We start from the raw sequence: 57,671 nt of genomic DNA, 5'->3' as shown, positions 1-57,671 counted from the left end.
GCGACGTAGGCGTCAAGGCCCGGTAGATGGGCAGCTCGCCGGCGTCCAGCCGGGCCAGATACGGCTCGAAATCGTGCAGGTTTTGAAAATGGGTCCCGCCAATGTGCGAGAAGGAGGCCACCCCCAGCGCCAGCATGTCCGCCCCCTGCCAGAGGGCATCGCGGTAAATGAAGCGCGTGCGCGCGGGCTCGCGGACGGCCGTGTACGCGCTGGCCACGGTGTACCCCGCGGCCTCCAGCTCGGCAAAAGCGTACTTGACCCACGCCCGTTTGGTTTCCCAATCAGCCACCGGCGCCACCAGTTTGCCCTCGGCCTTCATGCGCTGGTAAATGGTGGTGTTGTAGGGTATTTCCATCTGATAGATGGTCACACTGTCGGGCGCCAGCTCGAGGGTGCGCCGCACGCACTGCCGCCAGTTTTCCTCCGTCTCCTCCACCATGCCGGCAATCAGATCAATGTTGATCTGCGGAAAACCGATCTGCCGCGCGTACCGGTAGGCGCGTTCAATTTCCCGGGACCGATGCGCCCGGCCGTTGATCTCCAAAATGTGATCATCGAAATTCTCAATGCCCAGGCTCAGCCGCGTGACGCCCAGCTCACGGATGGCTGCCAGCTTGTGATCCGTCAGCGTCCCCGGCTCACATTCGAAGGTCACCTCCTGCACTTCGTCCCACGGCAGCAGCCGCTGCAAATGGCCCACCAGATGCCGCAACTGCTCCACCGACAGGTAGGAAGGGGTGCCGCCGCCGAAATAAACAAACAACGGTTTGCGGCCGCCAACGAAAGGCTGGCGGGCGTACAGCTCCAGCTCCCGCCCCACCGCGTCCAGATAGTGCCGGATTTCGGCAGAATCCTTGTCTGTGTACACCTTGAAATAACAGAAGTGGCACCGCTTGCGGCAAAACGGGATGTGCACATACAACCCCAGCGGCGTGCCGGGCTGCGGGGGACGGCCAATGGCCGCCAGCGCCTCGGCCACCCGCTCCGGCTTCCAGCACGAGAAGGGTGGATAATTCGAAACAAAATAGTTGCCGGCCGTCGTCGCCTTTTCCAACGGCGGCGCAGCCGGGCGCGCGGGGGCGGCAATCGTCGTATTCATAGGACCATGCCGTGCCGTCCGGCCCCGCTCCGGCTGGGCGGTACCGCGAGGCATTTATCTGTTCTGCTAATAGCCATCATTACCCCAATTATTACCTATGCGTACGGATTCCGCAAAAAAAGTTTGCGCAGAAAAGCCCCGAGAATCCCGGCCCCCCTTTGGAAGGCAGTGCGTCACCCCCCCCGGCACGCAAAAAGCCCCTGGTTGAAGTCGCGCGCCCAGGCCGGAAGCCAAGGCATGCAAAGGTTCAAAGCCGGAAGTGGGACTAACTCAATACACGTACACCGGCGCGTACACCGGCCCCAGGCCGTGCTTTTCCAGCAGCTCGCCAAACCGCGCCAGGCCGGCCTTTTCGTCGCTGCCCAGGTGATAGTGCAGATGCCAGGTCAGGTAATCCTTGCGGAAGTTGTAATTGAACTCGGTGCGGCTGGTGATGATGTAATCCAGCGTTTCCATGCCGAACGCCCTGGCTTCGCGCAGGAGGCGGCGCAGGCGCTCATTTTCCACCCCCCGCCGCAGCGCCCAGACGGCGTACACAAACGGCTTGCCCGTCAGCTCCATCCATGCGGCGCCCAAATCCCAGATTTGATGCTCATGCGGCCCCAGCAAAAACTCCAGCGCGGCATCGCCAATCAGCAATACCGCCTCCTTATGGGCGGCGGCCGCATAGTCCGCCAACGGCACAAAGGCGGGCCGCAATCCCCGCTCCGCCAGCAGCACCTTGAGCAGGTTGACGCTGGTCAGCGAGGCCGGATCGCAATGCACCTCCCGCACCTCCTCCAGGGGCACCCGATGCGCCAGCAGCACACTCAACACCTCGCCCAGCGAGGCAATCGCAATCCCGTCCAGCACATCATAACGCCCGGTCAACAGCACTTCGGTGACGCTGACCAAAGCCGCGTCCAGCTCCTCGCGCCGCAGCATTTCCGCCAGTTTGGCGGGCGTGGCGTAAATCACCTGCTCCTCCAGCCCCCGCGTCAACGGCACGCCGTTGAGATAGGGCACCGTGCCCACGCGAAAAGGGGCCAGGGAGTTTTCCAGTCCGGCCTCCCGTTGAAGCTGCTCGGCGCGGTGAATGCGCTCCTCGCGGTGAATCAACTCTTCCAGCGTCTCACGCGGCGCCAGGCGCAGCCGGGGAATGGGAGCATCGCCGCTCATGGTTCAGGCCGTGGCCAGATTGTTTTGCAGAATCGAGGCTGCCGCCGCCGTGGGCGTGACCACCCGCGGCGTGGGGCCGTCCCACACTTTGAGGGGCTGATAAAACGTGTCGCGCTGCACCGGCACCAGCCCGGCCTCGCGGATTGCCTTGACCATGGCCAGCTCGGTTTGCAACTGCGGCGTCTTGGCGCCCGCCATGCGAAAAATGTGCTCCTCTACGATGGTGCCGTGCAGATCATCCGCGCCGTAGCTCAACGCCAGTTGCGCCAGTTTCAACCCCAGCCCCACCCAGTAGGCGGTCAGGTGGGGGATGTTGTCCAGATACAGCCGGCTCACCGCCATGGTCCGCAGAGTATCAAATCCCGACGGCGGATGCGCCACCGGGATGGCGTTGTTTTCCGGCTGATAGGGCAGCGGGATGAAGCCGCAGAATCCGCCGGTTTCGTCCTGCAACGCCCGCAACTGCCGCAGGTGATCCACCCGGTCCTCCAACGTTTCCACGTGCCCATACAACATGGTGCAGGTGCTCCGCCCCCCCATCCGGTGCCAGGTGCGATGCACATGCAGGTAATCCGCCGCCGGCTCCTTGCCCCGGGCGATGGCCTCGCGCACGGCGGGCCGGAAAATCTCCGCGCCTCCGCCGGTCAGGGAGTCCAAGCCGGCGGCTTTCAAATCTTCGAGCACTTTTTCCATCGGTTTTTTGGCGAGCATGGCCAGATGCAACACCTCGATGGCGGTAAAACATTTGAGGTGCAGCCGCGGGTCCAGCGCCTTGAGCGCGCGCAACATTTCCAGGTAATAACTGTAGGGCAGGCTCGGATGCAGCCCCCCCACGATATGCAGCTCGGTGATGCCCAGGCCCAGCGCCTCCCGCGCCTTGGCCACGATTTCCTCCACCGTCAGCTCGAAACCGTCGCCGTTGCGTTTCTTGCGGGCAAAGGCGCAAAACTGGCAGGAGAGAATGCAGTAATTCGAGTAATTGATGTAGCGGTTGACGATATAGCTGGCGCGCAGGCCGTTCAACCGCTCCCGCACCTGCGTGGCCAGAGCGGACAAGGCATGCAAGTCACGCGACTGAAAAAGCCGCAGGGCCTCCGCCTCCGTCAGGCGCCGGCCGGCGTCCACCCGCTCTGCAATGTCGCGCAAAGGATGTTGCTTCCACAACCCAATCATCCTTTCTACTCTAGCCCCAAATTGCCCCTTTGCCTATGCCATTGTTGCGGCCGCGCGCGGGGCCGCAGGTCTTAGATTTCACTCCACTGGCCAGGCACGGGCACGGGATAGTAGCCCTGGGCGTTGGCGCGCACCGGTGCCGGGCTGTCGGCAGTGAGTTTATCCACATCCGGATAGAACGAAAAAGTGGAGTTGAGGGCTTCCTCCCACGTGATGATGCGCCCCATGTGCACTGCGGCGCGGCCCATGATGGCCGCGAGGTTGGAGTAGGCCGCCCGCTGCACCTCGTTGTGCGGGCGGTCCTCCCGGATGGCCGTGAGCAGGACGTCCCATTCCGCCTGGTAGGGGCTTTTGGTCTCTTTATCCGGCCGCCACGCGACGTTGTCACCGGTGATGCGCTGGTCCTTATAGACGCGCACGGTGGGGGCGTGAATGTCGCCGCTGAATTGCGCGGCGGCCTTTGTGCCATGCAGGTAAGTCGAAAAATCACTGTGGCATTTGGGCAGATAACGGCCGGTGACAAAGGCCCGGGCGCCATCGGCAAAAGTGTATTCAATGCCGTAGGAGTGCAGGTTCTGGCTGGCGTCGGCCACCCCGGGGGCGCGCCCTCCCACGCCATGGGCACTGATGGGCCAGGCGTCCTTGATCCAGCAACATTCATCCACCTGATGAATCATCAGCTCGATGAAAATGCCGGACGACGCCCAAAAAAACTGGTACGGCCGGCGAATTTGCCACAGCAGCTCGTTTTCCTTGCCGTTGTACGGTCCCATGAGGTAGCCGCTGTCCATGCGATAGGCCCGGATGAGATGAATCTCCCCCAGGTCGCCCCGCCGGATTTTCTCGATGAGCGCCTGGCGGGCGGAGGAATGGCGGCACATGAGGCCGCAGGCAATTTTCAAGTTTTTGGCCGCGGCCGCTTCGCCCGCCTTGAGGATGCGCCGGATGCCCACGGGATCGGCGGCAAACGTTTTCTCCATGAACACATGCATGCCCTTCTGGATGGCATATTCCAGATGTTGCGCCCGAAACGCCGCATGGGTGCATTGCAGCACCACACTGCCGGGACGCAGGCTGTCAATGGCATGGCGGTAGGCGTCGAAACCCACAAACCGGTGATCCGGCGGGACATCCGCCCGCTCGCCAAAGGCCTGGCTCAAGTTGCGGTGGGCGCTGGTGAGCCGGTCTTCAAACAAATCGGCCATCGCCACCAGTTTGGTCGGCCCCGTTGTCGAGCGCAGGGCATCGGCCGCCGCGCCGCTCCCCCGCCCTCCGCAGCCGATGAGGGCCATCTGGATGGTGCTGTCCTCCGCCGCATGCACATGGGGCAGCGCCACGCCGGCCAGCGCGGACACCGCCGCCGCCGTGGTGGTGGTATTCAGAAATTCACGCCGGCTTACGCCGCGTTTCCGGGGAGGGTTGGAGGACGGAGTTTTCATGGCCGCACAGTGCGCTTCACTTTTGCTCATGGCTGTTGGAATTTCGCCCCAAACATGCGCCGCCCCCCGGCGTGTGGCAAGTGGCAAATGCTGATGGGCCGCCGCCCCAGCCTGCATCGCTGGCGGGGAAAGCGCCCGGGGACGGCCCCAGCCCGGCCTTAACTCTCGTTGAATAGTTCTGGCCTTTGGGGCGTCCTCTGGATAGAGTACCGCGACGTTTAATTATGAAAAAATCCATTCTTTTGACCGCGTTGTTGGCGGCGGGCATAGCTTTGCCTGCTGCCGCCCAGGGCAAAAAAGTCCTCGTCGTCACCACCACCACCGGCTTCCGCCACAGCTCCATTCCCGTGGCGGAAAAGGTCATCGGCCAACTGGCCAAGGAAAGCGGCGCCTTTACGGTGGAGTATGTGAGCCAGCCCCCCAACGAACCGCGGGCGCCCAAGCGGCCCGGCAATGACGCCTCCGACGCCGAAAAAGAGAAGTATAAACAGGAGCAGGCCGCCTACGAGGCCGCGCGGAAGGCCTGGAACGAAGAAATGCGGAAAGTGTTGACCAAGCTCAGCCCGCAGAATTTGAAAAACTACGACGCGGTGATCTTTGCCAATACCACGGGCGATCTGCCCATCCCGGACCGGCAGGGCTTCCTGGATTGGATCGCCGCCGGCGGCGGCTTTGTGGGCATGCACAGCGCCACCGACACCTTCCACGGTTTCCGGCCGTTCATCGAGATGATTGGCGGCGAGTTTGAATCCCACGGCGCCCAGGTGAGCGTGGACGCCAACGTCGAAGACCGCGAGTGCTCAGCCTGCCGGCATTTCAAAACGAGCCAGTTCACGGTGTATGACGAAATCTATTTGTTCAAGAGCTATGATCGCACCAAGGTGCACAACCTGCTCTCGCTGAATAATCATCCTAATAACAAAACCCCGGGGTACTATCCGATTTCCTGGAACAAGACCTATGGCAAGGGGCGGGTGTTCTACACCTCCCTGGGGCACCGCGAGGATGTCTGGGACCCGGAATGGAAAGACCGCCGGAATCCGCCGGAAGTGGCGCGGGACTACCAGAAGCACATTCTGGGCGGCATCAAGTGGGCCTTGGGACTGGAAAGCTGTGAACCCAAAACCCAACAGAAGTAAAACGCTTCCCTGCATTCCATGAAAACCTTGTGCACTTTGATCCTGGGGCTGGCTCTGGCCGGCCAGGTTTGGGCCGCCGACGCCGAGGAAGGTTTTGTGCCGCTCTTCAATGGCAAAGACCTCACCGGCTGGAAGCTCCGCAATCCCAACGCCAAGAGTTATTGGACCGTGGAGGACAGCATCCTCAAAAACACCATCAAACAGGGCGATCACGGCGTGGATTTGCTCACGGAAAAGAAGTTCTGGAACTTCACCGTGCGCTTCGAGTACCTGGTGCCCGATGGCTCCAACAGCGGCTTCTACCTCCGGGGACGGCACGAAATCCAAATCCTCGGCGATTACAAAAGCGGCAAGCCCGCCCCCGGCGGCAATGGCGCGCTCTACGCCTTCAAAGCGCCGGATGTCTTTGCCAGCAAACCCGGCAACGAATGGCAGACCTGTGAGGCCACCATCATCGGCAACAAAATCACGGTGATCCTCAACGGCAAGAAAATCCATGACAACGTGGTGTGCGATCGCCCGACGGGCGGCGAAATTGACAACAAGGTCAAGGAACCCGGCCCCATCCTCCTGCAGGGGGATCATGGCACCGTCTGGTTCCGCAACCTGCGCATCAAGGAATTGCCGGCGGAATAAACGTCCCCAGCCTTGCACTTCAGCCTGCCACGCCCGGCCGCCCTCCGGCCGGGCGTTTGGCTTTTGACATTTCACGCTGTGAATACAGCCCTGGGGAGCCTTGGGGTCGGCTTAGGCCGCAGCATGGAGCAGGGGCCAGGGCTGCCGTCCTCCTTGCCGCCCGCCCGGATTGGGCACACTTTTAGCTTCTGAACCGGCGCGGCTCCGGTTTTACTCATACGGCTTATGTTGACACAAGACGACGTGCTCAAGGCGCTGAAAGCGGTGAAATACCCCGGCTACTCGCGCGACATTGTCTCCTTTGGCCTGGTCAAGCACCTGCAGGTCACCCCGGAGGCCGTGGCCGTGCATCTGGAAATGACCTCCGCCCGCCCGGACGTGGCCGCCCAGCTCAAGGCCGACTGCGAGCGCGTGCTGCAACAGCTTCCCGGCATCCGGACCGTTGCCGTGGATGTGCGCATGGCCGGCGGCGGCGGCACCGGTGCGCCGGCCAATCCTTGGGCGGGTCAGGCCCGCGTCCCCGGCATCGAACGCATTGTGGCCGTGGCCAGTGGCAAGGGCGGCGTGGGCAAATCCACCTGCTCCGCCAATCTCGCCTGCGCCCTCCAACGCGAGGGATTGCGGGTGGGCCTGCTGGATTGTGACATCTACGGCCCCACCATCCCCCTGATGATGGGCACCCGCCAGCGCCCCACCATCACTCCGGATGAGAAGCTCCTGCCGCCCGCCGCGCATGGCGTCAAACTCATGTCCATCGGTTTTCTCCTCGATGACGACCAGCCCGTCATTTGGCGCGGCCCGATGATCGTCAAAACCATCCAGCAATTCCTGGTTCAAGTGGAGTGGGGCACGCTGGATTATCTCATCGTGGACCTGCCTCCTGGCACGGGCGACGCCCAGCTCACGCTCTGCCAGACCGTGCCCCTCGATGGCGGCGTGGTGGTCACCACCCCGCAAGAGGCTTCGTTGGGAGTCGTCCGCAAGGGCATCGCCATGTTTGATAAAGTCCATGTCCCCGTGCTCGGCCTCATTGAAAACATGAGCTACTTTCTCGCCCCCGATGGCCGGCGTCTGGAAATCTTTGGGCACGGGGGCGGCCGCCAGGAGGCCCAGCGCAAAGGCCTGCCCTTTTTAGGCGAAATCCCCATTTTCATTGAGATTCGTGAAGGTGGCGATCAAGGCATCCCGGTGGTGGTGGGCCGTCCCGGCACCGCCGCCGCCCAGGCCTTCATCGCCGTGGCCCGGGCCATACACGCCCAGGTGGAACAACGCCGGCAGGCGGCCGCCGGGTAAAACCCACGGCATCCGGCCCGGCCGGGCCTTGCCGCTTCTGCTTGTCCAACAGGATGGCCGGGGGCATGATGCCCCCATGCAACGCTGGATTCTGGCGGTTCTCCTGGCCGCCCTGGCCGGGGCCGGAGTTTCAACCCTCCGGGCCGGGGCCGGCCCGCGGTGGGAGGGCGGCGCCGAGCCGCCGGCGCATGATCCCTCCACCATCATTCAATGTGGCCCGTACTACTGGTTTTTTGCCACCGGCGTGGGGCTGCGCTCGTGGTTTTCCAGCAACCTTGTCTCCTGGCAGGAAGGCCCGCGCGTCTGGCCGCAGATGCCCGCCTGGGTGACCAACATCGTGCCCGGACACCGCGGCCATTTCTGGGCGCCCGATATCATCGCCGTCTCCAACCGCTTTCTGCTTTATTACTCGATTTCAAGCTGGGGGAAAAACCGCTCCGCCATTGCGCTGGCGAGCAACGCCACCCTGGACCCGCAGGACGGGCGTTTTCAGTGGAAAGATGAAGGGGTGGTCCTCGAATCGTTCCCCACCAATGATTTCAACGCCATTGACCCCGCCGTGACCCGCGATGCTGAGGGCCGCTTGTGGATGAGTTTTGGCTCCTTCTGGAGCGGCATCAAGCTGGTGGAATTGGATCCCGCCACCGGCAAACGCCGCGCCCCCCATGCGCCGCTTTATGCGCTCGCCCGCGCCCCGGAAATTGAGGCCCCCTACATCCACCGGCGCGGAGAGTATTATTATTTGTTCGTGAACTGGAACCTGTGCTGCCGCGGCACCAACAGCACTTACAACCTGCGCGTCGGCCGCAGCCCGCGCATCACCGGCCCCTACCGTGACCAGGCGGGGGTGGACATGAATCAGGGCGGCGGCACTTTGCTGCTGGAGAGCCGGGGACACGTTATTGGCCCCGGCCATGCCGGCATCATTACCGTGGGCGGGCGGGACTGGCTGAACTTCCATTTTTATGACGCCCGCCGCCGGGGCACGGCCACGTTGGGCCTGCGCCGCCTGGAATGGGGGGCTGATGGCTGGCCCAGGGTGACCGAGGAAACCCCCAGCGGCGCGGCGCCCCCTCAATAACGCGGGGCGGAGGGATCCACTTCGCGAGACCAGCGGTCAATGCCGCCGGCCAGGTTGCGCAATTTCGCAAAGCCCAAATGCCGCAGTTGGCTGATGGCGCTCAGGCTGCGCAGGCCATGATGGCAGTACACCACGATTTCCTCGTCCTTCCAGTCCGCCAGCTCCGCATGACGCAGCAGCAATTCGCCCAGCGGAATCAGCCGCGCCCCCTCCAGCCGGACAATGGCGTATTCCTCCGGCTCGCGCACATCCAGGAGTTTGGGCGGGTGCGGGGATTGGAGCTGCTCGGCCAGCTCGCGGGGCGTGATTTGCAGTTTCACAGCCGGTGCCGTCAGGCTTGCGCCGAAAGAAAGCGCTCGCATTCGATGGCCGCGGCACAGCCCTGGCCGGCGGCGGTGATGGCCTGGCGATACACGCGATCCACGCAGTCCCCGGCCGCAAAAATCCCCTCCACATTGGTGGCCGTGCCGCGCACCGGCACGATGTATCCCTCGGCGTCCATCTGGATTTTGCCCTTGAAAGCCGCCGTGTTGGGCACATGCCCAATGGCCACAAACACCCCGGCGCATTCCAGCGTTTGCTCGGCGCCAGTCTTGACGTTCTTCAATCGCACGCCGGTCACCTTGTCCTGCGCCACATCCAGAATCTCGGTGATGACCGAGTCCCACACGGGCTGGATTTTGGGGTGGGCCAGGGCGCGCTGGGCCATGATTTTGGAGGCGCGCAATTGATCCCGCCGATGCACCAGATACACCACCGAACCGAAGCGGGTCAGGTACAGCGCCTCCTCACAGGCGGAATCGCCGCCGCCCACCACCACCAGCGGCCGGTGGCGAAACACCGGCAGCGCGCCGTCGCACGTGGCGCAGTAAGTCACCCCTTTCTTTTCCAGCTTGTCCTCACTGGGCAGGCCCAGCCGCCGATGCCCCGCCCCGCTGGCGATGATCACCGAGCGCGCTTCCAGCGTGCCGTCGTCCAGGGTCAGCACAAAGGGCCGGCGGCTCACGTCCAAATCCACCACGCTGGCATAACGCAGACGCGCGCCAAAGCGCTCGGCCTGCTTCTGCATCCGCTCCATCAGCTCAAAACCGTCCACGCCCTCCGGAAACCCCGGATAGTTCTCCACCACGCTGGTGGTGGTCAACAACCCCCCGGGCAGGCTGCCGGTCAAAACCACCGGATTCAAGTTGGCCCGTGCCGTGTAGATGGCTGCCGTCAAACCCGCGCAGCCGGTTCCAATAATCACCACATTTTCCATAAAGCACCTAATATAGCATCAACCGAAGGCAACAGCGCCTCCCAGGGAAATCCGCCCGATAAGCCGCTCCCCAGCGCCGCCGGAGGCGAATTATGATCTCTGCGCCAGGCGCACAAAGTTGCTCAGCAGTTGAAGGCCCACCACCTGGCTTTTTTCCGGATGAAATTGCGTGGCATACACGTTTTGCCAGGCAATGGCCGAGGCGAAGGTTTCGCCATAGCTCGTCCGGCCGGCAATCAGGGAGGCATCCTCCGGTTGCGGGTAATAGCTGTGGACAAAATAGAAATAACTGCCGTCAGGGATGCCCGCAAACAGCGGACAACCGCTTTGCGCCTGCCAGACTTGATTCCACCCGATTTGCGGCACTTTCAACCCCCCGGCGCCGCTCAGGCGCACCACCCTGCCTTTGAACAGCGACAACCCCGCCGCGCAACTGTTGAACTCCTCGCTGCGCTCAAACAACGCCTGATAGCCCACACAAATCCCCAAAAAGGGCCGGCCGCTGGCAATAAACTCCGGCACCGCCGCCAGCAGTTCCTGGCGGCTCAAGGCGTGGATGCAGTCATCAAACGCCCCCACCCCGGGCAGCACCACCGCCCGCGCCTCGCGCATCCCTTCCGGCCGGGTCACCAGCCGGACCTCCGCCCCCACCTTCTGCAGGGCTTTTTCCACGCTCCGGAGATTGCCCGAGCCGTAATCCAATAATGCAATCATCCACCTCATTTAGGCCCAGCAGGGGGAGGGGGGCCAAGGATTTTTTTCAAGCCAACCTGCCCACAGGCGCCACCGCCTGCGCTGCCTTGCCGCCATGAGGTACCGCACCAGCCTCACTTGACGGCCAAGGCCGCTTGCTCGATTCTTAAGGGTGGTGGTTTATGGGCAACGTGCACAGTGGCCATAAAATCTGCATAACTAACTGTAAAACAAATACTTACAAATATATTAGATAACCATATTATATGATTTAATGTTGCAAAATAATAAAAAATACTTATCGGCTTGATAAACCCTAACAAATCTTGTCCTATTAAGACCAAAAAAGTTAAAAAAAAGACAATTTTTGTCTCGACAAATGGCCGGGCATGGACTTTATTACGTTTAGTTTCTTTTATTCTTCTTAGTTGGATTAAGAAGAATTCCTAACCGACCTTCGGCCGGTGGGGTGTCCCCAGGATGACCCGGCGGACGAAGCAACTTGAGCCTTGAAATCGGAATGAACGTGAAAACCGTGCAGTTCAACAACACTGTGCTGCGGGACGGCCATCAATCGCTGGCCGCCACGCGGATGACCACCGCTCAAATGCTGCCCGTGGCCCCGGAGCTGGACGAGCTGGGTTTTGCCGGTCTGGAAACCTGGGGGGGTGCCACCATTGACTCCTGCCTGCGGTATCTCAATGAAAATCCCTTTGACCGGCTGCGGGCGCTGAAAAAGGCCGCGCCCAAAACCCCGCACATCATGTTGCTGCGCGGACAGAACATCGTGCAATATGCCAGTTTTCCGGATGACGTGGTGGAGGCGTTTGTGAACTGCTCCGCCCGGGCGGGGATGGATATCTTTCGGATTTTTGACGCCTTGAACGATGTGCGCAACCTCCGCCATGCCGTGCAATGCGTCATCAAGGCCGGCAAACATGCCCGGGGCGAGATTTGCTACACCACCAGCCCCGTGCACACGCTGGAGGCGTTTGTGCAAATGGGCGTGGAGCTGGAGGCCATGGGCTGCCACTCCATTGGCATCAAGGACATGGCCGGCCTCATCAAGCCGGGGGTGGCGGCCACCCTCATCCGTGAACTGAAGAAACGGGTCAAAATCCCCATCGTGCTCCACAGCCACGATACCGCCGGCCTGGCCGCGGCCTCCTACCTGGCGGCCATTGACGCCGGCGTGGACGCGGTGGAAACCTCCATTGCGCCCTTTGCCAACGGCACCGCGCAGCCCGACACCCTGCGGATGCTGGCGCTGCTCGACGGTCATCCGCGCCGGCCCAGCTTTGATGAAGAGCGCCTCTACAAGTTGCAGGAATACTTCACGGGCGTGTATCAGGAGCTGTCCAAGTTCACCAGCCCCGCCAACGAAAAGGTGGATGCGGACATCCTCACCTACCAGGTGCCGGGCGGTATGCTGAGCAACTTCCGCACCCAGCTCAAGGAACAGGGCATGGCCGACAAGTTCCAGGAAGTGCTCAAAGAAATCCCTTACGTCCGCGCCTGTTTGGGCTATGTTCCTCTGGTGACGCCGACCTCCCAGATCGTGGGCACGCAGGCCATGCTCAACGTCAAGTTCGGGCGCTGGAAGAACATCTCACAGCCGGCCGCGGACATCGCCCTCGGAAAATACGGCAAGACGCCCGGCCCGATTGCGCCGGAGGTGCTGGCCCAGGTGGAGAAGCAAACCGGCAAGAAACCCATCACCGAGCGGCCCGCCGATCTGCTGGATCCGGGCATGCCCAAGTTGCGCGAGCAACTGCGGGCCAAAGGACTGCCGGATACCGATGAGATTGCGGTGCTGTACGCCATGTTCCCGCAACAAGTCGAGGCCCTCTTGAAACCCAAGGCGCCCGCGCCCGTCGCGGCCCCCGCAGCGACGGCCGCTCCGCCGCCCGCGCCCAAGCCTGCGGCCCCGCCGGCACCCGCACCGGCGCCCGCGCCTGTGGCAGCCGCGGCCCCGCGGACCAATGGCCATACCCGGCATTTTGCCATTACCGTGAATGGCGTGCGCCGCATGGTGACCGTGCGCGAAGCGTAACCTGGGTCTCTCCTTAATAAGGTGACTATGGAACAAAAATCCACCCCCACCCCTACCTGGCCGCCGCTGGAGTTCCGGAGCGATTTCCCGCCGCCGTCCTACGCCGACTGGAAGGCAGCCGTGGAAGCCGAGCTGAAAGGGGCGCCTTTCGACAAAAAGATGCTCACCCCCACCTACGAGGGCATCACGCTCCAGCCGTTGTACCGGCGGGAGGACCTCGAAGGGCTGGGCCATGTGGACAGTTTCCCCGGTTTCGCTCCCTATGTGCGCGGCATCCGCGCCGCCGGCTACCGGGCGGAGAGCTGGCAGGTCTCACAGGAATTATACGCGCCGGCGCCCGCCGAGTTCAACCGCCTGGCCCGGGCGGCCCTGGCGCGCGGGTTGACGAGTCTGAACATGGTGGTGGACCATGCCACCCGCAACGGCCAGGACCCGGACCGCGTGCTGGCGCACGAGGATGTGGGCGCAGGTGGCGTCTCCATCGCCACCCTGGAGGACGTGGCCAAAGCCCTGGAGGGGATTGAAGTGGCGCAAGTGCCGTTGTTTGTGCGCACGGGCGCTTCGGCGCTGCCGTTTGCCGCGCTGCTGGCCGCCTGGCGGCGGCGGCAGGGCAAACCCATCAGCGAGCTGAGCGGCTGCATTGAAATGGATCCGCTGGGCATTCTGGCCCACGAAGGCCGGCTGCCGCAGTCCCTGGAGGGGGCCTACCGGGAGATGGCCCTGCTCACCCGCTGGGCCGCCCAACATGCGCCACGCCTCCAGACCATCTGCGTGCACAGCCGCGCCTGGCATGAAAGCGGCGCCAGCGCCGTGCAGGAGCTGGGCCTGGCGCTGGCCGCCGGCGTGGAATACCTCCGCCAGATGCATCAGCGCGGGCTGGACATCAACACCGTGGCCCGCCACCTGCGCTTTGCGCTGACGGTCGGCTCGCACTTCTTCATGGAAATCGCCAAGCTGCGCGCCGCCCGCATGCTCTGGGCCAATGCCGTGGCCGCCCTGGGCGGCTCGGCGGAGGCGCAGCAACTCACCCTGCACGTGCGCACCGCGCACTTTAACAAGAGCAAGCTGGACCCCTACGTCAATCTCCTGCGCACCACCGTGGAGGCCTTCAGCGCCGTGGTGGGGGGCGTGCAAAGCCTGCAGGTGGGCGCGTTTGACGAGGTCATCCGGCCGCCGGATGATTTCTCCCGCCGCCTGGCCCGCAACATCCAGCTCATCCTGCAAAAGGAATGTGATTTGGACAAGGTCATTGACCCCGCCGGCGGCGCTTACTACGTGGAATGGCTGACGCACGAGATCGCCCGCCGCGCCTGGGCGTTCTTCCAGGACATCGAAAAACGCGGTGGCCTGGCCGCCGCCATGCGCCAGGGCTTCCCCCAGGAAGAAGTGGCCAAAACCCGTGCCGCCCGCCTCAAGGCGGTGGCGCAGCGGCGCGACACCCTGGTGGGTGTCAATCAATACGCCAATGTCAAAGAAGAGCCGCTGCCGGTTACGCCGGCCGTGCCGGCCGACTTCCACCGGCAGCGCGCCCGGCAGATTGAGGATTACCGCAGCGGGGCCGATGAAACCCAGAGCACGGCCATTCTCGAACGCCTCAACCGCATTGTGAACGGCGGCGAGGCGGGCGTGGTGGAGGCCGCCATCGAGGCCGCCCTGGCCGGTGCCACGCTGGGGGAAATCACCCGCGCCCTCCGGGCCAATGACACGCCCGAAACCGGGTGGCAGCCGGTGCCCCTGGTGCGCGCCGCGGAAGCCTTCGAGAAATTGCGCGCGGCCATGCGCGCCCACGCCGCGCAGCACGGGCCGCTCAAGGTCTTCCTTGCCAATCTGGGCCCCCTCAAACAGCACAAGGCCCGGGCCGACTTTTGCCGCGCTTTCCTTGAGACGGGCGGCTGGGAAATCATTTACCCCGCCGGCTTCAAGACCCCGGAGGACGCCGCCAGGGCGGCGGTGGAATCCGGCGCGCCGGTCATCGTGATTTGCAGCACGGATGAGACCTATCCGGAGCTGGTGCCGCCGCTGGTGAAGGCGGTGAAAACCGCCGATGCGCGGCGGAAGGTGATCCTGGCCGGTTATCCGCCGGATCAAATTGAGGCGCACAAACAGGCCGGCGTGGATGACTTTGTGCACCTCCGCCTCGAGGCCGCCGCCTTTTTGACTCAATTAGCCAAACAAATGGGAGTTGCTCTGTGAAAACCTTGCCTGATTTCACTCAAGTGCCGTTTCAACCGCCGCAGGCGGCCGTCACCTTTGAACAATGGCAGCAGCAGGTGGAGCGCGAGACGGGGCGCCCGCTCAAGGAGCTGCTCTGGCAGACGATGGAGCAGATCGAGGTGAAACCCCTCTATACGCGCCGCGATCTGGACGCCGCCCTGCACCTGGATTATCTGCCGGGCCTGCCGCCCTTTCTGCGCGGGCCTTACGCCTCCATGTACGTGGTCAAACCGTGGACGGTGCGGCAGTACGCCGGCTTCTCCACCGCCGAGGAAAGCAACGCCTTCTACCGCCGCAACATCGCCGCCGGCCAGCAGGGGCTTTCGGTGGCCTTCGACCTGCCCACCCATCGCGGCTATGACTCCGATCATCCGCGCGCCTTTGCCGATGTGGGCAAGGCCGGCGTGGCCGTCTGCAGCGTGGAGGATGCCAAAATCCTTTTCGACGGCATCCCGCTGGACCGCATCTCGGTCTCCATGACCATGAACGGCGCGGTGCTGCCCATCATGGCCTTTTACATCGTGGCGGCCGAGGAGCAGGGCGTGCCGATGGCACAGCTCTCCGGCACCATTCAAAATGACATCCTCAAGGAGTACCTGGTGCGGAACACCTACATTTATCCGCCCAAGCCCTCGATGCGCATCATCGCGGACATCTTTGCCTTCACGTCCAAAAACATGCCCAAGTTCAACTCCATCTCCATCTCCGGCTATCACATGCAGGAGGCCGGGGCCACGGTGGATTTGGAGCTGGCCTACACCCTGGCCGACGGCCTGGAATATGTGCGCACCGGTTTGCAGGCGGGCATTGACATTGACGCCTTTGCGCCGCGGCTCTCGTTCTTCTGGGCGCAGGGCAAAAATTACTTCATGGAGGTGGCCAAGATGCGCGCGGCGCGCCTGTTGTGGGCCAAACTCATCAAGCAGTTCCACCCCAAAAATCCCAAGTCCATGGCGCTGCGCACGCACTCGCAGACCTCGGGCTGGAGCCTGACGGAACAGGATCCCTTCAACAACGTGGCCCGCACCTGCGTCGAGGCCATGGCCGCCGCCCTGGGACATACGCAATCCCTCCACACCAATTCGCTGGACGAGGCCATTGCGCTGCCGACCGATTTCTCGGCCCGCATCGCCCGCAACACCCAGCTTTTCCTGCAGGAGGAAACCGGCATTTGCAAGGTAATTGATCCCTGGGCCGGCTCCTTCTACGTGGAGGCTCTCACCCAGGCCCTCATGGAAAAGGCCTGGGCGCACCTGCAGGAGATCGAGTCGCTCGGCGGCATGGCCAAGGCCATTGAAACCGGCCTGCCCAAGCTGCGCATCGAGGAGGCCGCCGCCCGCCGGCAGGCGCGCATTGATTCCGGCAAGGAAATCATTGTGGGCGTCAACGCCTACCGCCTGGAACAATCGGAGCCGATCCCCGTGCTGGAGGTGGACAACGCCGCCGTGCGCGAGGCCCAGATCAAACGGCTGGCCCACATCCGCGCCACCCGCAACCAGGCCCGGGTCGAGGCCGCCCTGGCCGCCCTGTCCCGCGCCGCCGAAACCGGCGAGGGCAACCTGCTGGAGCTGGCCATCGAGGCCGCGCGGCATCGCGCCACGCTGGGCGAAATCTCCGCCGCGCTCGAAAAACACTTTGGCCGGCACAAGGCGTTGATCCGCTCCATCTCCGGCGTGTACACCTCCGAGTACGGCCAGCCCGATCAACTGGCCGAGGTGCGCCGGCGCGTCGAAGCCTTTGCCCAGCGCGAAGGCCGGCGGCCGCGCATCCTGGTGGCCAAAATGGGCCAGGACGGCCACGACCGCGGCGCCAAGGTGGTGGCCACCGCCTATGCCGACATGGGCTTTGATGTGGACATTGGCCCGCTCTTCCAGTCGCCGGAGGAGACCGCCCGCATGGCGGTGGAAAACGATGTCCATGTGGTGGGCATCAGCTCCCTGGCCGGCGGGCACAAGGCCCTCCTGCCCGAGCTGGTGGCCGAGTTGAAGAAACTGGGCCGCGAAGACATCCTGGTGGTGGTGGGCGGCGTCATCCCGGCGCAGGATTATCCGTTCTTGCGCGAGCACGGCGCGGCCGCCATCTTTGGGCCGGGCACGGTCATCACCGAGGCCGCCATGGAAATCCTCAACCAGCTTGAGCGCGCTCACGCCCACGCCGAATAAATCATGACCACCTGCGCGGAAGACATGCCGGGGGCCTCCTCGCCTGCCGCAGCGGCCAGCGTGCCGCCCGAGCAGGTCTCGGAGACCTTGCGGGTGCTGCCGCCGGTGGTGCCGCCGCCCGGGGCGCCCGCCCGCGCCGCCCGGCCCAAATTGCGGCGGTTGAGCGTGGAGGATTATGTGGAGGGCGTGCGGCGCGGGGATCGCACAATTCTGGCCCGCGCCATCACCCTCATCGAAAGCTCCGCCCCCGCGCATCAAGTCACCGCCCAGGCCGTCCTGCGGCAGTTGTTGCCCCATACCGGCAAGGCGCGGCGCATCGGTATCACGGGCGCGCCGGGCGTGGGCAAGAGCACCTTTATCGAGGCGTTGGGCTGCCATTTGTGCCGGCAGGGATTGCACGTGGCCGTGCTGGCGGTGGACCCTTCGAGCAACCGCGCCGGCGGCAGCATCCTCGGCGATAAAACGCGCATGGAGCAGCTTTGCCGCCAGCCCAACGCGTTCATCCGGCCCTCCCCTTCCGGCAAAACCCTCGGGGGGGTGGCCCGCAAAACCCGCGAAACCATGCTGCTGTGCGAAGCCGCTGGCTTCGAGGTGGTGATTGTGGAGACCGTGGGCGTGGGACAAAGCGAGGTGGCCGTGCGCTCGATGGTGGATTTTTTTCTGCTGCTCCTGCTGCCCGGAGCGGGCGACGAGTTGCAGGGCATCAAGAAGGGCATTGTGGAAAATGCCGATGCGGTGCTCGTCACCAAGGCCGACGGCCCGCTGCGCCAGCGGGCCGAGCAAACCCGCCAGGAGTACGCCACCGCGCTGCATTACCTGGCGCCGGCCACCCCGCCCTGGAAAACACCCGTCGCCGCCTGCTCGGCACTCACCGGCGAGGGCATTCCCGCCGTCTGGGAAATGATCCAGAATTTTTACGCCCTGCTCGAGCCGCCGGGCATCCTCCGCCAGTTGCGGCAGGAGCAGTCCCGTCAATGGCTGGCGGACTTGATACGCGAGGAGCTGGAGGCGCGGTTCTACCGCCTGCCCGGCATCGCCGCCGCCCACGCCCGGCTCGAGGCCGCCCTGCTGCGCGGGGAAATCACCGCCCCGCAGGCGGCCCAGGAACTTTTGGCGCTGGCCGAAACCGCCCCGGTGCACGGCCCGGCGCCATCTCCCCCCCATCCTTGAACGAAATGGAACGTTATGATCAAAAAAATTGACCATCTGGGCATCGCGGTCAGAAACCTCGATGAAGTGGTGAACTACTACGAAAAGGCCCTCGGCCTGAAATGCGAAAAACGCGAGGAAGTGGCCTCCCAAAAAGTGCGGGTGGCCTTCTTCAGCGTGGGCGAGGTCCACATCGAGCTGCTGGAGCCAACGGACCCCGAAAGCCCCATTGCCAAGTTTCTGGAAAAAAATCCCCATGGCGGCATTCACCATGTCGCGTTTGGGACGGACAACATCGAGGCCCAGTTGCAACAGGCGGCCGCGGCGGGCTGCAAGCTCATCCATGAAAAGCCGTTTGAAGGCGCGGCCAACAAGCTGGTGGCCTTCCTGCATCCCAAGTCCACCTACGGCGTGCTGACGGAGTTTTGCATGCCCAAAAACAACGGCGGCGGCTGTTGCTGCAGCGGCCATTAAACGGCCGGAGACTGTCTTGACCACGTGGTTTAACGCACTTTGACCTATGCCTATTGATCCCAAATTGTTGAAGAACCTGGCCCACCGCCGGGCGGTTGCCCGGGCGGCTGGGGGCACGGACAAACTGGAAGCCCGCCGCGCCAAGGGGCTGATGACGGCCCGCGATCGCGTCGAGGCGCTCTTCCAACCCGGCACCTTCCTGGAGATGGGGCAGCATGCCCAGCACGATTGCCACAACTTCGGCATGGAAGGCAAACCCATGCCGGGCGACGGCGTCATCACCGGCGTGGGCCTGGTGGACGGCCGGCCGGTGGCTGTTTTCAGCCAGGATTTCACCGTGGGCGGCGGGGCGCTGGGGCGCATTCACTCCCGCAAGATCAGCGATATGATGGAATACGCCCTGCGCTGCGGCATGCCCGTGGTGGGCTTCAATGACTCCGGCGGCGCGCGCATTCAGGAAGGCGTGGAATCCCTGGCCGGTTATGGGCAGGTGTTTTTCCGCAACGTCCTCCTCTCCGGTGTGGTGCCGCAAATCGCGGTCATTGCCGGCCCCTGCGCCGGCGGCGCGGCCTACTCCCCGGCGCTCATGGACTTTTTGATCATGGTGCGCAAGACGGCCAACATGTTCATCTGCGGCCCCGAGGTCATCAAGGCGGCCACCGGCCAGAAGGCGGCCCTGGAGGACTTTGCCACCGCCGAGGCGCATGCGGCCGTGAGCGGCAACATCCATTTCATCGCCGAAAACGACGCCCACGCCGTGGAGCTGGTGCGCAAGCTGCTCTCCTACCTCCCCCCCAACAACCTCATGGACCCGCCGCACCATCCCACGCCGGTGGTGGACATGACGCCGGACCCCGGCATGAACGAGCTGGTGCCGGCCGACCCCAAACAGGCCTACAACGTGCTCGAGGTCATCCAGCGGCTGGTGGACGCGGGTGATTTCTTTGAAGTCGCCAAAGAATTCGCCAAGAACATCGTGGTGGGCTTCGCCCGCATCCAGGGCATTGTGGTGGGCATTGTGGCCAACCAGCCCATGGTCAAGGCCGGCACTCTGGACATTGACTCCTCCGACAAGGCGGCGCGGTTCATCCGCTTCTGCAACGTGTTTAACATCCCGCTGGTGACGCTGGTGGACGTGCCCGGCTTCCTGCCCGGCCTGCAACAGGAACGTGGTGGCATCATCCGCCATGGCGCGAAGATGCTCTTTGCCTACGCCTCGGCCACGGTGCCCAAGATCACCGTGATCATGCGCAAGGCCTACGGCGGCGCCTATCTGGCCATGTGCAGCCAGGACATGGGCGCGGACTTCGTCTATGCCTGGCCCACGGCGGAAATTGCCGTCATGGGCGCGGAAGGCGCCGTGAAGGTGCTTTACAAAAAGGAAATCGCCGCCGCCGCCGATCCCAAGGCCCGCGAAGCGGAGTTGCAGGCCGAGTACCGCGACAAATTCTGCTCGCCCTACGAGGCCGCCTCCAAGGCCATGATCACCGACGTCATTGAACCGGCCGAAACCCGCGCCGCAGTGGCCATGGCCCTGCGCAACACCCTAAGCAAGCGCGAAACCCGGCCGCCCAAGAAGCACGGCACCATTCCGCTGTAACCCTCACTTCCGGCTGGCACATCCCGCGCGCCCGGCGCATGATGAGCCCCGGCACAAACTGATTGTATGCAGCTTAGTTGCGAACATTGCCTGTGGTGGCAGCATGAAGAAGCCGGCGTCAAAATCGGCGCCGAACTCAAGTACAATTACGGACGCTGCCATCGTTTCCCCCCCCGCGCGGCCGCGTTTCCGCTGGTGCGCGCCGACACGTTCTGCGGAGAGTTCACCCCCCGCACCTACGCCTCCGTCGCCCGGCTGGCGGGCGCGCAACTCACGGCGGGCGCCGGGGATGACACCCCGGTGGCCCCGCCGCTGCGCAGCCGGCCCGGCGCCGACCCGATTGACGCGGAGATCGCCGCCACCATCGCCGCGGCCGTGGCGATGGTCATTGACGGCCCCCACCGCATCGTGGGCGTGGAACCGGTGCGCACGCCGTCCTTCGGCCCGTGGCCGCTGGGTGCCGTGCTCAATACCTGGGCCATTGAAGGCCGCGTCCAGCACTTCGCCTCGCACCGCATTCGCTAAAGTCACAACCTCCAACCCCTTGGATTTTTCATGACCAAACGACTCCTCATCACGATTGACGGCAAACAATACGATGTCCTGGTGGAAGTCCTGGATGACAGCGGCCGCGCCGCGGTGTCCGCGCCCGCTCCGGCGGTGCCGGTGGCCGCCCCGCCTCCACCTCCGCCTCCACCGCCCCCACCCGCGCCCGCGCCGGCTCCCACGGCCTCCCCCGCTCCGGCCCCGGCTGCCGCAGGCGCTCCGGCCGGCCCGGGCGACATCCCCAGCCCCCTCACCGGCCGCGTGGTGGCCATCAACGTGCAGGTGGGCCAGGCCGTCAAAGCCGGGGACTGCGTACTGGTGCTCGAAGCCATGAAGATGAACACCAACGTCTTCGCCCCGCGCGATGGCGTGGTGAAAGCCATCAAAGTGGCGGTGGGCGACGCCGCCGAAGAAGGCCAGCCGCTGATGACCTTGGAGTAAGACCATTTGCTGCGGGCGGGACGAGCCTCCCGCCGTCCCGCCCTGCGGCCTCCCGACTTTACTGGGAGGAAGGCAGCCCGGCTGATCCAGACAACGGGCATGTTGGAGAATGAGGGTCTGCGGCTCCCACCGCGGGACCTTGTGGATAACTTTTCCCCAGAATCCCCTTGACAGGGGGGCCGCTTCGTCGTGAACTGCCCCCCGGGTGATAGCGGAGGTGGGCCAGTTCGAGCCACTGATGCCCGACCCCCTATTGCCCTGCCACGGCCATAAACCAACGCATGAATCTTTCAACGAACAGCCGCCCGGAGCCGCCACGGCCAACCATTTTGATTGTGGATGACCAGGCCGAGGTGTTGGCTGCCCTGCAGTTGACGCTCAGATTGCGGGGCTACCATGTCTTGGGCGCCCGCTCCGGACCGGAAGCCCTGCAGCTCCTCCAAAGCCAGCCGGGGCTCATTGATGTGTTGGTCACCGACTTTGCCATGCCGGAAATGGATGGCCGCCAACTGATTCAGCGCGTGAAGGAGATCGTCCCCAGCCTCCCCGCCATCGCCATCAGTGGCAACGCCTCCCCCTCGGACATCGAGAGTTTGCTGGCCTTGGGCGTGGTGGCTTTTCTGCAGAAACCTTTTTCCGTCGAAGCCCTCAGCGGTGCCATCGAGCGGGCCTTGGAATTGCGCCGGCAGGCGGGGGTGCCAGCCTCCAGCCCCGCCTCACCCTGACCCGGTTGCCTCCTTAAGCGTCCGCCTGCGCTCGCGGAAGACTCACGATTACGGTCACGGCCTGCGCCGCCTCCTCACATACCAAATCCATTTGCCCCTGATGCAACCGGCATATTTCCTGGCTGATCCGCAGCCCCAGGCGTTGCCGCATGGCCTCTTCTCCAATCCCGCCGGCCGCGGCAGGCAGGCACGCATTGCGGAGACTCACCTGCACGCCTCCGGCTGCTGTGGCGGACGTTTCCACCTGCACCGCCACCCGGCCCCCGGCCGGCGAGGCATGCGCCGCATTGTTGAACAGATTGAGAAACAGCCGCCGCAGCAACCAAGAATCGCCTAAAACCTCCACCTCCGGCCCGGGTGCCAGATCCACCTCAAGCTGCTTGTCCCGCAGCAATCCGTCACAATCCGCCACTGCCTGCTTCAGCAAAGCCCGCAGTTTGACCGGTGCCATGGCCGCCGGGCGGCCGGCTGCTCCCTCGCGCACCCACGCCAAACAATCCATCACTGTGCGCAAGTTTTGCAGGGCAGTGGACCGCAGAGCGGCGGCCTTTTCCACCTGACCGGTTTCCCAAAGCTGCAGACAGGTTTTGACCGGCGTCAGCCAGCTACTCAGATCATGGGCCAGGCCCGGCAGGCCAGCTCCGGGAAGCTCCCCGGGAGCTTCCGGCCAGCGGGCACCTGTTTTTACTTCATCCATCGTTTTGCCTGTGTCTGTTGCCTGGCCTTGTTCAAATCACCCCCCTAACCCCCCAGCAAAATCCCGTTTTGGCGCACCACCCCACGTGGTAAACTAGCATGCTTTGGTCTCTGCCGCTCAAATCCGTCCCCGGCTGCCGGCCGTGGGCTTCTTCACCTCCAGCCGGTTTGTCGGTCAACGGGCCGGGAACCACAAGGTAAAGGTGGTGCCCAGGCCCGGCCGGGTTTCCACCCGCAACCCGCCATGCGACTGCTCCAGCAGGTGGAGGACGATGGTCAATCCCAGTCCCGTGCCCTTGCCCGGTTGCTTGGTGGTGTAGTAGGCCTCAAAAATCCTTTTTACCGGCACGGCGGATATCCCGGGGCCGTTGTCCTCCACCCGGATTTCCACCAACGGCGGCTCATTGTTGAATCCCGCCCGGTTGGCAAAAAAGGCCTGGTTGGTTTCCTGCATCAGGGCCCCCGGCACCGGCTGCGGCGCCAGGGCGGCCGTCACATAGACTTGATGCGGCTGATCCGTCGCCTGCAGCGCATTGATCACCAGGTTCAAGAGAATCTGGATTAAATCCGTGCCATTGATGCGGGCAAAAATCTCCGTGGGCGGCGGCTGCACGCGCAGCTCATGCCCTTCCAGGGCCGGGTTGGGCCGCAACAAGGTGCGCATGTCCTCCAACACCCGGTTCACATTCACCTGCGGGATTTCCCCCGGCCGCCGCCGCGCAAAGCCCAGATACCGCCGGGAGACCTCCAGGCATTTGAAGACCTGCTGCTCGATCTGCGCCAAATCCTCCCTCACCGAGGATAAATCCTGTGTGTAGGGCACCTGCAACCGCCGCAGGCGCTCGTTGGCCATCACCGCCAGCCCGCTGATCACCGTCAGGGGGTTGTTGATGTCGTGCAGCACCATGCTGTAAATCTCCCCCTGCTTGCGGGCCATCTCCTCCCGCACCTGATACTCCCGCAACTGCTCTTGGATTTGTTTCAGGACCTCCTCATTGTTGCGAAACTGTCGCGCACAGCGGTTGCGCTCCACGGCCTTGGCCACCGCCGCCCGCATCGTCAACAAATCAAACGGCTTGGTCAGGTAATCACACGCCCCCAGCCGCAAGGCCTGCCGCGCCGTCTCCAGCGTCTCGTAGGCCGTCAGCATAATCACCGCCACATCCGGCTCCTGCGTCTTCATCCGCCCCAGCAAATCAATCCCTGTCATCCCCGTCATGCGGATGTCCAAAATAGCCACATTCACCGGCAATTGTGCCTCCGCCTGCCGCTTGAGTATTTCCAGGGCCTCCTCCCCGCTGGCGGCGGTCAAAACCGAGTAATCCTCACTGAAAATGATCCGCAACGATTTCCGCGGCCCTTCATCATCATCCACAATCAACAACCGCGGACGCTCCGCCAGGATGGAATCCCGACCGGCAGCAACGCCGGCGTCTCCTTCCGGTGTCAGCGGTTGTTCAGTTTTCGAGCCGCGCATAACAATATCCAACTGCCGGCGCTTCCACCCGCAGGCGGGCGCCCTTCACATCCAAACACAATAAGTCATGCTGGCCGTAAACAGTATGGCTTTTCGGAGGGAGTCGGCAAGCAGTAATTCCTTGCGGCCCGGCCTTTATCAAAAGGGGCGCGCCTCCTTTTTGCCACCTTCGGGAGCGGGCTCCGCCGCGGGGGCTGGATTCGGTCCGTTGCCGACAACCCCAGGCAGGAAAACCCGACCAGCGTTGCGGTTGGCCGGGCATTGAAAAGCACACCTTGTTTCCCGGCACGGCGGCTCCGAGTCATCACTGTTTGCCCTCTTTCCTCCACGACTCATCAGTTTGTTTATAGCCAATAACTTTATTGTTCACACGATTTTATATTTACGTAATACTGAGGCGGCTTAATATGGCGGCGGGCTGTGTCCACGGGCCGCCTGTCCCGCGGCGGAATACTCTCCGCCGGCAGCAGGCTTGTGGGAGGCTATAAATCTGAAGGACATTTTATGAAGGTCACCTCATCACCCACCACCTCACGGCGGCGTGAGGCAACCGGCGCTGTGGCAACGGGAGCTCTCAGCCACTTCATGGAGCATCATTACCGGCACTTCAACGCCGCCAGCCTGCTGGACGCGGCGCGCGAATACCGGCGCCAGCTTGCGCTGGGCAATCGCATGATGATCACCCTGGCCGGTGCCATGAGCACGGCGGAGCTTGGCCTTTCCCTGGCGGAGATGATCCGGCAGGATAAAGTGCATTTGATCTGCTGCACCGGCGCCAATTTGGAGGAGGACGTCTTTAATTTGGTGGCGCACCGCCACTATGTCCGCCTGCCGCATTATCGGGAGTTATCCAGCCGTGATGAGGAACAATTGTTGCGCCGCCATTTGAACCGGGTGACTGACACCTGCATTCCGGAAGCCGAAGCCATGCGCCGCATGGAAAAGGCCATGCTGGAGGTCTGGACTCAAGCCGACCAAAAAGGGGAGCGTTATTTTCCCCACGAATTTTTTTATCAGGTTCTGCAAAGCGGGCGTTACCAACGGTATTATCAAATTGACCCCCGCCACAGTTGGGTGCTGGCGGCCGCCGAGAAGAATCTGCCGTTGATGGTGCCCGGCTGGGAGGACTCGACCTTGGGCAACATGTATGCCGCCGCAGTGATCCGCGGGGAAATCAAGCACGTGCATACCGTGCGCACGGGCATTGAATACATGCTGTGGCTGGCCTCACTGTATCAAACCCTGACCCGGCGACACGGGCTGGGCATGCTGCAAATCGGCGGGGGCATCGCCGGCGATTTCCCCATTTGTGTGGTGCCCATGCTGCACCAGGACTTGCGCCGCCGGGTGCGGCGGTGGTCCTATTTCTGCCAGATCAGCGATTCCACCACCAGCTACGGCAGCTATTCCGGCGCCGTTCCCAATGAAAAAATCACCTGGGGCAAGCTGGGCCGGCGCACGCCCAAATATATGATTGAATCAGACGCCACCATTGTGGCTCCCTTGCTCTTCGGTTACGTGCTGGGCTGGTAACGTTCACGTATGGCCGTGATTCACGCTCACTTTGACCGCGAACAGGTGTTCAACCTGGCTCGCGCCCGCAATTACTTGTGCCATCGGCAGGCGCACCACGCGCTGCGGAGTTTTTTACGCCGCTCGTTCTCCCGCCCGCTTCACCTGTTGGACCTGGGTTGCGGCGATGCCCGGGAAATCGCCGCCACCCTGCGGAACTTGCCGGTGGCCCACTACACCGGCGTGGATACCTCCTCCCCCAAGTTGACACGCGCACGCCAGCATCTCTCCCGCCTGGCCTGCCCCTGTAACCTTGTCGCGGCCGACGCGCTGGAGTATCTGCGCCACAGCCGCGAGCCGGTGGACGTGATTTGGATGGGCTTGTTCCTGCATCACTTCTCGCGCCCCCTGAAACGCGAGCTGTTTGGCCTGGCTCGTCAGATATTGCGGCCTGGGGGGTGTCTCCTCGCGCATGACCCCCTGCCACGCGAGGACGAAAGCCGCCAGGACTATCTGCGGCGGCTGGCGGGCGTTTGCCGGCGTCAATGGGTGGCTTTGTCCCCCGCTGACCGGCGCAGTTTGTATCGTCATTGGTCGCGCCATGGGCGGCATGAGCGTTTTTCCGTGCTCAGCCGTATGGCGCAGCAGGCCGGGTTCTGCCAAGGCAGCCTCCTTTTTCGGGACAATCAAGAGTTATACGCCCTCACCTTGTTCCCGCTTCCCTCCGCTCCTTCTCTTCCTTGATCCTTCCAAGGGGAGATGCAAGGGAACCGAGGCAAATCCTCCCTGCCAGCCGCGGTTTCTAATGATCTTTACGGGTGATTTCCCTCGGGCCGGCCTGCCCGGCTGAGCGCCCCAGGCGCCTCGCCTGCGGATGGCCAACAGGATTGTCAGCCCGGCCGGCTTGTGGCAGGGTCAGCCCATGCTTACCTTGTTTGTGGCCACGCGCAACCGGCACAAGACGCAGGAAATCGCCGCCATCCTGGGCGCCGCAGCCCGCGTGCGGGATTTGGCCGCGTTGCCGGGCGCGCCGGCGGCGGTGGAGGACGCGTCCACCTTTGAAGGCAATGCCACGCAAAAAGCCGCCGTCCTGGCGGACTGGTTGCTGCAGGAGGGACTGGCCCACTTGCAGCCGCCCGGCCCGTGGTTTGCTCTGGGAGATGATTCCGGGCTGGAGGTGGACGCGCTCAACGGCGCCCCGGGGGTGGCCTCGGCGCGGTTCGCCGCCGTAGATGACACCACGGGACAGGCCCCTTCGCTGGCCAATACCCCCGACGCCGACAACAATGCCAAGCTGTTGCGCCTGCTCGCTGCGGTGCCATGGGAGCAACGCACCGCCCGCTTCCGCTGCGCCCTGGCCCTGGCCCCCGTGAGCCGCGGGCGTGAACCGGGCGAAATCCGGGTATTTACCGGCAAATGCGAGGGCCGCATCGGTTTTGCGCCGCGGGGCAAACACGGATTTGGTTATGACCCGCTCTTTTTTCCGCTGGGGCATGACCAGTCCTTTGCCGAACTGGGGGAGGACATCAAAAACCGCCTCAGTCACCGCGCGCACGCCCTGGCGGCCCTGCGCAATTTTTTGCAGGGGCAGGGATGGCTATGATTTCTTCCGCTGCGCCCGCCGTTTGGCTTCCAGCAGGCGATCGGTAATGCTGCCCGGTGCCGCGGGAGGCCCTTCCCCGGCTGGGGCGGCCCCACCGGAGGCAGAAGGCGGCGGGGCTTGCGGTGTGGACGGTGTCGGCGGGGGAGACGCAGGCGCGACCTTCGGTTGAAACAGCTCGGCCCTCGGTTGGGCAGGCGCGCGCGGGGAGGGCGCAGTTTCGGCGGGGGCGGTTGTCCGGGCGCGGACCTGCTCCCGGCGGGCCAGCAAAGCCGCCAGCGATTCATCCGTGGCTGCGGCGGCGGGGGCGGGCTTCCAGAAAAACAGCCAGCGCCGCAGGGTGGCGGTGGCCTTGAGCCATTCTTCGCGATCAATCTGAATCCGCCGCACCCCCACATCGGCCACAAACAGCACTATCGCCAGCCGCAGCAGCCATTCAAACCAATCCACCGGCTGGTAAGTGCGCTGGCGGTCATGCAGGAAAGGATTGTCGGCCGGCTGGCGGGGATCGAGCACCTTGCCGCCGCCCACCTCGGCCAGACGGCGCAACAACACATGATTGGGCGCGCTGTCGGCAAACTCCGGTGAGTAGTTGACACTCGCCCCCATCACCAGCGAGCCGCGCGGCTGGCCGCTGCTCCACTCCATGACATGCACCGTGTAGGCCCCGATTTCGCGCGTGGGAAATTGGGCCTCATAACGTCCCGGGCCGGTCTGCTCCAAAACCACCATCTGGCGGTCGCCCTTGGGACTGATGACCAGCGCCCGCAGCGCAAGGAAATTGCGGTAATTCCCCTGTTCATCCACCGCTTCCACCGCCAGATGCCCCTGGCCCTTTTCCAGGGTGATGTCCGCGGTGAAATCCGCGTTCTCCAGCCGGCGCAGGCTCCACTGGGCCACCTGCGTCCAAAACTGGCGGTAACGCTCCCAGCCCAGCCATTCGCGCGCCCAGCGCGCTTTGGCATCCGACGTGAAAGCCACCGCCCGCCCCAGGCCAAACTGCCAGTGCGCCAGCAGAGGATCGCCCTTGTCCGTCACCAGCGGCGTTTCCGCCCGGTCCTTGGGCGTGGTGCCCACATATCCATAGAGCGCGGGATAATCCGCGGCCGCCATGCCGCGTACCACCTCGCTGGCGGCGGCCTGCCGCGGCTTGAACGGGTCCTCTATGATGGCCGACTTGAGGATCACGGCGGATTCCTTGATGAAAATGTCCGGCAGCGCACCCGCCTGGTTGACTGGCACCTCATAAAAACGCCCCCCGCCGGCATTGGCGATGCGCACCATCGTGTCCGGCATGACATGGCCGCCAATCATCACCGTGCTGATGGTGATGCGCTCCGCCACAATCTGCTCCAGCAATTCATTCGACGGGGGGGCCGGATCGCCATCGCTGAAAACAATGATATGTTTGAGACTGGCCTTCGACGCCTTCAGCGCCGAATAAGCCTGCATCATCAAATTCTGAAAACTCGGCAAATCCCCCTGATTCATGCCGGCAATCAACCGCCCCATCTCGCGCTTGTCGCCCACCTCGCGCAAGGGAAACAGCCATCGCTCCGAGCCATCCCACAACAGCACCCCCATCTCATCCCGTGGCCCCAGATTATCCAGCGCCGCCAGCGCCGTCTGGCGGGCCGTCTGGTTGGCGCCGGTAAATTCCATCCCGTGCATGATGAGCACCAGCGCCCCCTTGGGCAGCACTTTCTTGCTGTCCAGTTCCATGTTCACCGGCAGTACCGCCTCCAGCGGCGTGCCGCGGTAACTGCCCGCCGCATAAGTCTGATCCCCGCCCACGCACACCAGCCCCACCCCCAAATCACGCACCGCGCTCTCCAGCAACCGCATGCGGTCCAAACCCAGATCCCCCGCCGCCACGTTGCTCAGCAAAATGGCATCATAGCTCTGCCATTCCACCAGCGCATCGGGTGCGCTGTCGGCCGCAATGTGGCGCACCTCAAAATCCGCGCTGCGCAGCGCCGCCTGCAGCGGCGCATCCTCGGCCGGCTGGTGCGAGATCAACAGAACACGCGGCCGGCCGCGCACCTGCACAAACGCGCTGGCGCGGTTGTTTTGCGGCACCTGATCCCCCTCCACCTCCAGCGCCACCCGATAGCTGTAAAAGCCGGGCTGCTCCAGTTTCTGTGGAAAAGAAAAAAGATTCTTGCCCGGCTCAAGCTGCACCGGCGCTTCGCCCAGGTATTCGTCATTGCGGAAAAAGCGCAAAATGCCCGCCCGCGGGGCATCAGCCGTGATGAATATTTTGGCGTCAAAAGCCTGGCCCTCCTTGATGCGCGGCGGCAGGCCCAGCCGCTGCACCGCCGCATCCTGTCCCCCCTGCGTCCCCAGCGGAATCACATCCACCGTGACCCCCAGGGGCCGCAAGCTCATTGCCGCCGCCAGCGCGTCACCGACGTTTTCGTTGCCATCCGACACCACCACCAGCCGCTTCTGCCCATGCTCTGGGAAAGCGGCCGCGCCCAGCCGCAGGGCGGCAGCCAGATCCGTCCGATCCGGACTGATCACCGCCAGCACTTTCGTCTGGTTGGGATCCCATTTGTCGGAGGCGGTGAATTCCAGCGCCGCTTCATTGGCAAACACCACCAGCCCCACCCGGTCATTCTTCTTGCGCGCCGCCGCCGCCTCGTTCACGTAGCGACGCGCCGCCTCCTGCTGCGCCGCCGGCACACTATCGGAACGATCCAGCACAAAAATGACATTCACCCCCTCCACCGGCCGCCGCCATTGCAGCCCGGCCAGCGCCAGCACCACCGCCACCACGATCAACCACCGGACAACGAAAGCCGTCCACCGCCGCCACGGCGACAGGCTGACATCACTGCGCCAAAACCACCAAAACGTCCACGCCAGGGCCGGAATCAACAGCCACAGCCAGGACGGATTGGTCCATTGGAAACGCATGCCTGTGTGCCGATGTTTCTAATGGAAAAAAACGCCCCTGGCCAGAACGACTTGCCAACAAAGCCCGCTCGCGGCCCACCGTGGCCCATCCCGCCCCAGCCGGAACCGCTCCCTCCCATCTTGCCTATCCCCTCGGCCTCGTGGAGCGCACGCGTCCCGCGTGGCGGCTCCGGCCCCCAACGAAGCCTTCCTCCCCGCCACCAACTTGCCGTTGATTCACCTCCGCCCCAGCCCAGTTCACCACCGTTATCCCGCACCGCGAAACCAGCGCTCTGGCAAGCACGCGTGGCCGCCCAACTCCGCCGCGGCCTGAGCGGCGCCAGATTTCCTTTTCACCGTTTGTGCGGGACACCGACGGTTCAACTTGCTAGCCGCAACACGAGACGTGTGAGCAAAACCAAGAGAATGGCCATGCCAAGCGTCACCAAAATGATTTTCGCCAACGGGTGTGGCCACTTTGAGTTCTTCGGGAGTTCGCTCAATTTCCCTCCTACGCTCCTCCACCAGATCCGAAGCAGAAGACGACAAGTTCATTATCGCATCCTGCCGTGCTCGGCTTCCACACCCGGTAGTAAAGCACCCCACCTTCCGGACAGAGTGAGGTAATGACAGGGAGAAGCGGGATGCTGAGGATTCTTGTGCCTGGCGTTCGAACGAACGTCTCTTCGTCGACGTTCAAGCGTTTGCACGCCATGTAAAGGATACACGAGTCGGCAATCAGCACGGCGACACCAACCCCGGCTTGCAGTTTGTACCACTGCTTGATTGGCCTAGGAACCTTGAAGTCGCGTCCGTCGATGTCGAAGTAGTTAACCGGCTCGTTCTTGCAGAACTGGTAAAGCATGAGTTCTCCGTCACGCGGTCCCCGGCAACTACCGCTGCGGCAAGGGGCACTGCCACGGACTGAGCGGTTGCCTGCTTGGGTCTCTTTCGGCACGAGATTCGCGCTGCTTCCAGCCTGAACGAGTAGCTGATGTCCTGGCTCGCCCAACGGGTCTCTATTTGGCCACCTTCCAGTGGTGGGATTGTAGTAGCGGTGGCCGTAGTAGAGGAGGCCGGTTTCCCAGTCATGGTATTTGGTGGAGAAAAGGTAGTTGAAGGTCTGGGAGAGGGGGCCGGTGGCGCGGAGGAGTTCGCCAAAGGGGCCGTATTCATATTGCGCCACCAACAAACCATCCGCCCCCCGCACATACCCCATCACGTTCCCATTCCCATCATAAACCGGAAAATACACCCCCGCATCCGGCCCATTATGAATCACCGTCGCCAACAACCCGCCCACGTTGCAATCATCATTCTGAGGAGAGGAATCCTGCGGGATGGGATTTGGCTCCTCCCTGGCCTCATACGTGCCGATGGTTCCCCACGCTTGCATGGTTTCCGGCCGACCCGGAGCCAATATCCCCCGAAACCTCTGTTCGTTCAAGGCCATACATGGGGAGAGGTAAATGCAAAATGCAAAGTGCAAAACCGGAGAATTGTCGCAGGCGGATGTGTAAAATGGTGGGCATCAGTCCTAATTGTTAATCCCTGTTGGATTGGTTTGTAATCCCTGCCGGATTGGTATGGCTTCGGCAGTTCCAAAGGCCGCCCGCGCGGGTGTGCGCTCCGTGTGTTCCATAAACCGCATCATGGGTAGCAGGCATTTAGGCAGGAGCACAATGAGCCGGGCGGGGTCTTGGCCTCGGCGGCAGGCATTTCTCCATTTATTTGGCAGTCAAAGCCAGGTATCTTGCCGACATGGCCGAGTCATTGCAGATGCAAGTTCAGGGGGATGCTTCAGCGCCGCGTCTGGTTTATCTGCCCGGGTTGCATGGAGACTGGCATTACAATGCCGGTCTGCGTGATGCACTCAAAGGCCATGTGCAATTGGTCGAGCTGGCTTATCCGCGCGAGCCTTCCTGGAAATTGGAGGATTACGTGCAAGCCATTGAGGCCGCCTTGTTGGCCGCGGGTTTTCGGGAGGGCTGGCTTTTAGGCGAATCTTTTGGCTCCCAGGTGGCTTGGGGAATGATCGGCCGGGCCGAGACCCAAAGAGCGGCGGGACAACCTCATTTTCAGCCCAAAGGACTCATTCTGGCGGGCGGGTTTGTGCGTTACCCCTTGATGTGGGGGGTGCGCCTGGTGCGGGGCACGCATCAAAGTCTGCCCATGGCGGCCGTGGCGGCGCTCCTGCGCGGCTATTTGCGTCTGCTGCGCTGGCGGCATCGGCAGGCGCCGCACGTGCGCCAAAGTCTCCAGGCGCATCAGGATTTTCAACTCCAGGAGCTGGCCCGGCAGGCCATTCTCAGCCGGTACGACATCATCCTGGCCCATGATCACCGCCCCCTGGCGCAGCGCACCACTTTGCCGGTGTTTTATTTAACCGGCTTTTGGGATTTGATCGTGCCCTGGTTTTTGGTGCAACCCTGGCTGCGGCGACATTGCCCGGGGTACCGCGGCTGGCGGCTGGTCTGGAACAGCGAGCACAACATCCTCGGGTTTCAACCCCGCACGTCCGCCAGCCAGATTCTGGCCTGGCTCAAAGCCAATGGCGAGCCGGTGCTTTGAGGCGTGGCGGCTCAGGCGCGCTCGATGTACTTGCCCGTCCGGCTGTCAATTTTGATTTTCTCGCCGGTCTTGATGAACAGGGGCGCCTGCACCACCAGCCCTGTTTCCAGGGTCACGGGCTTCATCACGTTGTTGGCCGAGTCGCCCCGGATGCCTTCCGGCGCGTCCACCACTGTCAGCACCACACTGGCGGGCAATTCCACCAACACCGCCTTGCCCTCCACAAAGGTGACCGTCACCGGCGCGTTTTCGGTGAGGTAATTCACAGCGTCGCCCAGCAGCTCGGGCGAGAGATTCACCGTTTCGTAGGTCTCCGGGTCGGTGAAGACATAGTCCTCGCCGTCCTTATAGCTGAACTCCATTTTGCGGGTGACCATGGGCACCACCTCGATCCGCTGCGTGGAAGAGAAGCGGACGTCGGAGGATTTGCCCGTGCGGATGCTGCGCAGGGTGGCCTGCACGAAAGCACGCAGGTTGCCCGGCGTGCGATGCTGGGTATCCAGAACCACACAAATATCGCCATTGTAATCAATGGCCATGCCCCGGCGTAAATCGTTTGCGCTTGCCATAAGATATTCTCGTCAATTGTTATCGTTTCGCGTCCTCAGAGGTATTTTGACACCTTGCCCCGCCCGACGCAACAGGGGCGACAACTTACCTCAAGCCCGCCGCTTTGCAAGTCCCCAGTTGGGGCCGGCTCCCGCCGCCGACGGGGCGAGCAAAAAGCGTGGTTGAAACTTTGGGACCGCCGGGGCAACATTGCCGCCGGCGATTGACTCTTGCTATTTTACTCACATGAATTTGACCGATGACCAAAAGGCCGTTGTCAGGCAGTGGATTGATGAAGGCCTCAAACTCTCCGACATCCAAAAACGGCTGGCCAGCGAGCTGGGGGTGCATCTGACGTACATGGAGGTGCGGCTGCTCATCTCTGATTTGCAGGTCATGCCCAAGGACGCCGAACCCCCCGCCCCCCCGCCCGCGACCATGCCTCCCCCAGCCCAGCCCTCCCCCACCGCCGAGGAGGCGGCCGAAGAAGATACGGATGAGGCCGAGGATGCTTCCCCTGCACCGCCCGGCACCGGCCAGGTGAGCGTCTCCTTGGACACCGTGGCCATGCCCGGAGCCGCCCTCAGCGGCAAGGTCACCTTCAGCGACGGCCAAAAGGCCCAATGGTATCTGGACCAGTACGGCCGTCTGGGCATTGCCCCCACCAATAAAGGTTACCGTCCTTCCCCTGGAGACATTCAGGCCTTCCAGATGCGCTTGCAACAAGAGCTGGAAAAAATGGGTTTCTAAACGCCGGCCCTGGCCCGAGGGGAGGCTTTTGGCGCAGGACGTAAAAATTTTTCACGCACTACCAGCCTGGCGTCCCAGCCGGCTGCGGTGCCTCCCTGCCTGTAAAACAACCCCAGCCGGAAACGTCCGGCGGGTTGAAAGATGAGCCTTGGTGGGCTCCCTGCTCCATCCTCCGATGGGGAAAGAGGGCTGGTTAATCCTTGAACTCGAGGCGCATAAACGATGACCACTGGGGCAAAGACTCCGTCTGCAGCGCGAGGAATTTGGGTAATTCATTGATTCCAAACAACTTAGCAAATTTCATCATGGCGGTTTTCCTGTCGGCTGGTGTCGCCAGATAAAAAACCAACCAGCCCGGTGGTCACAGTGCGTCAATTCCGCGCAAACTGTGCATTCTTCACGCTGGCGGCACCCTAAAAATCATGACTTTCAACCAAAAAAAGTGCTTCATTTCTGGCATCATGCTTGCTAGTACCTAGAACGTCGGACATAACGAACAGAAGACAACAACGGTTTTATGAAGCAAACGCGCACTAAAAAATTCGGGGCCTTCACTCTGATCGAGCTGCTGGTCGTCATCGCCATCATCGCCATCCTGGCCGCTCTGCTGCTGCCGGCGCTGGCCCAGGCCAAGAAGCGTGCCCAACGCATCTCCTGCGTGAACAACCTCAAGCAGGTCAGCTTGGGCTTCCGCATCTTCGCCAATGACAACGAAGACCGGTTCCCCTGGCAGTTGACCAACAATGCCCCCATCGGCAATTACTTCATTTGGGCGGGCAACGAGCTGGCCAATCCCAAGATTTGCGTCTGCCCGGCGGACATGGGACGCAACCCGTCGCAGAGCTTCTCCAACAACACCACCTTTGTGGCCAACCAGCACCTGAGCTACTTTGTGAACCGCCAGTCGCGCGACTCCGAGGCCAACAACCTGATGCTGGGCGACCGTGACTTCAGCGGCACCGGCACCATCACCACGTGGAACAACCTCTCTTGGGATTCGGCCAATGTGGATCTCCATGAGGCCAACGGCAATGCCGCTTTGAGCGACGGCAGCGTGCAACAACTGACCGCCCGCAGCCTCCAGAAATCGGTGGAATCCGCCCTCCAGGCTGGATACAAGATTGACGTGGTCAAACCGTAACCGACACAGCGAGTTTCAGAGCAGGTCTTGACGGCCACAGGCATCCGCCCCCCGCGGATGCCTGTCGGCTTTTTAGGGCACAAACCGGACGGCTGACCTGACTTGGGGGCCATCCATCATTAGCCACACAAACAACGGCTGACGCCACTCCAGCGCCGCTGCGCGCAGGGAAGGCTCAAACCTTTTCCCTACGAGGAAGACCAGCACTGGTAACAAGGGATAAAGCCCCGCCCACCCTGCCAGCCACGGCCCAAAAAACTGGTACATGACTTGCTATTTTTGATTGCGTGGCAGTAGAGATTGCTGATACAGTGAAGACATCAAACAACTACCGTTTTATGAAACGCACAACCCAGTCCTCCCGCGGGGCTTTCACCCTCATCGAACTGCTGGTGGTGATTGCCATCATTGCGATTCTGGCCGCGCTGTTGCTGCCGGCCCTGGCCCAGGCCAAGAAGCGCGCCCAACGTATCGCCTGCGCCAACAATCTGAAGCAGGTGGGTCTGGCCTTCAAGATTTGGGCCAACGACAATAATGGGCGCTTTCCGTGGCATGTGATTCGCGCGGACGGCGGCTCCTACGCTTCGCCCGGAGCCTGGGGTCATTTCATGGCGGCCTCCAATGAATTGCAGAACCCCAAGGTCATTCAATGCCCCACGGATACGGAAGCCGTGCGCGTGAACACCTGGGAACCCTCCTCGGGCAGCGCGGACAACCTGCGCAACCATGCGGACAATGCCGTGAGCTACGGCGTGCATCTGGAATCGGTGGAAAAGGGTCCGGTGATGCACATGGCCATTGACCGCAACATTCGCGGCGGCGAGCGGGGCGCCACCTGCAATGGCGGCCCGGCCGGTCCGGCCAACGTGAGCGTGGCGGTGGTTAAACTGAAAGTCCCGCCGGCCGGCAGCTTCAACACCCGCTGGGCGGACGACGTCATGCACATGGGCCAGGGCAACGCCGTGCTGACGGACGGTAGCGTGCAGCAGTTCACCCAAAATGGCCTGGTGCGCCAACTGCAAACCAAGAACATTGACGGCAGCATTGACGGCAACCTCAGTAACTGCACTCAGATGCCGCGCGCGCTGACGCCGTAATCTTTCCCGGTCATCTACCTCCTCCTCCGAGCGGCCCTCTCCCCGAGGGCCGCTTTTTTTCCGGGAGAGGCCACCGGGTTTGGCAGGGTGGAAATGGCCCCCAGGTTGTTCCGCCCCGGAGAGCACTTGCGCTTGCCGTCCGCCCGCCTGGCTGCCATGCTCAGGCATGGCCTGGTCACGACGCAAAGCGCTGCGCTGTCTGAGTGTGGGGGGACTTCTGGCTGCCCGGTTTTGGCCCGCCTCCGCGGTGGCCCGAGAGACCGAAGCCCCGGGGACGTTCACGTTCGCCGTCCTCAATGACCTGCATTATCTCTCCCCGGATTGTGGAAAATTTTTGCGCGGCGCGCTCGCGCAGGTGGGGGCCCATCGGCCCGAGTTGTGTCTGGTGCTGGGTGATTTGGTGGAAACCGGCCGCCGTGAGGACCTTGCCGCAGTGCGGCGGCTCCTGGATGAATCCCGCCTGCGCTATTACACGGTCATCGGCAACCACGATTACACCCCCGCCGACAGCCCGCGTTATTACAAATATTTCTTCCCCCGCCGGTGGAATTACACCTTCACCTTCAAGGGCTGGCAATTCCTGGGCCTCGATACCAGTGAGGGATTAAAATACGAAAACACCCGGATTTCCACGGAGACGTTGCGCTGGGTGGAGCACACCGTCCCGCGGCTTTCCCCCACCGCCCCCACCATTGTCTTCACCCATTTCCCCCTGGGGCCGGGAGTGCGCTATCGGCCGCTCAACGCGGACGAATTATTGGACAAGCTGGCGGGCCTGAACCTGAAGGCAGTTTTCTGCGGCCATTTCCACGGTTACACCCGCAAGGCCGTGCTGCAAACGGTCGCCTACACCAACCGCTGCTGCGCCTTGAAGCGCAACAATCACGATCGCTCCCGGGAAAAGGGATTCTTCATTTGTGAGGCCGCCGCCGGCGAGGTGCAAGTGCGTTTTGTGGAGGTGCCGGTGCCACCCACCGCCGCCCCTCAAGCCAACTCCACCCGCAAGCCGTCGTAGGCAAACATCATCCCCGCCGGCAGCTCCGCCTGGGCGGCGTCGTGATCGTAGTCGTCCGACAGGTGCGTAAAATAAGCGCGCTCCGGCTGAATTTGCCGCACCACCTCGATGGCCTCCGGCAACGAAAGATGCGTCCAGTGCGGCCGCCGCTGCAGGGCATCCAACACCAGGGCCCGCGCGTGCCGGGCCTGTTCAATGACGCCCGGCGGCACGGCCTTGCAATCGTTGAGGTAGGCCAGTTGCAGCACGTCCTCTTGATAAAACAAAAAGCCCAGGCTGCCAATTTGCCCGTGCGGCAGGGCCACCGGCACAATCCGCAAATCCCCCAAATGAAATGGCCCCTGGATCAAATGCGGCTCCGGCACAAAATAACCGTTGGGATGGGGCCCGTCATGGAAGGCATACGCAAAAATCCGGCGCAGGGCGTCCATGGTGGGAGCATCGGCATACACTGGCAGCGGCCCCTGCCGCACCACACACACCCGGCGGCAATCGTCCAGGCCCATGACATGATCCGAATGGGCATGGGTGAAGAGCACTGCATCGAGGTACGACAAATTCTCCCGCAACATCTGCGTGCGGAAGTCCGGCGGCGTGTCAATGGCCAGTTTCACCTGCGGCGTGGCCAGGTACATCGAGCAGCGGGTCCGGTGATTCTTGGGATTCGCCAGAAAAGCAGGCGGATACGTCTTGCCAATGACCGGCACGCCGATCGAGGTGCCCGTACCCAGAAAGATGAACGTTAATGGCATGAGAAACCAGGCAGGCCGTTAAAACCTCCCCTCATAATCCCAACTCCTTCACGGCAAGGGCCGCGGCAACATCCGCCAACTGGCCACCCGCCCTTTGCGAAACACAATCTCCGCCCGCACGTAAGAGCGCGGCTGGTAGTCCCGCGCCAGGTACCGCTCCAACACCGGCTGCCCGTTGCGGCGCATCTCGCGGTACGTCCAGTAGCGGGTCTCCTCCGTCCAGGAGCCATAATACCGCCACACCGTTTCCATCCCTTCCGGCCCTTCCGACTCCAAGATCTCGTTGGGTTTGCCCCACGCGATATAGACTGCGTCCTCGCTCATGCCCACGCGAATGCGTCCCTGGTCCACCAGCTCGCGTTGCTCCTGCGGCAGGGCGGAATAAGCCATCCACTTCTCATGCCGCCGGTTTTCGATGGTGTCACGTGCACAACCGGCTCCCAGCGCCAGGGCGATCAACAACACCAGCCCGGCCCGGCTCAGCCGCCCGCCGCCTGCTTCATGCTTTTGCTTCACATTCACCGCCCACCATCAACGGTGAAATCCCGCCAAAAATCAAGCCTGCCGGCGCCGCCCGGCGCAATCCGCCAGCCAAATCGGCATTGACCCGCGCCTTGGGTGAAGGTTTAATAGGGTTGCACAGCATAAATGATCTCTCTGGCTATGAAAAACTTGCACCCCATGGTTTCGTGCGGACGGTGGTTTTGTCTGGGTCTCCTGGCCGTGTGGAGCGGATCGTCGCTGCTGGCCGATGTACGGCTGCCGCGCATCTTCAGTGACAACATGGTGCTGCAACAGGGCGCCAGTGTGCCGGTCTGGGGCTGGGCCGATGAAGGCGAGCAGGTCACCGTGACCTGCCAGGGCCAGCGCGTCACCACCGTGGCCAAAAACGGCCGGTGGCTGGTGCGTTTGAACAATCTGCGGGTGGCCACCGCCGAGGCGCCCGAAACCCTTACCGTGGACGGCAAGAACCGCATTCGCTTTCAAAATGTGCTGGTGGGCGAGGTGTGGCTTGCCAGCGGCCAATCCAACATGGAATGGCCCCTGGACGCCGCCTTCGAGCCGGAAAAAGACATCGCCACCGCTACCAATGACAACATCCGCCTGTTCACCGTGGACAAGGTGCGCGCCTACGAGCCCCAGGAAGACCTCAGCCCCAAGGCGCGCTGGCTCGAGTGCCGCCCCTTCAACGTGCCCAAGTTTTCAGCGGTGGGCTATTACTTTGCCCGCGCCCTGCAGCAGGCTCGCAACGTCCCGGTGGGCATCATCCATACCTCCTGGGGTGGCTCGCCGGCGGAAGTGTGGATGAGCCTGGACGCCCTCAAGCCCTATCCCGACCTCCTCCAGCAATGGGAACAACGCCAGGAAACCCTCGCCAAATACGAGGAGGCCCTGAAAAAATGGCAGGAGGCTTCCCGCGCCGCCAAAGCCCGCGGTGAACAGCCCAAAGGGCGGGCGCCGGGCCGGCCCTGGATTCCCACCGAACTTTACAACGGCATGCTGTATCCGCTGGCGCCTTATGCCGTCAAAGGAGCAATCTGGTACCAGGGCGAGTCCAACGCCGGCCGCGCCTGGCAGTACCGCACGTTATTTCCCGACCTGATCAAAAACTGGCGCGCCACCTGGGGGCAGCCGGAGTTTTATTTCATGGCCGTGCAACTGGCCCCCTTCATGGCGCGCACCAACGTGCCCACGGAAAGCGCCTGGGCCGAGCTGCGCGAAGCCCAGTTGCTGGCCACCAAACTGCCCGGCGTGGGCCTGGCGGTGATCACCGATGTGGGCGAGGAAAACGACATCCATCCGCGCAAAAAACAGCCGGTGGGCGAGCGCCTGGCGCTGGCGGCGCGCGGCATTGCCTACAAGGAGCGCGGCCTGGTGTATTCCGGGCCGGTCTTCAAGAAAATGACCGTCCGCAAAAATCAGGCAGTGCTGACGTTTGACCACGTGGGGGACGGTCTGGAGGCCCGCGGCGGCGAGCTGAAGGGCTTTGCCATTTGCGGCGAAGATCGCCAATGGGTATGGGGCCAGGCCCAGATCGGCGGCCGGAAGAATGACGAAGTCATCGTCAGCCATCCCAATATCAGCAAACCGGTGGCCGTGCGCTATGGCTGGGCCAATTTCCCCGAAGGCAATTTGTGGAATAAGAATGGCCTGCCCGCCTCGCCTTTCCGCACGGATGACTTTCCGCTGACCACCATGCCCAAACCCAAAGCGCCGTAGCATCGCTTGCGCTCCACGGCAGGGCTTGGGCCGGGCAAGCTGGCCCGGCGGGGAGTCCCCGGGGCCAGGCATGGTTTTGCATCCTGCTCCAAGGGTGGCCAGTCCACCCCCGCAAAAAATATTTGAAAATATTATTTGCATTCCGCGCCAGGCCGCGTACCTTTCCCGCGTCTGACAGATAGCTCCAGGCTTCCAAGACATGGTAAATCTTCAGGTGAACTCGGTTCAGTGATGATTTGAAACCCGGCAGTCGGGAACAGTTTGGGAAAGGCAGGACTGGTCTGGGGACAGAAAGAAAACATCACATGAGCACGAAGTTATTCGTTGGCAACCTCTCCTTCAACACGACGGAAAACGACCTCCAGGATTCGTTTGCGGCGCACGGCACGGTGGTCGAGGCCACCCTGATGATGGACCGCAACAGCGGCCGTCCGCGCGGGTTTGGTTTCGTCACCATGAGCACGCCGGAAGAAGCCCAAAAGGCGATTGAAGCCATGCACGGCAAGTCGCTGGACGGGCGCAACCTGACCGTCAACCTCGCCCGCCCGCGTGAGGAGCGCCCCTTCAATTCGCAGGGGCCCCGCCGCGGCAGCCGGCGCGAGCATCGCGGTTCCTTTGGCCGCTATTAAGCCACGGCGCCTTGCGCGCCTGACTTGATACCCTTTCAGCCCGGCGTCCAGTCCTCTGGACGCCGGGTTTTTGTTTTCAGGCGCAAACGACTTGTCCGCCGCCTGCTCCACGCCGCCTTTCCGCTTGCCCGCCGGCGGGGGGATCGCGATGATGAAGCCCGCAGCGCATGAAGATCCTCATCACGGGTATTTGCGGGTTTGTGGGGGCGACCCTGGCGGAAAACATCCGTGCCGCCGGCTGGCCGTGTGAAGTGTGGGGTCTGGACAATTTCACCCGGCCCGGCAGCGAGGAAAACCGGGCGCGGTTGCGTCGCCTGGGAATTCGGGTCCAGGCCGGCGACCTGCGTCAAGCCAGCGATCTGGAGGCCCTCCCCGCCGTGGACTGGGTCATTGACGCCGCCGCCAATGCCAGCGTGCTGGCGGGTACCGCCGGCCAGACCAGCAGCCGCCAGTTGCTGGAACACAACCTTTGGGGCACGGTGGAAATGCTGGAGTACTGCAAGCGCCACCGGGCGGGGCTGATCCTATTGAGCACCAGCCGGGTGTATGCCATCGAACCCCTGGCGCGGCTGCCGGTGGTGGTCAAAGACCAGGCTTTCGTGCCCCAACCCGGCGCCCCCTGGCCGGACGGTTTGACGGAGGCGGGCATCAGCGAATCCTTTTCCGTGGCGGCCCCCCGCTCCGTGTACGGCGCCAGCAAACTCGCCTCCGAGGTCCTCGCCCTGGAATACGGCGCGGATTTCGGCTTCCCGGTCTGGATCAATCGCTGCGGCGTCATGGCGGGCGCGGGCCAGTTTGGGCGGCCGGATCAGGGCATTTTCTCCTTCTGGATCCACAGCCATTGCCGGCGACGCCCCTTGCGCTACCTCGGCTTTGACGGCCAGGGCCATCAGGTGCGGGACTGCCTGCATCCCCGGGATTTGCTGCCGCTGTTGCGCCGCCAGATGGAGCAGCCCACCGCAGATAAACCGCGCCTTGTCAACGTCTCCGGCGGGCGCGCCTCCGCCACCTCCCTGCGTCAGCTTACCGCCTGGTGCGATGCCCGTTTTGGGCCGCATCCCGTGCACAGTGATCCACGCCCCCGGCCCTTTGACCTGCCCTGGGTGGTGCTCGATGCCACGCTGGCGCAGCAGGCCTGGGGCTGGCAGCCACAAACGCCCCCCGCCGCGATTTTTGAGGAAATCGCCCGGCACGCGGAACAGCGGCCGGACTGGCTGGAACTTTCCGAGGCCTGAGCCGTCCCGCCCCGCTCAGGCGTTGGCCGCCTGCACCGGCAAACTGAAGGAGAACACCGCGCCCCCTTCGGGCGCATTGCGCGCCTCAATGGTCCCCTGATGATCTTCGATGATACGCTTGCAAATGCTCAACCCCAAACCCGTGCCCTGGGCCTTGCCATGCGTGAAGAACGGCTCAAACAGCCGCGGCAACACCTCCTCGGGAATACCCGTGCCGGAGTCCTGGATCTCGGTCACAATTTTGCCGTCCCGCACCGCAAAACGCACCATGATGTCCCCCCCCTGCGGCATGGCATCGGTCGCATTGTGGACAAGGTTGTAAAACACCCGCGACAGGCGCTGCGGATTGGCCGCGATGATGACCGAGGGCGCCGGCGCGGGAACTTTCAGGGTGGCGCGCTTCACACTGATTTCAGCAGCGATCTCCTCCAGCAACGGCATGACAAAAGCCGCATAATCCGTCGCCGCCAGCACGGTGGTGGTCTGGGCCGTCCGGGTGTATTCCAGCAATTCGTTGACCATCGCGCTGATGCGGTCCACCTGTTTGCGAATCCGCTTGCGCGCCACGGAGCGGGATTCGGCGGTGGCGTTCTCCAACCCCATCATGTCGGCCGCAATGCCAATGATGTTCAACGGGTTTTTCAAATCGTGCACGATCGAACGCGCGAAACGGCCCACCAGCGCCAGCCGCTCGGCCTGAATCACCTCCCGGATGTACTGGCGGTTGAACTCGCGCAACCGGCGGCTGATCTCCCGCATCAACTGCCGCGACAACACCGGCGAGCGCTCCAGCAACGCCCACAATTCCGAGCGGGGAATGAACCACACCAGAACCTCTCCCACCGCGGCGGCGCTGGCCGAGCGCGGCTCGCTGTCAATCACCGCCATCTCCCCAAACATCTCCCCGGGGCCAATCCGGCTGATGGGCCGGCGCTCGCCCTGGCCCACCAGGGCCGAGATTTCCACCTCGCCCGCCCGCACCAGATAGACGCCGTCCCCCTCATCGCCTTCCTTGAAAATCGTCTGGCCGGGCGCAAAGGCCAGCTCGCGCGCCACTTGCTGCACCTGCGCCAGCTCGGCGGGCGGCAGTTCGGCCAGCAGCTTGCAATCTTTGAGGTGCATCATGAACGCTATAATGTAAACCAGATTGGCGGCAGGTAAAGGGGTTAAACGGATGGCTCCAGGCCGGCCATTTCCTGCACCCGCTCCAGGATCACCTCCGCCATCAACGGCTCGCGCCCTATGCTCGCCGCGTACCATACCCGCCTGCCGTGGCGCAGGGTGGGATTGGGAAACGTGGGGCGTCCAGCCCGGTATCGCTCCCGAACCGCCTCCGGCGCCTCCCCCAGCAACACGGGTATATCCTCGTAACTGTGCAGTCCGTCACTGATGAAAAACGGCACCACCACAATGTTTTCAACCGGGGCCAGCCGGTAACAATCCTCAATGCGCGGCTCTTCCTCCATGAAGATGGCATGGACGGCGGCATAGTGCCCCTGGGCGCGAATCAACTCCGCCTGGCGCTCAATGGTTTTGCGCGAGTTTTCATTGTTGCCGGTGCCATGGCCGGCAATGAAAAGGGCCGTCTGGGCCGGCGGCGGCGCCGGGGGATGGGCTTCCACCACCTCCCGCGCCCGCGCCAATAATACATCCGTCATCCGGTCATGCGTTCCCACAGGCCGGGTGTAGTACAAGGTTTGCCGGCCACGCCGCTGGATGCGCGCAAACTCACTCTGACCGGGCGGCCGCAAACCCAGCTCGCGGGGAAGGACTTCCTCCGTAAAATACCCTTCGGAAATGAACAGCGGCACCAGGAAGACCCGCGGCGCAAACGCTCCGCGCAACACGCCGGCAATGGAAGGTTCCTGCTTCCAAAAGCCGGTCAGCACCTGCGCAAACAAACCCCGCCGCCGCAACGCCCGGGCATGCTCGTAGGTGGGCAGGGCCGACTCCGCGTTCAAGGTCGAGCCATGCCCCAAGATCACCAGGGCGGCGTCACTGTAATCGCCATTTTTCATGTCCCAACCTTAAGCATAGTGCATTCTGCCCCGCTCACCAAGGACGGAATGGGCCGCCGCAGCCGGCCGGGGCGGCCCGGGTGGTTTGCCCACCCCCCCGGACAGCCCCTGAGACCGTGGCTGCTGCAGAGTTCAGCCCTCGCACGACACAGGCTGAATTTGCTCCATGCGACAACGCTCCCGGCCTGTCGTCTCACAATAAAACAGGTGGCGGAGGCTTGACGCCGTGCCGGCGCCGGGCGAAATTGGCGCCGTAAGCACAAATCGCACTCCTGCGCACTATGAAGACAGCATCGCAATCTTCCCGCCGTCGTTTCCTGCAAACCACTTCGGCCGCCGTGGTGGTGGCGCCATGGGTTCTTTCCAGTGCCCGCGCCGCGGCCATGGAAACGCCGCTCAAGATCGGGCTGGTCGGCTGCGGCGGACGCGGCTCGGGGGCGGCGGACAATGCGTTGAAGGCGGATCCCAACGTGCAGTTGACCGCCCTGGGTGATGTCTTCGAAGCGCCCTTGCGCAATGCCCTGGCCGAGTTGCAAAGAAAACATGCCGACAAGGTCAAGGTGACGCCCGACCATTGCTTTGTGGGACTCGACGCCTACAAGAAAGTCATCGAGAGCGGCGTGGACGTCGTCCTGCTGGCCACCCCGCCCGGATTCCGCCCGCAACACCTGGCTGCCGCCGTGGCCGCGGGCAAGCATGTCTTCTGTGAAAAACCCATGGCCACCGATGCCCCCGGCGTGCGCTCCATCATGGAGTCCACCAAACTGGCACGTCAAAAGAAACTGGCCATCGTGGCCGGCTTTTGCTGGCGCTACAACCAGGCGCGGCGGGAATTTTACAAGCGCGTGCACGATGGCGCCCTGGGCGCTCTGCGCGCCATTTACGCCACCTACCTCACCAGCCCCGTCAAACCCATGCCCCCCGCCAGCAGCCGGCCGCCGGGCATGGGCGATGTGGAGTGGCAGTTGCGCAACTGGTACAATTTTGTCTGGCTCTCCGGCGATGGCCTGGTGGAGCAGGCCTGCCACAGCGTGGACAAGATCGCCTGGGCCATGAAAGACCAGCCCCCGCTCAAGGCCGTGGCCAATGGCGGCCGCAATGTCCCCAACGGCGAGGGCAACATCTACGATCACATTGACGTGTTTTACGAGTACCCCAACGGCGTGCGCGCCTTCATGGCCCAGCGGCAAATCGCCGGCTGCGTGGGGGACAATTCCGATTACCTCATGGGCGAAAAGGGCACCGGCACCATCAAGGGCTGGAATGTGCCGGTCATCCAGACGGACGAGCTCTGGCGCTATCGGGGCGAAAGCAAGGACATGTACCAGGTGGAGCATGATGAACTGTTTGCCTCCATCCGCAAAGGCCAGCCCATCAACGATGGCGATTGGATGGCCACCAGCACGCTCATGGCCATCATGGGGCGCATGGCTGCCTACACAGGCCAGGAAATCACCTGGGAAATGGCGCTCAATTCCCAGGAGCAACTGGTGCCTGAGAATCTTACCTGGGACATGAAGCTGCCCATCAAACCCATGGCCGTCCCGGGCAGGACCAAGTTTGTTTAAGCATGCGGCGCCGCTGACGGGCCGGTTGCCATTGCAGACGGGACTGGCCTTGGTTTCAACCGGGGATCAATCCCGGCAGTCGGCCACATTCCCGCCAGATGGCCTCCTCGATGGCCTCCACCGAACCGGTGGCGTCCAACCACTTGACCCGCTGCGGCTCGGCCGCGGCAATCTGGCGGTAGCCTTCCTCCACCCGCGCGAAGAATTCCCGGCCGGCCTCTTCCATGCGATCCCGGGCGGGCACCCGCCCCCGCGCCAGGCGCCGGGCTTCGCTCACCTCCAGGGGCACATGCAGAACCAGGGTCAAATCCGGCCGGGCATCCCCCACAGCAAAATCAATAATGGCCTGAACCTGCCGCAAATCCAACTGGCGGCCGTACCCTTGATAAGCCGTGGTGGAATCATAAAAGCGATCGCACAAAACACATTTGCCCGCCGCCAGGGCGGGGCGGATGACTTCGCGCACCAGTTGCGCGCGCGCCGCGCAAATGAGCAGCAGCTCGGTCTCCGCTGCCATGGCGCCCCCGGCAAAGAAATGTTTGACCAGCTCGCGAATGCGCTCGCCGAGGGCCGTGCCGCCGGGTTCACGCAAGGCCACCACCTCCCTCCCGGCTTTCCGCAATCGCCCCGCCAGCCGCTCAATTTGGGTGGACTTGCCGCTGCCTTCCGTCCCCTCGAAGGTGATAAACCAGCCCATGGGGCTTAGTGTGCGGGTTGGGTGGGTGTGGCGGCCGCCTGCGGGGGCTGGCTTTGCTGGAAGGGCCCCACCAGATACTCCACCAGCGAGAAAATCTGATCATCGGTAAGCGGCCCGCCCTGGCTCCGGGCAAAGGCCGGCATCAACGTACCCGGCTTCCCAAACATCACCCATTGCAGCCAGTACTCGCGCTGGGCGGGACGTTTGGGATTGCGCAAATCCGGCACCATCTGGGCGCGGTGAGGGGCATCATGACAGACACCGCATACGGCGGCAAACAGCTCCGCCCCCATCTTGCCGCGTCCCGGATCCGAATGGCACGAGGCGCAGCCGCCCTTGAACACCAGTTGCCGGTCCTGCTTGGCCAGCTCAAGGTTCATCTGCCGCTGCTGGGCGGTCATGGCGTTGCCGCCGGCATTGGGATTTTGCAGCACCGGATCCGGCACCCGGGCGCTGACCACCAGATATTGCGGCCCATGGGAGGTATTCAACGTCACCGTTTTGGTCACCAGCCCATACTTCCCGCGCACGTCCATGTTGATTTCAATTTTCCCCGTCCCGCCCGGCGGAATGCGATATGGATAACTGGGCAGCGTGGCCACTGTGCAACCACAGGAGGAGTGCGTGTTGAGTATGGAAACCTCCGCCGGCCCTTGATTGGTGCACAGGAAAACAAAATGGACATTGGTATCTCCGCTCTTGGCCCGCACTTCCTTGGCCATGGCATCCCAAACCAACGTGTTGGGGGGAAAGTTGGGCAGGGCCGGCTGTGGCGTGGAGGGAAGTACGGTTGGCCCCGGCGCAGGCGCAGGTGCCTGAGCCGGATTCGGAGCGGGCGGCGGTATGACCGGAATGGGCGGCTGTGCCGGAAGCGGAGGCGGGGGCGGTATGGAAGGCGGCACGGGTTGGGGCGCAGGCTGGGGTTGACTGAGGAGCCCCCAGCCGGTGATCAGCACCACCGCATAAAAGATGGGTAACAGGCAGCGCTTCATGGCCATCTAAGTTACCACAGAAATGATGCAGAAAAAGGCAAAAAACTCACCCGCAACCCACGCCGTCCCCCCGGCATAAAGCCCTACTCGCCCGCCAGGGGATAAATATCCAGCCGCCGGAAAAAGATTTCCGCCCCGTTGCTCTGCAAATAGATGCGCCCCGCGCTGGGATAGGCCGACTCCCCCGCCAGCACCGGCACGTCATTCACCTTGACCCGCAAGGTGGCTCCCAACGCAATAATCTCAAGGGTATTCCATTCCCCATGCGGTTTCTCCAAATCTTCTTTGCCGCGGAAGCCGGTTTTGTCCACCACCTGCTCCGCCCCGGGCCGCTTGAAGGTGTCATAGCTCCGCACCTTGGTCTGGCCGTCCACCGTCAGTTTGGCGCCCTCCAACACCACCACATCGCCGGTCTGCCCCTCCGCAATTTGGATTTCAATGGCGCGCATCCACACCTTGTCCTCGCCCACCCCATGAATGCACAGGCCGCTGTTGCGGGTGCGCTCCTTGCGCCGGCCCCAGGTGGCCTCGCCCCATTTGAACTCGGCCACCAGCCGGTAATTGGCGTAGCTCCGGCGAGTGGCCAGGTATCCCGTGCGCTGGCCGCTGATGCGTAACACCCCGTTGGTCAAAACAAACACTCCATCGCGATCAGCGAAAGTGCCGTCACGCTCCAGCCAGGGATAAAAGCCGCCAAATCCTTCCCATTCAATAGTTGCTCCGGCTGGCGCACGGCCAGAGGGCGGTCCTTAAACCAATCCCAGTAGCGCCGGGTTTCCGCCGCCTGCCGCAGCGCTGCCACCTTGTTGGAATCGGCGCCCAGTCCCAGGAGCCAGGCATAAAACTCCTCATCCGCCACCGGCGCCAATGCCGCTGGCGGATTGGTGGCGGGGACGGCATTGGCGGCCGGATTGGTTTGCGCCAATCCCGGCCACGCGCCCCCCATCCAGCAGCCCAGCAAGAAAATGGCGGCCAACTTCGACCGACCCCGGGGAATGCGATTATAAGTCATAAGGCAGGAAGCGTATCATCCGAATGTAACCGGCATCATGCTCGGTGATGAGAATGTTGCCAAAAGGATCCAAGGCAATCGCGCGAATCTCACTCACCTTGTACTCATTGGGGGTGTCATAGAACCACCGTCCGTCCCCCGCATGCGATTCCCACGCCTGGTTGACGGCATCCCCGTTGAGCATCCGGTAAATGATGCCCTCGGTGTCCACATAACCCACCTGGCTGCCGCGATCCGTGGCCACCAAAAAAGCGCCCGTGGGCAGAAACGCCACCCCCCGCACCTGATACAACGGGCAGTTGGTGGCCGGCAGGCCGCTGGTGATGAAGCCCGTGCTGCCGTTGCCGGCGATGATTTCGCGGGTGGCGCCATCCGCAGAAAAACGATACACCAGATGCTGCCCGCGCACCGTCACCACCAGCCGGCCTTGAGGATCCACGGTAAGGTTGCCCAAATCCGGCGCAATCACCGCAAAATCCGTGACCTGCTGCTCCGTGGCCGTCCAGCGTCGCACGCGGTCACTGGCGCAATAATAAACCACCTGTTCATCCTCGCTCACCCATAAGCCGCGGCCGCCGAAAATGGGGCCATTGGGATCGGTGAACACCGTGCGAATCATGCCGTTGGTATCCAGCCGCCGGATTTTGCCATTGTCCATGTCCAGGATATAAACCACCCCATTGGTCAGCACGTACAAGCCATTGGGATGACTCAGCGCCACCGCCGTGCCGTTGGTCAGATAATCCGGGCCGTTGCCCCAGGCATTGGGTCCCGCCAGCCCGGTGCCGGCCACCGTCACAATGGTGCCGTCCGGCCGGATTTTTCGGATGCCATGCGCGTCCTTGTCCGCAATGTAAATATTGCCCCACAAATCCCCCATCGCCATGTGCGGCCGGGAAAGCTGGGCCGCCGTGGCCGGGCCGTTTTCATAAGCAGACTGCCACTTGTTGACATCCGCCGTCGTCACCCCCCCGGCCCCGGCGATGGTGAGGATGACGGAATAACAACGGGTAAAGCGGCCAAATCCGGCGGCGCCACCGGATATATCCACCGCCCGCACCCGGTAAAACCCCTGCGGCCCATCCAGCGGCAGGGGCAGGCTCAGGCGCTCCTGCACGGAATAGAAATTGCGCCGGGGCGTCCAGGAGGTGCCCTCGCCCAGTCGCGTCGTCTGCTCCAGGACCACTACGCCATTGGGGTAGGCGCCCACCACCTGGCCCTGCCCCTCAGGACCGGGGGGGAGCAGGACAAGCGCCCAAGCTTGCAAAGCCCAGGCCAGACTAAAAACCAGAAGACAACCTGTTTTCATCCGGGGCAAAATTACCTGGCCCCGAAACAGTACAAGACGCCGTCGTCTGCGCCAATGACAAAACGTCCCTCCACCACGGCGGCGGCGCCTTTAATAGGACGGCCAATCTCGTAGCTCCAGAGCTGCTTGCCGTCCGCCAGCGTCAGCAAATACACCTGGCCATCATCCGATCCGACCACCACCTTGTCCCCCGCCACCACCGGCGAGGAGTCCACCTTGCCACGGGTGGCAAACGTCCACAGGCCCTTGCCGGTCCTGGCGTCCGCACAATGCACCCGGCGATCGCGTCCGCCAAAAATTACCCGGTCACCGCTGACCGCCGGTGAGCCGAAGTACCCAAAACTCCGCTCCCGGTACGTCCACAGATTCGTGCGGCGGATCAGGTCCATGCACAAAAAGGAGTTTTCCGCCTGCCCGAAATAAGCCCGGTTTTCGTTCACCGCCACTGACCCGGGCACAAACGCCGTGGCGTCGAGCTGGGCAATTTTCTCGCCCCTGGCCAGGTCCACCACATGCAGCAGGGCATCGCAGCCGCCAAAATAGGCGCGCCCATCCGCCACCGCCGCGGCGCCGTTGATGTAATTGCCGGTCTCATACACCCAGTTGGATTTGCCGGTGGCCGCGTCCACACAATGCAGGCGGTTGTCATGGCTGCCCACGAGGATGACCGTGCGGTTCTGGATCTGGGCGAAATTGGCTCCACCGGTGATTTTTTCCTCGGTGGCATATTTCCAGAGGAGCTGGCCGTCACGGGCCCGCAAGGCGTATAAAAAACCATCAAACGCGCCAAAGTATAAAACCCCATTGTGATACAGCGTCGGCGCCTCAATGCTGTTGCTGGCCTTGAAACTCCAGACAGGCGCCCCGTTGCTGAGCCACAACGCATGGAAAACGCCATCCCCTGCGCCAAAAAAAACCTTCCCCTCCGCGATGGCCGCCGCTCCTTTGATGTCCCCGCCGGCCTTGAAGGTCCATAGCAGCTCCGGTCGCTCCGGCAGGCGGGCCGTGGTGGCGCCCGTTAACGCCGGGTTGCCTTGAAACATGGGCCACGAATCAGCGGTGGGCGCGCCTGCCGCCGCGCTTCCCAGGCCAACGGCCACCAACGCCACCCATGCCCCCATTTGCACGCGATGCCATGTGTTCATAGTGCGGTTATTGTACCACAGATTGGACGCCCTGACAGGCCCAAGGCCCACAAAAAAAACAGGCCGATCGCGGGATCGGCCTGCCACATCCGATGATCTGCCGGTTATGCCTCCGCCTGCCGTTTGCGCCGGGAATAGGCATGGGTGGCGTAACCGTAGAAGACCTCGGCGGCCTCCATGAAAGTTTCCGAGAGGGTGGGATGCGGATGAATGCATGCCGCCAGATCATGCGCCGTGGCCCCCATCTCCACCGCCAGCACCCCTTCGGCAATCAGCTCCCCCGCCCCGTGCCCCACAATGCCCGCCCCGAGGATGCGCTCGCTTTCCGGGTCAATGATCAACTTGGTCATGCCCTCCGTCTTGTCGAACGTCATCGCCCGGCCACTGGCGGCCCACGGGAATTTGGCCACCTCCACCTTGATGCCCTTCTGGCGGGCCTCCTCTTCCGTCAAGCCGCACCAGGCCAGCTCCGGCTCGGTGAACACCACGGCGGGGATGACCACATCCTTGAACACACTGGCCTCCCCGCACAGGCTCTCGATCGCCACCCGCGCTTCCTTGTGGGCCTTGTGCGCCAGGAGCACACCGCCGGCAATGTCTCCAATCGCCAGCAATTTCGGATCCGTAGTCTCCATCCGCTCGTTGACCTTGATGAACCCCTTTTCATCGCGGATGACCCGCGTGTTTTCCAGCCCGATGTCCTCGCCGTTGGGCACCCGGCCCACCGACACCAGCACGCGGTCGTACAACTCCTCCACCCGCTCGCCATTCACATCCATGAGCACGCGGATTTGTTTGCCGGCGGTGGCCATGTCGAGCACCCGCGTTTTAACGCGCAGCTCGCGGAAATTTTTCCGGGCGTAGTTCACCACCGGCCGCGCCAGGTCCGGATCGGCGCCCGAGAGGATGTTGTCCAGCGCCTCGACCACCGTCACCCGGCTGCCCAGGGCGGCATACACCGTCCCCAACTCCATCCCGATATAGCCCCCGCCTATGACCAGCAAATCTGCCGGGATGTCCGGCAGCTCCAGCGCCTCGCGCGAGGTCATCACGCGGGGATTGCCCAGATCAAAGGCCCGGGGCATGGCCGGCTTGCTGCCCACCGCAATGATGGCCTTGTCGTAGGTCAGAAATTTCTGGCCTTCGGGCGTTTCCACCCGCAGCAAATCCGAGCTTTCAAAGTAACCCCGGCCGGTCATGACCGTGACCTGCCGCATCTTGGCCAGGCTGGCCACACCGGCCCCGAGGCGCTGAAGCACGGAATCCTTCCACGCCCGCAGCTTGCTCACGTCAATTTTGGGTTCGCCAAAAACGATGCCGTGTTCGGCAAACGTTTTAGCCTCCGTGAGCACCTTGGTGGCATGCAACAGCGCCTTGGAAGGGATGCAGCCCTCATTCAAGCACACCCCGCCCAAACGGGGGGATTGATCCACCAGAATCACCTTCTTGCCCAGATCAGCGGCATAAAACGCCGCCGCATATCCGCCCGGGCCGGCGCCCAGGACGACTAAATCAGTCTTGATCGGTTCCATAAATGACATGCGCCATCGTTGCCGACGGCAGGTTGATTGTCCGGCAGGTTAAATCTTCACCAGTTCGGCCGGGAAATTTTCCAGAAAAGCCCGCAAATCGGTGATGAATCGCGCCGCCTGCGCGCCATCCACCAGCCGGTGATCGTAGGACAACGCCAGGGGCAGCAGCGTGCGTGGCGCCACCGCGCCATCCGGCTGCACCACCGGTTTCAACGCGCCGCGGCCCAACCCCAAAATGGCGCATTCGGGCTTGTTGACAATCGGCGTGAAATGGCCGCCCCCCAGCGGACCTTGATTCGAAATGGTACAGGTGCCGCCCTGCATGTCGGCCGGCGCCAGCTTGCGCTCGCGTGCCTTGTTGGCCACTTCCACCAGCGCCAGGGACAACTCCAGGAGACTCTTGCGATCCGCGTCGCGGATCACCGGCACCAGCAGGCCGGCCTCGGTGTCCACCGCAATGCCAATGTGATAATAATTTTTATAGACAATCTCCTGTGTTACCTCATCCAGGCTGCTGTTGAAAATGGGATGCTTCTTCAGCACCGCCACCAAAGCAATCATGGCAAAACCCGTCAGCGTCAGCCGTGCCCCCTTGGCTTCGTAGGCCGCGGCGTACTGCTGCCGCAGCGCCAGCAGGCCGGTAATGTCGGCCTCGTCAAACTGCGTCACCTGCGGCAGAGTGTTCACACTCTCCACCAGCCGCCGCGAAAGCACCTGCCGCAGCGGACTGAACGGCGCGCGGGTCACCGGCCCCCACTGGGCAAAGTCAATGCTCACCGGGGCCGCGGCCGCCGGACCACCCGCCGCCGGAGTCGCCGGCGCGCTGCGGGCCTTTTCCACGGCCCGAATCAACCCCTGGATGTACCGGCGCAAATCCTCCATCACAATGCGCCCGCCGTGCTGCGAGCCTTTGACCCGCCGCAAATCAATGCCCAACTCCCGCGCCAGCTTGCGAATGGTGGGAGAGGCCGGCGGAGTGAAGTATTGCTCGGTGCTTTCCACCGAAGGCATGGCCTCCGCCTCTGTCTCCACCTCCTCCGCCGGCGCAGCTTCTTCGGCGGGAGGCGGGGCGGCCGGGCGCGCCGGGGCGGGCCGGGCTTTGGCGGCCGCTGGCGCTGGCGCCGGTGCGGCAGCGGGCGCTCCCCCGCCGCTGACGGTCAAAATAACGGTGCCGGGCGTGATTTTGTCACCCACTTTTACCCGGATGGACTCCACCTTTCCCCCGGCGCTGGCGGGAATGGAGGCCACCGCCTTGCCGGTCTCCAATTCAATGATGTTCTGGCCTTCGCTGATTTCGTCACCCACGTTGACCAAGATGCTGACCACTACGCCGGATTCAGCGCCTTCGCCCAAATTTGGCAGCTTGATGTCCATACTCAAAGCTCGATTGATGCCTGTCGGCCCTCCGGGCGCCGCCCGGCTGGCAAACCTCAAGCGGGAATCAAAGCCCAACTTCACCCCTTCTGGCAAATGATTTTCTTCTGCCCTGTCCTCCCTGGCGGCCGGTGCCGCTCCAGGCGCACTGCCATTCTGCGGCGCCCGGGCCGCACACCAGATCTGCCCCTTCCCCCGCTCAGTCCTTTTCCATCCCCAAAATGGCCGGATCCCCATGCAGGGCAAAATTGCCGGCCCGGGTGATGCGCACCGGCAGGAGCTGGCCGATGTGGCGCTCGGAGCCTTCAAAAATGACGATTTTGTTGCACCGCGTCCGGCCCATCAAACGGGCCGGGTTCCGCTTGCTGGGGCCTTCCACGAGAATTTCGACAGTTTTGCCCACCATCGCCTGATAGCGGCGGGCGGCCACTTCATTGACCACCTCCATGAGCCGCGCATGGCGCTCTTCCTTGAGCGCCTGCGGCAGTTGCCCCTCCATCATCGCGGCGGGCGTATCGCGGCGTGGGCTGTACTTGAAAAGAAAGGCCTGGTCAAACTCCGCTTCCCGCACCAGCGACAGCGTTTGCTCAAAGTCCTCCTCCGTCTCCCCCGGAAAGCCGGCGATCAAGTCGGTGATGATGCCCATGCCGGGATTGACCTGACGGAGTTTGCGCACAATCTCCAGAAACCGCTCCCGCGTGTAGCCGCGATGCATGAGTTTGAGCACCCGGTTGCTGCCGCTTTGGGCGGGAATGTGCGCGCTTTCGGCCAGTTTGGGCAGGCGGGCATAAGCCTCCACCAAATCATCGCCATAGCCCTTGGGATGCGGCGCGGTGAAACGCAGCCGTTCCAGTCCCTCCAGCGCATGCACCGCCTCGAGGAGTTGAACAAAGGGCGATTTGCCGTCGCGCACCGGAATCATGCGCCGCCCGTAACTGGTGACAATCTGCCCCAACAGCGTGATCTCCTTCACCCCCTGCTCCACCAGCTCGCGGCATTCGGCGACAATGTCCTCCAGTGGCCGGCTGCGCTCCTGGCCGCGGGTATAAGGGACAATGCAAAACGTGCAATACTGGTTGCATCCCTGCATGATGCTTACAAAGGCCGTGGGAGCCTTGGGACCATTGCCGGCCAGCAAATGCTCGCGGATTTTTCCTTCGCTGGCCGGTTCCTCGCCGGTGTCCACCGCCTTGGCCCGCTGACCGTTGAGGATCTCCTCCAGATAATCAGCCGTCCGGTGAAACTTCTGCGTGCCGAGAATCAAATCTACATCCGGCAAACGGTCCAGCAACGACGCGCCCCGGCTCTGGGCCATGCAGCCCAAAAACCCCACCACCACCCCCGGCCGGCGGCGTTTCTGCTCGGTCACCAGCGAGCGCATTTTGTTGAGCGCCTTTTGCTCGGCATAGTCGCGCACGCTGCACGTGTTGAGCAGGATGACATCCGCCGTCTCTTCCGAGGCCGCCAGCGTGTAGCCGCGGGCCACCAGTTGGGCCGCCACCGCCTCGGAGTCGCGGGCGTTCATCTGGCAGCCGTAGGTTTTGATGTACACGCTGGGCATGGGCAGACTCTCCACGGGCGCCAGGGTCAGGCGTCAGGCAGCCGGGGCGATGACCCGCACCCCGCCCTTCTGGGCGGCACGCTTGCGTTTGGTCTCGTCCAGCTCCTTCTTGCGCAGGCGTAAGCTCTTGGGCGTCGCTTCCACGTACTCATCCGGCCCGATGTACTCCAGGGCGCGCTCCAGGGACATGCGCAGCGGCGGCTCCAGTTGAATGCCCTTGCCCTCGCCCTGCGAGCGCATGTTGGTCAGATGCTTGGTTTTGCAGGGGTTGACGGGAATGTCATTCTCCCGGGCGTTTTCCCCCACGATCATGCCCTTATACACCCGGTCGCCCGGCTCGATGAACAACCGGCCACGCTCCTGATTCATGTTGAGGGCATACGCCGTGGCGATGCCATCCTCGATGCTGACCAGCGAGCCGTTCTTGCGTGAAATGATCTCCCCGCGGAATGGGCCGTATTCATGGAACAAATGGCTCATCACCCCCAGCCCGCGGGTCATGTTCACCAGATCCGTCTCAAAACCAATCAACCCCCGCATGGGAATCAGCGCCTCCACCGTCACGTGCTCGCCATGATGATCCATGTGGGTGATCTCCGCCTTGCGGTTGGCCAGGTTTTCCAGCACCGGCCCCATGTACTCCTTGGGGATCTCCAGAAACATCTTTTCAATCGGCTCCAGCAGGTTGCCCTGGGCATCCTGCCGGAAAATCACCTCCGGGCGGGACACCAGCACTTCATAGCCCTCCCGGCGCATTTGCTCCACCAGAATGGCGATTTGCATCTCCCCGCGCCCGCTGACATTGAAGATGTTGGGGGCGTCAGTATCCTCCACCCGCAGCGACACGTTGGTCCGCAGCTCCTTCATCAGGCGCTCCTTCAAATGGCGCGCCGTGACCAGGTGCCCCTCCGTGCCGGCCAGCGGCCCGTCATTCACGGCAAACTGCATCTGAATGGTGGGCGGATCAATGGGCACAAACGGCAGGGCGGGACGCTCTTCCGAATCGGCGATCGTCTCCCCGATGAACACCTCTTCAAAGCCGGTCACGCCCACGATGTCGCCGGCATGAGCCTCGGGCACTTCGATGCGCTTGAGGCCTTCAAAATGGAAAATGGCGGTGATTTTGCCTGGCGTTTTGGCGCCGTTGCCGTGCAGACACACGGCGTTGTCGCCCACCTTGATTTTGCCGCTGTAGATTTTGCCAAAAGCAATTCGCCCGAGGTAGTCCGAATAATCCAGATTGGCCACCAGCAGTTGGAAACCCTCGCCCGCTCGCGCGCGCGGCGGGGGGATGTGCCGCACGATGGCCTCGAAGAGCGGCCCCATGTGATCAGTGGTGTCCTCCAGTTTCTCGCGGGCGTAACCATCCTTCGCGCTGGCATAAATCACGGGGAAATCGAGCTGCTCATCGGTGGCATGCAGCGAGAGAAACAAATCAAAAACCTGGTCCAGCACGCGATGCGGCTGCGCGTTCTCCCGGTCAATCTTGTTGATGACCACGATCGGCTTGGCCCCCGCCTCGAGCGCCTTCCGCAACACAAAACGGGTCTGGGCCTGCGGGCCTTCCGCGGCGTCCACCACCAGCAACACCCCGTCAATCATGTTCATGATGCGCTCCACCTCGCCGCCAAAGTCGGCGTGGCCGGGAGTGTCCACGATGTTGATGTGGTAATCCTTATATTTGAAAGCGGCGTTTTTGGCGCGGATGGTGATGCCTTTCTCGCGCTCCAAATCCATGGAATCCATGATCCGCTCCTCGGCCGCAATGGCCTGATTGGCGCGGAAGGTGCCCGACTGTTTCAACAAGCAATCCACCAACGTGGTCTTGCCATGGTCCACGTGGGCGATGATCGCGATATTGCGAATGTGCTGCATACGTTTCCTGACGCCGGCGGCAAAACCACCGCCGGCTTAATATACACAAAGGGCCGGCGTTTGGCAGCCTCCGTGGTGCCGCAGGCCGGGTCTGGCCCGGCGGGCAGCGTAGT

Annotated in this window: 51 protein-coding genes (1 of these 51 only partly in view); 25 read left to right on the top strand and 26 right to left on the bottom strand. The window is 63.0% G+C overall.

Annotated elements, in window-relative coordinates:
* The 4 genes from N3J91_01100 to N3J91_01085 form a co-directional block, all read right to left on the bottom strand.
* Positions 1-1,099: the 5' portion of a coproporphyrinogen III oxidase family protein gene (locus N3J91_01100; protein ID MCX8155042.1), read on the bottom strand. 254 nt of this gene lie to the left of the window's left edge; the window shows 1,099 of its 1,353 coding nt (coding positions 1-1,099); it begins with the start codon at positions 1,097-1,099; its stop codon lies beyond the left edge, outside the window.
* A gap of 270 nt (positions 1,100-1,369) precedes the next feature.
* Entirely contained in the window at positions 1,370-2,257 is an 888-nt protein-coding gene (locus tag N3J91_01095; protein MCX8155041.1) for a menaquinone biosynthesis protein, read from the bottom strand.
* Between the two features lie 3 nt (positions 2,258-2,260).
* Positions 2,261-3,403 (bottom strand): aminofutalosine synthase MqnE, encoded by a 1,143-nt coding sequence (gene mqnE / locus N3J91_01090; GenBank protein MCX8155040.1) that lies wholly within the window; start codon positions 3,401-3,403, stop codon positions 2,261-2,263.
* 98 nt (positions 3,404-3,501) lie between these two features.
* A complete protein-coding gene (locus tag N3J91_01085) occupies positions 3,502-4,869 on the bottom strand; it encodes a gfo/Idh/MocA family oxidoreductase (GenBank protein MCX8155039.1) in 1,368 nt (455 codons plus the stop codon).
* Positions 4,870-5,093: 224 nt separating this feature from the next.
* On the opposite strand from N3J91_01085, the gene N3J91_01080 reads away from it, so the two are divergent.
* The 4 genes from N3J91_01080 (at position 5,094) to N3J91_01065 (ending at position 9,018) form a co-directional block, all read left to right on the top strand.
* Positions 5,094-6,008, top strand: a complete 915-nt coding sequence (locus N3J91_01080) for a ThuA domain-containing protein (protein MCX8155038.1) — start codon at positions 5,094-5,096, stop codon at positions 6,006-6,008.
* Positions 6,009-6,026: 18 nt separating this feature from the next.
* Positions 6,027-6,644, top strand: a complete 618-nt coding sequence (locus N3J91_01075) for a DUF1080 domain-containing protein (protein MCX8155037.1) — start codon at positions 6,027-6,029, stop codon at positions 6,642-6,644.
* A 225-nt stretch (positions 6,645-6,869) separates the two neighbouring features.
* Entirely contained in the window at positions 6,870-7,937 is a 1,068-nt protein-coding gene (locus N3J91_01070) for an Mrp/NBP35 family ATP-binding protein (protein ID MCX8155036.1), read from the top strand.
* A gap of 76 nt (positions 7,938-8,013) precedes the next feature.
* Entirely contained in the window at positions 8,014-9,018 is a 1,005-nt protein-coding gene (locus N3J91_01065) for an arabinan endo-1,5-alpha-L-arabinosidase (protein MCX8155035.1), read from the top strand.
* Here the strand turns inward: N3J91_01065 and N3J91_01060 are convergent.
* The 3 genes from N3J91_01060 to hisH all read right to left on the bottom strand — a co-directional run bounded on the left by N3J91_01060 (position 9,012) and on the right by hisH (position 10,990).
* Complete coding sequence (locus N3J91_01060) at positions 9,012-9,338, bottom strand: rhodanese-like domain-containing protein (GenBank protein ID MCX8155034.1); 327 nt, start codon at positions 9,336-9,338, stop codon at positions 9,012-9,014. The genes N3J91_01065 and N3J91_01060 overlap by 7 nt on opposite strands.
* Positions 9,339-9,349: 11 nt before the next feature.
* Positions 9,350-10,276: a thioredoxin-disulfide reductase gene (gene trxB, locus N3J91_01055; GenBank protein MCX8155033.1), complete on the bottom strand. Its 927-nt coding sequence runs from the start codon at positions 10,274-10,276 to the stop codon at positions 9,350-9,352.
* A 90-nt stretch (positions 10,277-10,366) separates the two neighbouring features.
* Entirely contained in the window at positions 10,367-10,990 is a 624-nt protein-coding gene (hisH, locus tag N3J91_01050; GenBank protein MCX8155032.1) for an imidazole glycerol phosphate synthase subunit HisH, read from the bottom strand.
* Positions 10,991-11,489: 499 nt separating this feature from the next.
* Between hisH and N3J91_01045 the strand changes: the two genes are divergently transcribed.
* From N3J91_01045 to N3J91_01005, 9 genes are all read left to right on the top strand, one after another.
* Positions 11,490-13,022 (top strand): pyruvate carboxylase subunit B, encoded by a 1,533-nt coding sequence (locus N3J91_01045; GenBank protein ID MCX8155031.1) that lies wholly within the window; start codon positions 11,490-11,492, stop codon positions 13,020-13,022.
* Between the two features lie 27 nt (positions 13,023-13,049).
* A complete protein-coding gene (locus N3J91_01040) occupies positions 13,050-15,215 on the top strand; it encodes an acyl-CoA mutase large subunit family protein (protein MCX8155030.1) in 2,166 nt (721 codons plus the stop codon).
* A 5-nt stretch (positions 15,216-15,220) separates the two neighbouring features.
* Positions 15,221-17,398 carry a methylmalonyl-CoA mutase gene (gene scpA, locus N3J91_01035; GenBank protein MCX8155029.1) on the top strand — a complete coding sequence of 726 codons (2,178 nt, stop codon included), beginning with the start codon at positions 15,221-15,223 and terminating at the stop codon, positions 17,396-17,398.
* 3 nt (positions 17,399-17,401) lie between these two features.
* Positions 17,402-18,568, top strand: a complete 1,167-nt coding sequence (meaB, locus tag N3J91_01030; GenBank protein ID MCX8155028.1) for a methylmalonyl Co-A mutase-associated GTPase MeaB — start codon at positions 17,402-17,404, stop codon at positions 18,566-18,568.
* Between the two features lie 15 nt (positions 18,569-18,583).
* Positions 18,584-19,021 (top strand): methylmalonyl-CoA epimerase, encoded by a 438-nt coding sequence (gene mce, locus N3J91_01025; protein ID MCX8155027.1) that lies wholly within the window; start codon positions 18,584-18,586, stop codon positions 19,019-19,021.
* A 46-nt stretch (positions 19,022-19,067) separates the two neighbouring features.
* Complete coding sequence (locus tag N3J91_01020; protein ID MCX8155026.1) at positions 19,068-20,621, top strand: acyl-CoA carboxylase subunit beta; 1,554 nt, start codon at positions 19,068-19,070, stop codon at positions 20,619-20,621.
* Between the two features lie 66 nt (positions 20,622-20,687).
* Positions 20,688-21,146 carry a hypothetical protein gene (locus N3J91_01015; protein MCX8155025.1) on the top strand — a complete coding sequence of 153 codons (459 nt, stop codon included), beginning with the start codon at positions 20,688-20,690 and terminating at the stop codon, positions 21,144-21,146.
* Between the two features lie 30 nt (positions 21,147-21,176).
* Entirely contained in the window at positions 21,177-21,608 is a 432-nt protein-coding gene (locus N3J91_01010) for a biotin/lipoyl-binding protein (GenBank protein ID MCX8155024.1), read from the top strand.
* 281 nt (positions 21,609-21,889) lie between these two features.
* Positions 21,890-22,333 carry a response regulator gene (locus tag N3J91_01005; protein ID MCX8155023.1) on the top strand — a complete coding sequence of 148 codons (444 nt, stop codon included), beginning with the start codon at positions 21,890-21,892 and terminating at the stop codon, positions 22,331-22,333.
* Between the two features lie 13 nt (positions 22,334-22,346).
* On the opposite strand, the gene N3J91_01000 is transcribed toward N3J91_01005, so the two are convergent.
* Both N3J91_01000 and N3J91_00995 read right to left on the bottom strand, forming a co-directional pair.
* Positions 22,347-23,030 (bottom strand): hypothetical protein, encoded by a 684-nt coding sequence (locus N3J91_01000; protein ID MCX8155022.1) that lies wholly within the window; start codon positions 23,028-23,030, stop codon positions 22,347-22,349.
* 174 nt (positions 23,031-23,204) lie between these two features.
* Complete coding sequence (locus N3J91_00995; protein MCX8155021.1) at positions 23,205-24,506, bottom strand: response regulator; 1,302 nt, start codon at positions 24,504-24,506, stop codon at positions 23,205-23,207.
* 585 nt (positions 24,507-25,091) lie between these two features.
* On the opposite strand from N3J91_00995, the gene N3J91_00990 reads away from it, so the two are divergent.
* The 3 genes from N3J91_00990 to N3J91_00980 all read left to right on the top strand — a co-directional run bounded on the left by N3J91_00990 (position 25,092) and on the right by N3J91_00980 (position 27,621).
* On the top strand, positions 25,092-26,039 hold the full coding sequence (locus N3J91_00990) for a deoxyhypusine synthase family protein (GenBank protein ID MCX8155020.1): 948 nt from the start codon (positions 25,092-25,094) through the stop codon (positions 26,037-26,039).
* 9 nt (positions 26,040-26,048) lie between these two features.
* Positions 26,049-26,762 carry a class I SAM-dependent methyltransferase gene (locus tag N3J91_00985; GenBank protein MCX8155019.1) on the top strand — a complete coding sequence of 238 codons (714 nt, stop codon included), beginning with the start codon at positions 26,049-26,051 and terminating at the stop codon, positions 26,760-26,762.
* Between the two features lie 178 nt (positions 26,763-26,940).
* Positions 26,941-27,621 (top strand): non-canonical purine NTP pyrophosphatase, encoded by a 681-nt coding sequence (locus N3J91_00980; GenBank protein ID MCX8155018.1) that lies wholly within the window; start codon positions 26,941-26,943, stop codon positions 27,619-27,621.
* On the opposite strand, the gene N3J91_00975 is transcribed toward N3J91_00980, so the two are convergent.
* Positions 27,616-30,537: a glutamine amidotransferase gene (locus N3J91_00975; GenBank protein ID MCX8155017.1), complete on the bottom strand. Its 2,922-nt coding sequence runs from the start codon at positions 30,535-30,537 to the stop codon at positions 27,616-27,618. The genes N3J91_00980 and N3J91_00975 overlap by 6 nt on opposite strands.
* 490 nt (positions 30,538-31,027) lie before the next feature.
* On the bottom strand, positions 31,028-31,969 hold the full coding sequence (locus N3J91_00970) for an RHS repeat-associated core domain-containing protein (GenBank protein ID MCX8155016.1): 942 nt from the start codon (positions 31,967-31,969) through the stop codon (positions 31,028-31,030).
* A gap of 308 nt (positions 31,970-32,277) precedes the next feature.
* Between N3J91_00970 and N3J91_00965 the strand changes: the two genes are divergently transcribed.
* Positions 32,278-33,087, top strand: coding sequence for an alpha/beta hydrolase (locus N3J91_00965; protein ID MCX8155015.1), 810 nt, complete (start codon positions 32,278-32,280; stop codon positions 33,085-33,087).
* A gap of 11 nt (positions 33,088-33,098) precedes the next feature.
* On the opposite strand, the gene efp is transcribed toward N3J91_00965, so the two are convergent.
* Positions 33,099-33,656, bottom strand: a complete 558-nt coding sequence (efp, locus tag N3J91_00960) for an elongation factor P (GenBank protein MCX8155014.1) — start codon at positions 33,654-33,656, stop codon at positions 33,099-33,101.
* Between the two features lie 226 nt (positions 33,657-33,882).
* Between efp and N3J91_00955 the strand changes: the two genes are divergently transcribed.
* The 4 genes from N3J91_00955 (at position 33,883) to N3J91_00940 (ending at position 37,639) form a co-directional block, all read left to right on the top strand.
* Positions 33,883-34,386 (top strand): hypothetical protein, encoded by a 504-nt coding sequence (locus N3J91_00955; protein ID MCX8155013.1) that lies wholly within the window; start codon positions 33,883-33,885, stop codon positions 34,384-34,386.
* A gap of 517 nt (positions 34,387-34,903) precedes the next feature.
* Entirely contained in the window at positions 34,904-35,527 is a 624-nt protein-coding gene (locus N3J91_00950; GenBank protein ID MCX8155012.1) for a prepilin-type N-terminal cleavage/methylation domain-containing protein, read from the top strand.
* Between the two features lie 338 nt (positions 35,528-35,865).
* Positions 35,866-36,624, top strand: a complete 759-nt coding sequence (locus tag N3J91_00945) for a prepilin-type N-terminal cleavage/methylation domain-containing protein (GenBank protein ID MCX8155011.1) — start codon at positions 35,866-35,868, stop codon at positions 36,622-36,624.
* A gap of 166 nt (positions 36,625-36,790) precedes the next feature.
* Complete coding sequence (locus tag N3J91_00940; protein ID MCX8155010.1) at positions 36,791-37,639, top strand: metallophosphoesterase; 849 nt, start codon at positions 36,791-36,793, stop codon at positions 37,637-37,639.
* On the opposite strand, the gene N3J91_00935 is transcribed toward N3J91_00940, so the two are convergent.
* Both N3J91_00935 and N3J91_00930 read right to left on the bottom strand, forming a co-directional pair.
* The gene (locus N3J91_00935; protein MCX8155009.1) at positions 37,609-38,391 is read right to left on the bottom strand and encodes an MBL fold metallo-hydrolase; all 783 of its coding nucleotides are present in this window, start codon (positions 38,389-38,391) and stop codon (positions 37,609-37,611) included. The two genes, N3J91_00940 and N3J91_00935, sit on opposite strands and share 31 nt — an antisense overlap.
* A gap of 48 nt (positions 38,392-38,439) precedes the next feature.
* Positions 38,440-38,907, bottom strand: coding sequence for a hypothetical protein (locus N3J91_00930; GenBank protein MCX8155008.1), 468 nt, complete (start codon positions 38,905-38,907; stop codon positions 38,440-38,442).
* A gap of 147 nt (positions 38,908-39,054) precedes the next feature.
* Here N3J91_00930 and N3J91_00925 point away from each other — a divergent pair, with 147 nt between their 5' ends.
* The 3 genes from N3J91_00925 to N3J91_00915 all read left to right on the top strand — a co-directional run bounded on the left by N3J91_00925 (position 39,055) and on the right by N3J91_00915 (position 42,475).
* Positions 39,055-40,611: a sialate O-acetylesterase gene (locus tag N3J91_00925; GenBank protein MCX8155007.1), complete on the top strand. Its 1,557-nt coding sequence runs from the start codon at positions 39,055-39,057 to the stop codon at positions 40,609-40,611.
* A gap of 305 nt (positions 40,612-40,916) precedes the next feature.
* On the top strand, positions 40,917-41,240 hold the full coding sequence (locus N3J91_00920; protein MCX8155006.1) for an RNA-binding protein: 324 nt from the start codon (positions 40,917-40,919) through the stop codon (positions 41,238-41,240).
* Between the two features lie 167 nt (positions 41,241-41,407).
* Positions 41,408-42,475, top strand: coding sequence for an NAD-dependent epimerase/dehydratase family protein (locus N3J91_00915; GenBank protein MCX8155005.1), 1,068 nt, complete (start codon positions 41,408-41,410; stop codon positions 42,473-42,475).
* A 15-nt stretch (positions 42,476-42,490) separates the two neighbouring features.
* Here N3J91_00915 and N3J91_00910 read toward each other — a convergent pair whose 3' ends face one another.
* Together N3J91_00910 and N3J91_00905 are read right to left on the bottom strand one after the other, a co-directional pair.
* Positions 42,491-43,600: a cyclic nucleotide-binding domain-containing protein gene (locus tag N3J91_00910; protein ID MCX8155004.1), complete on the bottom strand. Its 1,110-nt coding sequence runs from the start codon at positions 43,598-43,600 to the stop codon at positions 42,491-42,493.
* A 41-nt stretch (positions 43,601-43,641) separates the two neighbouring features.
* A complete protein-coding gene (locus N3J91_00905) occupies positions 43,642-44,493 on the bottom strand; it encodes a cobalamin biosynthesis protein CbiX (GenBank protein ID MCX8155003.1) in 852 nt (283 codons plus the stop codon).
* A gap of 281 nt (positions 44,494-44,774) precedes the next feature.
* Here N3J91_00905 and N3J91_00900 point away from each other — a divergent pair, with 281 nt between their 5' ends.
* Complete coding sequence (locus N3J91_00900; protein MCX8155002.1) at positions 44,775-46,061, top strand: Gfo/Idh/MocA family oxidoreductase; 1,287 nt, start codon at positions 44,775-44,777, stop codon at positions 46,059-46,061.
* Between the two features lie 55 nt (positions 46,062-46,116).
* On the opposite strand, the gene tmk is transcribed toward N3J91_00900, so the two are convergent.
* The 10 genes from tmk to typA all read right to left on the bottom strand — a co-directional run bounded on the left by tmk (position 46,117) and on the right by typA (position 57,558).
* Positions 46,117-46,758: a dTMP kinase gene (tmk, locus tag N3J91_00895; GenBank protein ID MCX8155001.1), complete on the bottom strand. Its 642-nt coding sequence runs from the start codon at positions 46,756-46,758 to the stop codon at positions 46,117-46,119.
* Positions 46,759-46,763: 5 nt separating this feature from the next.
* Positions 46,764-47,750, bottom strand: a complete 987-nt coding sequence (locus N3J91_00890; protein MCX8155000.1) for a DUF1573 domain-containing protein — start codon at positions 47,748-47,750, stop codon at positions 46,764-46,766.
* A gap of 83 nt (positions 47,751-47,833) precedes the next feature.
* Entirely contained in the window at positions 47,834-48,382 is a 549-nt protein-coding gene (locus N3J91_00885; protein ID MCX8154999.1) for a DUF1080 domain-containing protein, read from the bottom strand.
* Positions 48,379-48,762, bottom strand: a complete 384-nt coding sequence (locus N3J91_00880; protein ID MCX8154998.1) for a hypothetical protein — start codon at positions 48,760-48,762, stop codon at positions 48,379-48,381. Before N3J91_00880 ends, N3J91_00885 begins: the two co-directional genes overlap by 4 nt.
* A complete protein-coding gene (locus N3J91_00875) occupies positions 48,752-50,071 on the bottom strand; it encodes a hypothetical protein (GenBank protein ID MCX8154997.1) in 1,320 nt (439 codons plus the stop codon). Before N3J91_00875 ends, N3J91_00880 begins: the two co-directional genes overlap by 11 nt.
* A gap of 11 nt (positions 50,072-50,082) precedes the next feature.
* Positions 50,083-51,216 carry a PQQ-binding-like beta-propeller repeat protein gene (locus N3J91_00870; protein ID MCX8154996.1) on the bottom strand — a complete coding sequence of 378 codons (1,134 nt, stop codon included), beginning with the start codon at positions 51,214-51,216 and terminating at the stop codon, positions 50,083-50,085.
* A 104-nt stretch (positions 51,217-51,320) separates the two neighbouring features.
* Positions 51,321-52,748: a dihydrolipoyl dehydrogenase gene (lpdA, locus tag N3J91_00865; GenBank protein ID MCX8154995.1), complete on the bottom strand. Its 1,428-nt coding sequence runs from the start codon at positions 52,746-52,748 to the stop codon at positions 51,321-51,323.
* Between the two features lie 48 nt (positions 52,749-52,796).
* A complete protein-coding gene (locus N3J91_00860; GenBank protein MCX8154994.1) occupies positions 52,797-54,122 on the bottom strand; it encodes a 2-oxo acid dehydrogenase subunit E2 in 1,326 nt (441 codons plus the stop codon).
* A gap of 199 nt (positions 54,123-54,321) precedes the next feature.
* Complete coding sequence (miaB, locus tag N3J91_00855; protein MCX8154993.1) at positions 54,322-55,683, bottom strand: tRNA (N6-isopentenyl adenosine(37)-C2)-methylthiotransferase MiaB; 1,362 nt, start codon at positions 55,681-55,683, stop codon at positions 54,322-54,324.
* Between the two features lie 33 nt (positions 55,684-55,716).
* Positions 55,717-57,558, bottom strand: coding sequence for a translational GTPase TypA (gene typA, locus N3J91_00850; protein MCX8154992.1), 1,842 nt, complete (start codon positions 57,556-57,558; stop codon positions 55,717-55,719).
* Positions 57,559-57,671 lie beyond the last annotated feature (113 nt).

The organism is Verrucomicrobiia bacterium, from assembly GCA_026414565.1.
Taxonomy (GTDB): Bacteria; Verrucomicrobiota; Verrucomicrobiia; order Limisphaerales; family Fontisphaeraceae; genus Fontisphaera.
The sequence above is the reverse complement of the archived record's forward strand: the minus strand, read 5'-3'. Positions and strand labels throughout refer to the sequence as shown.

Coding starts and splice junctions, on each gene's coding strand:
- N3J91_00935 (MCX8155009.1), bottom strand. CDS start 38,391: ATGCCATTAACGTTCATCTTTCTGGGTACGGGCACCTCGATCGGCGTG.
- N3J91_00870 (MCX8154996.1), bottom strand. CDS start 51,216: ATGAACACATGGCATCGCGTGCAAATGGGGGCATGGGTGGCGTTGGTG.
- tmk (MCX8155001.1), bottom strand. CDS start 46,758: ATGGGCTGGTTTATCACCTTCGAGGGGACGGAAGGCAGCGGCAAGTCC.
- N3J91_00880 (MCX8154998.1), bottom strand. CDS start 48,762: ATGACTTATAATCGCATTCCCCGGGGTCGGTCGAAGTTGGCCGCCATT.
- N3J91_00980 (MCX8155018.1), top strand. CDS start 26,941: ATGCTTACCTTGTTTGTGGCCACGCGCAACCGGCACAAGACGCAGGAA.
- N3J91_00950 (MCX8155012.1), top strand. CDS start 34,904: ATGAAGCAAACGCGCACTAAAAAATTCGGGGCCTTCACTCTGATCGAG.
- N3J91_01010 (MCX8155024.1), top strand. CDS start 21,177: ATGACCAAACGACTCCTCATCACGATTGACGGCAAACAATACGATGTC.
- efp (MCX8155014.1), bottom strand. CDS start 33,656: ATGGCAAGCGCAAACGATTTACGCCGGGGCATGGCCATTGATTACAAT.
- N3J91_00890 (MCX8155000.1), bottom strand. CDS start 47,750: ATGAAGCGCTGCCTGTTACCCATCTTTTATGCGGTGGTGCTGATCACC.
- N3J91_00955 (MCX8155013.1), top strand. CDS start 33,883: ATGAATTTGACCGATGACCAAAAGGCCGTTGTCAGGCAGTGGATTGAT.
- N3J91_00905 (MCX8155003.1), bottom strand. CDS start 44,493: ATGAAAAATGGCGATTACAGTGACGCCGCCCTGGTGATCTTGGGGCAT.
- N3J91_00990 (MCX8155020.1), top strand. CDS start 25,092: ATGGAGCATCATTACCGGCACTTCAACGCCGCCAGCCTGCTGGACGCG.
- N3J91_00985 (MCX8155019.1), top strand. CDS start 26,049: ATGGCCGTGATTCACGCTCACTTTGACCGCGAACAGGTGTTCAACCTG.
- N3J91_01080 (MCX8155038.1), top strand. CDS start 5,094: ATGAAAAAATCCATTCTTTTGACCGCGTTGTTGGCGGCGGGCATAGCT.
- trxB (MCX8155033.1), bottom strand. CDS start 10,276: ATGGAAAATGTGGTGATTATTGGAACCGGCTGCGCGGGTTTGACGGCA.
- N3J91_01085 (MCX8155039.1), bottom strand. CDS start 4,869: ATGAAAACTCCGTCCTCCAACCCTCCCCGGAAACGCGGCGTAAGCCGG.
- N3J91_00875 (MCX8154997.1), bottom strand. CDS start 50,071: ATGAAAACAGGTTGTCTTCTGGTTTTTAGTCTGGCCTGGGCTTTGCAA.
- N3J91_00915 (MCX8155005.1), top strand. CDS start 41,408: ATGAAGATCCTCATCACGGGTATTTGCGGGTTTGTGGGGGCGACCCTG.
- N3J91_00970 (MCX8155016.1), bottom strand. CDS start 31,969: ATGGCCTTGAACGAACAGAGGTTTCGGGGGATATTGGCTCCGGGTCGG.
- N3J91_01005 (MCX8155023.1), top strand. CDS start 21,890: ATGAATCTTTCAACGAACAGCCGCCCGGAGCCGCCACGGCCAACCATT.
- typA (MCX8154992.1), bottom strand. CDS start 57,558: ATGCAGCACATTCGCAATATCGCGATCATCGCCCACGTGGACCATGGC.
- N3J91_00925 (MCX8155007.1), top strand. CDS start 39,055: ATGAAAAACTTGCACCCCATGGTTTCGTGCGGACGGTGGTTTTGTCTG.
- N3J91_00940 (MCX8155010.1), top strand. CDS start 36,791: ATGGCCTGGTCACGACGCAAAGCGCTGCGCTGTCTGAGTGTGGGGGGA.
- mce (MCX8155027.1), top strand. CDS start 18,584: ATGATCAAAAAAATTGACCATCTGGGCATCGCGGTCAGAAACCTCGAT.
- miaB (MCX8154993.1), bottom strand. CDS start 55,683: ATGCCCAGCGTGTACATCAAAACCTACGGCTGCCAGATGAACGCCCGC.
- N3J91_01065 (MCX8155035.1), top strand. CDS start 8,014: ATGCAACGCTGGATTCTGGCGGTTCTCCTGGCCGCCCTGGCCGGGGCC.
- N3J91_01070 (MCX8155036.1), top strand. CDS start 6,870: ATGTTGACACAAGACGACGTGCTCAAGGCGCTGAAAGCGGTGAAATAC.
- N3J91_00995 (MCX8155021.1), bottom strand. CDS start 24,506: ATGCGCGGCTCGAAAACTGAACAACCGCTGACACCGGAAGGAGACGCC.
- N3J91_01045 (MCX8155031.1), top strand. CDS start 11,490: ATGAACGTGAAAACCGTGCAGTTCAACAACACTGTGCTGCGGGACGGC.
- N3J91_01075 (MCX8155037.1), top strand. CDS start 6,027: ATGAAAACCTTGTGCACTTTGATCCTGGGGCTGGCTCTGGCCGGCCAG.
- N3J91_01020 (MCX8155026.1), top strand. CDS start 19,068: ATGCCTATTGATCCCAAATTGTTGAAGAACCTGGCCCACCGCCGGGCG.
- N3J91_00945 (MCX8155011.1), top strand. CDS start 35,866: ATGAAACGCACAACCCAGTCCTCCCGCGGGGCTTTCACCCTCATCGAA.
- N3J91_01040 (MCX8155030.1), top strand. CDS start 13,050: ATGGAACAAAAATCCACCCCCACCCCTACCTGGCCGCCGCTGGAGTTC.
- N3J91_00920 (MCX8155006.1), top strand. CDS start 40,917: ATGAGCACGAAGTTATTCGTTGGCAACCTCTCCTTCAACACGACGGAA.
- N3J91_01015 (MCX8155025.1), top strand. CDS start 20,688: ATGCAGCTTAGTTGCGAACATTGCCTGTGGTGGCAGCATGAAGAAGCC.
- N3J91_01000 (MCX8155022.1), bottom strand. CDS start 23,030: ATGGATGAAGTAAAAACAGGTGCCCGCTGGCCGGAAGCTCCCGGGGAG.
- N3J91_00860 (MCX8154994.1), bottom strand. CDS start 54,122: ATGGACATCAAGCTGCCAAATTTGGGCGAAGGCGCTGAATCCGGCGTA.
- N3J91_00900 (MCX8155002.1), top strand. CDS start 44,775: ATGAAGACAGCATCGCAATCTTCCCGCCGTCGTTTCCTGCAAACCACT.
- hisH (MCX8155032.1), bottom strand. CDS start 10,990: ATGATTGCATTATTGGATTACGGCTCGGGCAATCTCCGGAGCGTGGAA.
- N3J91_00965 (MCX8155015.1), top strand. CDS start 32,278: ATGGCCGAGTCATTGCAGATGCAAGTTCAGGGGGATGCTTCAGCGCCG.
- N3J91_00910 (MCX8155004.1), bottom strand. CDS start 43,600: ATGATGCACCTCAAAGATTGCAAGCTGCTGGCCGAACTGCCGCCCGCC.
- meaB (MCX8155028.1), top strand. CDS start 17,402: ATGACCACCTGCGCGGAAGACATGCCGGGGGCCTCCTCGCCTGCCGCA.
- N3J91_00975 (MCX8155017.1), bottom strand. CDS start 30,537: ATGCGTTTCCAATGGACCAATCCGTCCTGGCTGTGGCTGTTGATTCCG.
- lpdA (MCX8154995.1), bottom strand. CDS start 52,748: ATGGAACCGATCAAGACTGATTTAGTCGTCCTGGGCGCCGGCCCGGGC.
- N3J91_01095 (MCX8155041.1), bottom strand. CDS start 2,257: ATGAGCGGCGATGCTCCCATTCCCCGGCTGCGCCTGGCGCCGCGTGAG.